At 42.7% G+C, this 57,671-nt stretch carries 44 protein-coding genes (2 of these 44 running past the window's edge); 22 read left to right on the forward strand and 22 right to left on the reverse strand.

Annotated features, from left to right (window positions below):
* The 5 genes from lpdA to RE317_RS00855 form a co-directional block, all read left to right on the forward strand.
* Positions 1 to 53: the 3' portion of a dihydrolipoyl dehydrogenase gene (lpdA, locus tag RE317_RS00835; RefSeq protein ID WP_117700039.1), read on the forward strand. Its footprint begins 1,288 nt before the window's first position; only the last 53 of its 1,341 coding nucleotides appear in the window; the start codon falls outside the window, past its left edge; its stop codon occupies positions 51 to 53.
* A complete protein-coding gene (gene dacB, locus RE317_RS00840) occupies positions 53 to 1,453 on the forward strand; it encodes a D-alanyl-D-alanine carboxypeptidase/D-alanyl-D-alanine-endopeptidase (RefSeq protein ID WP_117700038.1) in 1,401 nt (466 codons plus the stop codon). Before lpdA ends, dacB begins: the two co-directional genes overlap by 1 nt.
* A gap of 170 nt (positions 1,454 to 1,623) precedes the next feature.
* Positions 1,624 to 2,466 (forward strand): 5-dehydro-4-deoxy-D-glucuronate isomerase, encoded by an 843-nt coding sequence (gene kduI, locus RE317_RS00845; RefSeq protein WP_117700037.1) that lies wholly within the window; start codon positions 1,624 to 1,626, stop codon positions 2,464 to 2,466.
* Between the two features lie 36 nt (positions 2,467 to 2,502).
* The gene (locus RE317_RS00850) at positions 2,503 to 3,306 is read left to right on the forward strand and encodes a gluconate 5-dehydrogenase (RefSeq protein ID WP_005844136.1); all 804 of its coding nucleotides are present in this window, start codon (positions 2,503 to 2,505) and stop codon (positions 3,304 to 3,306) included.
* 96 nt (positions 3,307 to 3,402) lie between these two features.
* Positions 3,403 to 4,575: a DUF4861 domain-containing protein gene (locus RE317_RS00855; protein ID WP_005850038.1), complete on the forward strand. Its 1,173-nt coding sequence runs from the start codon at positions 3,403 to 3,405 to the stop codon at positions 4,573 to 4,575.
* A 57-nt stretch (positions 4,576 to 4,632) separates the two neighbouring features.
* On the opposite strand, the gene RE317_RS00860 is transcribed toward RE317_RS00855, so the two are convergent.
* The 4 genes from RE317_RS00860 to RE317_RS00875 all read right to left on the reverse strand — a co-directional run bounded on the left by RE317_RS00860 (position 4,633) and on the right by RE317_RS00875 (position 10,862).
* A complete protein-coding gene (locus RE317_RS00860) occupies positions 4,633 to 5,244 on the reverse strand; it encodes a polysaccharide deacetylase family protein (protein ID WP_005844141.1) in 612 nt (203 codons plus the stop codon).
* Positions 5,245 to 5,314: 70 nt separating this feature from the next.
* Positions 5,315 to 8,719 (reverse strand): DUF2723 domain-containing protein, encoded by a 3,405-nt coding sequence (locus tag RE317_RS00865; RefSeq protein WP_005844143.1) that lies wholly within the window; start codon positions 8,717 to 8,719, stop codon positions 5,315 to 5,317.
* Positions 8,720 to 9,179: 460 nt separating this feature from the next.
* Positions 9,180 to 9,947 carry a metal ABC transporter ATP-binding protein gene (locus tag RE317_RS00870; protein ID WP_005844145.1) on the reverse strand — a complete coding sequence of 256 codons (768 nt, stop codon included), beginning with the start codon at positions 9,945 to 9,947 and terminating at the stop codon, positions 9,180 to 9,182.
* Positions 9,948 to 9,956: 9 nt separating this feature from the next.
* Positions 9,957 to 10,862 carry a metal ABC transporter solute-binding protein, Zn/Mn family gene (locus tag RE317_RS00875; RefSeq protein WP_117873354.1) on the reverse strand — a complete coding sequence of 302 codons (906 nt, stop codon included), beginning with the start codon at positions 10,860 to 10,862 and terminating at the stop codon, positions 9,957 to 9,959.
* A 674-nt stretch (positions 10,863 to 11,536) separates the two neighbouring features.
* On the opposite strand from RE317_RS00875, the gene RE317_RS00880 reads away from it, so the two are divergent.
* Both RE317_RS00880 and RE317_RS00885 read left to right on the forward strand, forming a co-directional pair.
* Positions 11,537 to 12,034: an AraC family transcriptional regulator gene (locus RE317_RS00880; RefSeq protein ID WP_005844149.1), complete on the forward strand. Its 498-nt coding sequence runs from the start codon at positions 11,537 to 11,539 to the stop codon at positions 12,032 to 12,034.
* A gap of 57 nt (positions 12,035 to 12,091) precedes the next feature.
* On the forward strand, positions 12,092 to 15,100 hold the full coding sequence (locus RE317_RS00885) for a PL29 family lyase N-terminal domain-containing protein (protein ID WP_008666559.1): 3,009 nt from the start codon (positions 12,092 to 12,094) through the stop codon (positions 15,098 to 15,100).
* A gap of 352 nt (positions 15,101 to 15,452) precedes the next feature.
* Here RE317_RS00885 and mnmD read toward each other — a convergent pair whose 3' ends face one another.
* The 6 genes from mnmD to RE317_RS00915 are packed head-to-tail and all read right to left on the reverse strand — an operon-like array spanning position 15,453 to position 22,490.
* Complete coding sequence (gene mnmD, locus RE317_RS00890) at positions 15,453 to 16,136, reverse strand: tRNA (5-methylaminomethyl-2-thiouridine)(34)-methyltransferase MnmD (RefSeq protein ID WP_005844153.1); 684 nt, start codon at positions 16,134 to 16,136, stop codon at positions 15,453 to 15,455.
* 4 nt (positions 16,137 to 16,140) lie between these two features.
* A complete protein-coding gene (locus tag RE317_RS00895) occupies positions 16,141 to 16,608 on the reverse strand; it encodes a YqaA family protein (RefSeq protein ID WP_005844155.1) in 468 nt (155 codons plus the stop codon).
* Positions 16,584 to 17,519 carry a hypothetical protein gene (locus RE317_RS00900; RefSeq protein WP_005844157.1) on the reverse strand — a complete coding sequence of 312 codons (936 nt, stop codon included), beginning with the start codon at positions 17,517 to 17,519 and terminating at the stop codon, positions 16,584 to 16,586. The genes RE317_RS00895 and RE317_RS00900 overlap by 25 nt, the downstream gene beginning before the upstream one ends.
* An 18-nt stretch (positions 17,520 to 17,537) precedes the next feature.
* The gene (gene purD, locus RE317_RS00905; protein ID WP_005850053.1) at positions 17,538 to 18,806 is read right to left on the reverse strand and encodes a phosphoribosylamine--glycine ligase; all 1,269 of its coding nucleotides are present in this window, start codon (positions 18,804 to 18,806) and stop codon (positions 17,538 to 17,540) included.
* A gap of 15 nt (positions 18,807 to 18,821) precedes the next feature.
* Positions 18,822 to 21,035 carry a S9 family peptidase gene (locus tag RE317_RS00910; RefSeq protein WP_008666563.1) on the reverse strand — a complete coding sequence of 738 codons (2,214 nt, stop codon included), beginning with the start codon at positions 21,033 to 21,035 and terminating at the stop codon, positions 18,822 to 18,824.
* A gap of 6 nt (positions 21,036 to 21,041) precedes the next feature.
* On the reverse strand, positions 21,042 to 22,490 hold the full coding sequence (locus tag RE317_RS00915) for a THUMP domain-containing protein (protein WP_005844163.1): 1,449 nt from the start codon (positions 22,488 to 22,490) through the stop codon (positions 21,042 to 21,044).
* Positions 22,491 to 22,799: 309 nt separating this feature from the next.
* Between RE317_RS00915 and RE317_RS00920 the strand changes: the two genes are divergently transcribed.
* Positions 22,800 to 22,922 carry a hypothetical protein gene (locus RE317_RS00920; protein ID WP_005850059.1) on the forward strand — a complete coding sequence of 41 codons (123 nt, stop codon included), beginning with the start codon at positions 22,800 to 22,802 and terminating at the stop codon, positions 22,920 to 22,922.
* A gap of 79 nt (positions 22,923 to 23,001) precedes the next feature.
* Here RE317_RS00920 and RE317_RS00925 read toward each other — a convergent pair whose 3' ends face one another.
* Positions 23,002 to 23,193 (reverse strand): hypothetical protein, encoded by a 192-nt coding sequence (locus RE317_RS00925; protein ID WP_005850060.1) that lies wholly within the window; start codon positions 23,191 to 23,193, stop codon positions 23,002 to 23,004.
* A 150-nt stretch (positions 23,194 to 23,343) separates the two neighbouring features.
* Complete coding sequence (locus RE317_RS00930) at positions 23,344 to 24,252, reverse strand: serine O-acetyltransferase (protein ID WP_005844169.1); 909 nt, start codon at positions 24,250 to 24,252, stop codon at positions 23,344 to 23,346.
* A gap of 109 nt (positions 24,253 to 24,361) precedes the next feature.
* Here RE317_RS00930 and RE317_RS00935 point away from each other — a divergent pair, with 109 nt between their 5' ends.
* Positions 24,362 to 24,490, forward strand: a complete 129-nt coding sequence (locus RE317_RS00935) for a hypothetical protein (protein ID WP_005844171.1) — start codon at positions 24,362 to 24,364, stop codon at positions 24,488 to 24,490.
* A gap of 62 nt (positions 24,491 to 24,552) precedes the next feature.
* Here the strand turns inward: RE317_RS00935 and rnr are convergent, their stop codons facing one another.
* On the reverse strand, positions 24,553 to 26,700 hold the full coding sequence (gene rnr / locus RE317_RS00940; RefSeq protein WP_005844173.1) for a ribonuclease R: 2,148 nt from the start codon (positions 26,698 to 26,700) through the stop codon (positions 24,553 to 24,555).
* 91 nt (positions 26,701 to 26,791) lie between these two features.
* Between rnr and RE317_RS00945 the strand changes: the two genes are divergently transcribed.
* The 4 genes from RE317_RS00945 (at position 26,792) to RE317_RS00960 (ending at position 30,786) form a co-directional block, all read left to right on the forward strand.
* Entirely contained in the window at positions 26,792 to 27,733 is a 942-nt protein-coding gene (locus tag RE317_RS00945; protein WP_005850066.1) for a cation diffusion facilitator family transporter, read from the forward strand.
* Positions 27,734 to 27,743: 10 nt separating this feature from the next.
* Positions 27,744 to 28,790: an NAD(P)-dependent oxidoreductase gene (locus tag RE317_RS00950; protein WP_005844176.1), complete on the forward strand. Its 1,047-nt coding sequence runs from the start codon at positions 27,744 to 27,746 to the stop codon at positions 28,788 to 28,790.
* A complete protein-coding gene (locus RE317_RS00955; RefSeq protein ID WP_005844178.1) occupies positions 28,781 to 29,758 on the forward strand; it encodes a phosphatase PAP2 family protein in 978 nt (325 codons plus the stop codon). The genes RE317_RS00950 and RE317_RS00955 overlap by 10 nt, the downstream gene beginning before the upstream one ends.
* 176 nt (positions 29,759 to 29,934) lie before the next feature.
* Complete coding sequence (locus RE317_RS00960) at positions 29,935 to 30,786, forward strand: head GIN domain-containing protein (protein WP_008666569.1); 852 nt, start codon at positions 29,935 to 29,937, stop codon at positions 30,784 to 30,786.
* A 95-nt stretch (positions 30,787 to 30,881) separates the two neighbouring features.
* On the opposite strand, the gene dusB is transcribed toward RE317_RS00960, so the two are convergent.
* On the reverse strand, positions 30,882 to 31,871 hold the full coding sequence (gene dusB / locus RE317_RS00965; protein WP_005844183.1) for a tRNA dihydrouridine synthase DusB: 990 nt from the start codon (positions 31,869 to 31,871) through the stop codon (positions 30,882 to 30,884).
* A gap of 150 nt (positions 31,872 to 32,021) precedes the next feature.
* On the opposite strand from dusB, the gene RE317_RS00970 reads away from it, so the two are divergent.
* The gene (locus RE317_RS00970) at positions 32,022 to 33,284 is read left to right on the forward strand and encodes a peptidase U32 family protein (protein ID WP_005844184.1); all 1,263 of its coding nucleotides are present in this window, start codon (positions 32,022 to 32,024) and stop codon (positions 33,282 to 33,284) included.
* A 287-nt stretch (positions 33,285 to 33,571) separates the two neighbouring features.
* On the opposite strand, the gene RE317_RS00975 is transcribed toward RE317_RS00970, so the two are convergent.
* On the reverse strand, positions 33,572 to 35,122 hold the full coding sequence (locus tag RE317_RS00975; protein ID WP_005850073.1) for a RagB/SusD family nutrient uptake outer membrane protein: 1,551 nt from the start codon (positions 35,120 to 35,122) through the stop codon (positions 33,572 to 33,574).
* A 15-nt stretch (positions 35,123 to 35,137) separates the two neighbouring features.
* Positions 35,138 to 38,224 carry a TonB-dependent receptor gene (locus RE317_RS00980; protein WP_008666572.1) on the reverse strand — a complete coding sequence of 1,029 codons (3,087 nt, stop codon included), beginning with the start codon at positions 38,222 to 38,224 and terminating at the stop codon, positions 35,138 to 35,140.
* 608 nt (positions 38,225 to 38,832) lie between these two features.
* Here RE317_RS00980 and argS point away from each other — a divergent pair.
* From argS to RE317_RS00995, 3 genes are read left to right on the forward strand one after another with little or no spacing between them, the layout of a single operon-like run.
* Positions 38,833 to 40,653: an arginine--tRNA ligase gene (gene argS / locus RE317_RS00985; protein ID WP_005850079.1), complete on the forward strand. Its 1,821-nt coding sequence runs from the start codon at positions 38,833 to 38,835 to the stop codon at positions 40,651 to 40,653.
* Positions 40,654 to 41,280 carry a viroplasmin family protein gene (locus RE317_RS00990; RefSeq protein WP_005844205.1) on the forward strand — a complete coding sequence of 209 codons (627 nt, stop codon included), beginning with the start codon at positions 40,654 to 40,656 and terminating at the stop codon, positions 41,278 to 41,280. It begins immediately after the preceding gene.
* Between the two features lie 15 nt (positions 41,281 to 41,295).
* Positions 41,296 to 43,122: an LTA synthase family protein gene (locus RE317_RS00995; protein ID WP_008666578.1), complete on the forward strand. Its 1,827-nt coding sequence runs from the start codon at positions 41,296 to 41,298 to the stop codon at positions 43,120 to 43,122.
* 83 nt (positions 43,123 to 43,205) lie between these two features.
* Here the strand turns inward: RE317_RS00995 and RE317_RS01000 are convergent, their stop codons facing one another.
* A complete protein-coding gene (locus RE317_RS01000) occupies positions 43,206 to 44,930 on the reverse strand; it encodes a glycosyltransferase family 39 protein (RefSeq protein ID WP_008666579.1) in 1,725 nt (574 codons plus the stop codon).
* A gap of 86 nt (positions 44,931 to 45,016) precedes the next feature.
* Between RE317_RS01000 and RE317_RS01005 the strand changes: the two genes are divergently transcribed.
* Positions 45,017 to 45,391 carry a GtrA family protein gene (locus RE317_RS01005; protein ID WP_005850093.1) on the forward strand — a complete coding sequence of 125 codons (375 nt, stop codon included), beginning with the start codon at positions 45,017 to 45,019 and terminating at the stop codon, positions 45,389 to 45,391.
* Between the two features lie 36 nt (positions 45,392 to 45,427).
* Positions 45,428 to 46,375 carry a glycosyltransferase family 2 protein gene (locus tag RE317_RS01010; protein WP_008672428.1) on the forward strand — a complete coding sequence of 316 codons (948 nt, stop codon included), beginning with the start codon at positions 45,428 to 45,430 and terminating at the stop codon, positions 46,373 to 46,375.
* Between the two features lie 30 nt (positions 46,376 to 46,405).
* Here the strand turns inward: RE317_RS01010 and RE317_RS01015 are convergent, their stop codons facing one another.
* A complete protein-coding gene (locus RE317_RS01015; protein WP_081028079.1) occupies positions 46,406 to 48,433 on the reverse strand; it encodes an LTA synthase family protein in 2,028 nt (675 codons plus the stop codon).
* A 178-nt stretch (positions 48,434 to 48,611) separates the two neighbouring features.
* On the reverse strand, positions 48,612 to 49,601 hold the full coding sequence (locus RE317_RS01020; protein WP_008666580.1) for a glycosyltransferase family 2 protein: 990 nt from the start codon (positions 49,599 to 49,601) through the stop codon (positions 48,612 to 48,614).
* 246 nt (positions 49,602 to 49,847) lie between these two features.
* Here RE317_RS01020 and RE317_RS01025 point away from each other — a divergent pair, with 246 nt between their 5' ends.
* The 3 genes from RE317_RS01025 to RE317_RS01035 are packed head-to-tail and all read left to right on the forward strand — an operon-like array spanning position 49,848 to position 53,994.
* Entirely contained in the window at positions 49,848 to 51,164 is a 1,317-nt protein-coding gene (locus RE317_RS01025) for a glycosyltransferase (RefSeq protein WP_005844221.1), read from the forward strand.
* Between the two features lie 57 nt (positions 51,165 to 51,221).
* Complete coding sequence (locus tag RE317_RS01030; RefSeq protein WP_005844224.1) at positions 51,222 to 53,060, forward strand: ABC transporter ATP-binding protein; 1,839 nt, start codon at positions 51,222 to 51,224, stop codon at positions 53,058 to 53,060.
* A gap of 1 nt (position 53,061) precedes the next feature.
* The gene (locus tag RE317_RS01035; RefSeq protein ID WP_005844227.1) at positions 53,062 to 53,994 is read left to right on the forward strand and encodes a glycosyltransferase; all 933 of its coding nucleotides are present in this window, start codon (positions 53,062 to 53,064) and stop codon (positions 53,992 to 53,994) included.
* A 1,085-nt stretch (positions 53,995 to 55,079) separates the two neighbouring features.
* On the opposite strand, the gene RE317_RS01040 is transcribed toward RE317_RS01035, so the two are convergent.
* The 3 genes in view from RE317_RS01040 to RE317_RS01050 are tightly spaced (each overlapping or abutting the next) and all read right to left on the reverse strand, a layout consistent with a single transcriptional unit that may run on beyond the window.
* Positions 55,080 to 56,258 carry a glycosyltransferase gene (locus tag RE317_RS01040; protein WP_008666582.1) on the reverse strand — a complete coding sequence of 393 codons (1,179 nt, stop codon included), beginning with the start codon at positions 56,256 to 56,258 and terminating at the stop codon, positions 55,080 to 55,082.
* A complete protein-coding gene (locus RE317_RS01045) occupies positions 56,255 to 57,148 on the reverse strand; it encodes a beta-1,6-N-acetylglucosaminyltransferase (RefSeq protein ID WP_005844238.1) in 894 nt (297 codons plus the stop codon). Before RE317_RS01045 ends, RE317_RS01040 begins: the two co-directional genes overlap by 4 nt.
* A protein-coding gene (locus RE317_RS01050) for a glycosyltransferase family 2 protein (protein ID WP_005844241.1) crosses the window boundary here: on the reverse strand, positions 57,148 to 57,671 show its 3' portion. 388 nt of this gene lie beyond the right edge of the window; 524 of the gene's 912 nt are visible here — the last part of the coding sequence; its start codon lies off the right edge, out of view; it ends in the stop codon at positions 57,148 to 57,150. Before RE317_RS01050 ends, RE317_RS01045 begins: the two co-directional genes overlap by 1 nt.

Raw genomic sequence — 57,671 nt, forward strand, 5'->3', positions numbered from 1 at the left:
AACGATATGTATTCCCTCATCCTACTGTGGGTGAGATATTCAGGGAACTATAATGAAACGAGTTTTATTTTTCTTTTTACTGATTTTATCTTTTCACTTCATAAACGCCCAGCCGCTATCTCAGCGGCTGGACGCTTTACTGCATGAGGAAGTTCTGAAAACATCCGAAGTGGGTATTGCCGTATTCGATTTGACCACCGGGAAATCCGTTTACCGTTATCAGGACGATAAACTATACCGGCCTGCTTCTGTTGAGAAAATAATCACTTCGGTTACCGCCTTGGCGCAACTGGGAGCGGATTATACCATGGATACCGGTCTTCGTTATCGTGGAAAAATAGAAAATGACACGTTGAAAGGCAGTCTGTATCTGATAGGCGGTTTTGATCCGGAATTTATGGACGAGGATCTGGACCGTCTGGTAGATGCGTTGGCAAGTCAAGGCATCCGTTATGTGACAGATACCCTTGCAGCGGATGTTTCCATGACGGACTCGGTTTATTGGGGTTCCGGCTGGTGTTGGGACGATACTCCTTACTCCTTCCAGCCCTATCTTTCCCCTCTCATGCTGAATAGGGGCTGCGTGGATGTATCGGTCTCTCCTGCTCAGAAGGACTCGTTGCCTAAAGTCGCTTGTACGCCGGTTTCCGATTATTATCAGGTTCATAATCACGGGGTGAGCCGTAATCCGCAAGCCGGGAAGCTGAAAATCACCCGCAACTGGCTCAGCAATGGCAATATCATTACCGTTTCCGGAAATGTTTCTTATCCCTATACTGAGAAATTGAATGTATATACTTCCAAAGACTTCTTTTTCCATACCTTTGTCAGCCGTTTGCGCAGCAAAGGAATTGAAGCGCGAACCTGCACGTATGCCGATTGTCCTGTAACGGCCGACAGTATAGTTACGCTTTATACCGTCCGAAGACCACTCAAGGAAGTGCTGGAAAGAGCGTTGAAGAAAAGTGATAACCTGTGCGCCGAATCGATGTTTTATCATTTGGCTGCCAAGCGTTCCCTGCATAAACGGGTGACGGGAGAAGATGGAACCGATGCCATTCACGCCTTTATGAAAACAGCTTTAGGGTTTAATCCGGAGAACTATAAGATAGCGGACGGCAGCGGTGTTTCCGTTTATAATTATATCTCTCCACGTTTACTGTTGGAGTATTTGAAATATGCCTACTATCATCGGGAAATTTTTCTTCCTTTCTATGAGTCCCTGCCCATAGCCGGAGTGGACGGTACTTTACAAAACCGGATGAAGCAGACCAAGGCCCGTGGAAATGTGCATGCAAAAACAGGTTCTGTAACCGGAGTCAGCTCGCTGGCAGGCTATGTAAAAGCTGCTGACGGACATCAACTGGCCTTTGTTATCATCAATCAGAATGTACTGAAATTAAGCCGGGCGCGTGCGTTCCAAGATAAGTTTTGTGATATTTTATCTCGTTGATTTTGAGTTTTTGAATGTTCTGAAACGTATTAAGTAGCAGATTTTGCATATAATAGGACAAAATTTATACCTATTCTGAACGATTTTTGCAGCATCGGAACAAGATTGTTTCGTAACTTTGCCCAAGTCGAAATAATTCGGAATACTATAAAAACATAAAATAGCTGCTTATGAAGACAAATTATGAAATCCGTTATGCCGCGCATCCCGAAGATGCCAAAGGCTATGACACCCAAAGGATACGACGGGATTTCTTAATGGAAAAAGTATTTTCGGACAATGAGGTGAACATGGTTTATTCCATGTATGACCGCATGATTGTAGGAGGAGCCAGACCCGTAGGGGAGGTATTGAAGCTGGAGGCTATCGATCCGTTGAAAGCGCCTTATTTCCTTACCCGCCGTGAAATGGGGATCTTCAATGTGGGCGGTCCCGGTGTGGTCAAAGCCGGAGATGCCGTGTTCGAACTGGATTATAAAGAAGCGCTTTATCTGGGTTCGGGAGACCGGGAAGTGACTTTTGAAAGTAAAGATGCCGGAAACCCTGCCAAATTCTATTTTAACTCTGTTACCGCTCATCGTAACTATTCCGATAAAAAAGTGACCAAGGCAGATGCCATCGTTGCTGAAATGGGTTCATTGGAAGGGTCCAACCATCGTTGCATCAACAAGATGCTGGTCAGTCAGGTATTGCCTACCTGCCAGTTGCAGATGGGAATGACCGAACTGAAACCGGGAAGTGTGTGGAACACCATGCCGGCGCACGTGCACGGCCGCCGTATGGAAGCCTACTTCTATTTCGAAGTGCCCGATGAACACGCTGTTTGCCATTTTATGGGAGAAGTGGATGAAACCCGTCATATATGGATGAAAGGCGATCAGGCAGTCTTGTCTCCCGAATGGTCTATCCATAGTGCGGCGGCAACACACAACTATACCTTTATCTGGGGTATGGGTGGAGAGAATCTGGATTACGGTGATCAGGACTTCTCATTGATTACAGACTTGAAATAAATCATATAACTTCATTAATTTAATAATATAAGTATCATGAATCAGTATTTGAATTTTTCTTTGGAAGGTAAAGTAGCTCTTGTAACAGGCGCTTCTTATGGTATCGGTTTTGCTATTGCATCTGCTTTTGCAGAACAGGGCGCAACCATCTGTTTCAACGACATCAATCAGGAATTGGTGGATAAAGGTCTGGCTTCTTACGCTGAAAAAGGAATCAAGGCACACGGATATGTATGCGATGTTACTGACGAACCTGCCGTACAGGCTATGGTTGCCACTATTGCAAAAGAAGTAGGTACCATCGATATTCTTGTAAACAATGCCGGTATTATCCGTCGCGTTCCGATGCACGAGATGGAAGCTGCCGATTTCCGCCGTGTTATTGATATTGACTTGAATGCTCCGTTCATTGTTTCTAAAGCGGTTTTGCCTGCGATGATGGAAAAAGGACACGGAAAAATCATCAATATCTGCTCTATGATGTCTGAGTTGGGGCGTGAAACCGTTTCTGCATACGCTGCCGCTAAAGGTGGTTTGAAGATGTTGACCCGTAACATCTGTTCTGAATACGGAGAATACAACATTCAGTGTAATGGTATCGGTCCGGGCTATATCGCTACTCCGCAGACTGCTCCGTTACGTGAAATCCAGCCCGATGGAAGCCGTCATCCGTTTGATACATTCATCTGTGCCAAGACTCCGGCCGGCCGTTGGTTGGATCCGCAGGAATTGACCGGTCCTGCCGTATTCCTTGCATCCGAAGCATCTAATGCCGTCAATGGCCATATTCTCTATGTAGATGGCGGTATTCTGGCCTACATTGGTAAGCAGCCTAAATAATTAGTAGATATAAATAGAAAGAATCTGCTTGTGTCTTTGTTGATACTTGCAGATTCTTTGTATTTTTGTCTTTCAGTTCGACAAACAATAAATAGTATGAAAAAAATCTTTTTAGCAGTCGCAACGGCGTTAGCTATGTTTTCCTGTTCGCAAAAGGAGCCGGTGACTGTCACTATAACCAATCCGCTTTCCATTGACAGAAATGGGGAAATGGTGGAAATCTCTATGGCTGAAATAACAGGCAAACTACAATTACCCGATACGGCACAGGTTATCGTATTGGACGAGAACGGGCTTGAAGTACCTTATCAGATAACATACGATGATATGCTTATCTTTCCTGCTTCGGTGAAAGGGGATGCCTCGGCTGTTTATACAATTGCAGAAGGAACTCCGCAGCCGGTGGATGTAGTTGCTTGCGGGCGTCAATATCCCGAACGTCTGGATGATGTGGCATGGGAGAATGACCGTGCCGCTTATCGTGCATACGGTCCTGCTTTGCAGGAGAAGGGCGAGCGTGCCTTTGGTTATGATATCTGGACTAAAAGTGTGTCCGAACCGGTAGTGGAGGATCGTTATGACGGTGATTTGAACCGGGGTATTTCTTATCATGTAGATCATGGAAACGGAATGGACTGCTATGCAGTGGGCCCGACTCTGGGTGGAGGAACAGCTGCTTTATTCCCCGATAGTACCATTGTTTATCCCTATTGTTACAAGGATTGTGAAATCTTGGATAACGGTCCGCTCCGATTCACAGCTAAGTTGGTCTATAATCCGTTGGTTGTAAAAGGGGATTCAAGTGTGATAGAAACGCGTATCATTTCTTTGGACAAGGGGTCGCAGTTGAACAAGACTGTGGTTTCTTTTGACAATTTGCAGGAAATCACTCCGGTGGTGACCGGCATTGTATTGCACAAACAGAATCCTATGGGATATAGTTTTGATGCAGACGCAGGCTATATAGCTTATGCAGACTCTACGGAGAATGCTGCCAATAACAATGGAGTGATTTACATAGGAGCCGTATTCCCGGCTACCGTCAAAGGAGCGTTTGCCCAAGTGTTCTCCGAAAAGGAACGGAAGGAACGTGGGGATGCTTTGGGCCATGTGTTGGCGGTTAATGATTATGAACCGGGAGCTGAGTATATTTATTATTGGGGATCAGGCTGGAGCAAATATGGTTTCGAAGCCGATACCGATTGGAATAAATATTTGGAAGAATATGCCCGGAAGATACGTAATCCATTGGCAGTTGCCATAAAATGATACATATACAAGAGGGTATGCGTATACGCCACGAAAAAAACAAGGTATTTGGCTTTATCAGTCAAATACCTTGAATTCATAGCCTTGTTCCAACAGCCATTCTATGGCCCGGGGCAAGGCGTATTTCATGTTTTTCTCTGCCTTGATGGAGTCATGGAAAGTAATGATGGAGCCATTCCTCACATAATGTTTTACCTTCCTCAGTACCTGTCTTCCATTCAGCTTGTTGCTATAGTCACGGGTAACCAAGTCCCACATTACGATCTGGTATTTATGCCGCAGCACCATGTACTGCATCCAGCGCATGTGGCCATGTGGCGGACGGAATAGGTTGGTATGGATCAGCTCGTTTGCTTTGTCCGTATTGGCCAGATAGTTCTTGCTTCGGTATTCGAATCCCCGGATATGGTTAAAAGTATGATTTCCCAAACGATGTCCCCGTTCTACAATCATCTGGAATTCCTTGGGATGCTTGCGCACATTGTCGCCCACCAAAAAGAAGGTAGCCTTGATATTGTACTTGTCTAATAAATCGAGTACCCACGGTGTGATTTCGGGAATCGGCCCGTCATCGAAAGTCAGATAGACCGCTTTTTCATTCTTGTCCATTCGCCAGAAAGCGCGTGGATAAAGCCAGCGGAGTATCAGCGGGGGTTGTTCTATAAACATGAATGTGTGTGCTTTTGTTGGTTATACAAATATAAAGGTGTGGATTCACCGCAGAATCCACACCTTTTATTTACTTTCTGCCTGCTCCGCCGCCTACACGTTTGTTGAACACCTCATAGAGGTCTTCAAACTTCTTGGCATAGTGGCTTGCCATATCTGATTTTTTCTGTTGTTCACCTTCACCTTGTACACCGCCGGCAGCATTTGCGCGGGCAAGGCTCTTGTTGATCTCATCCAGAATATAGAAATTGCGCAGACAGTCCTCGTATGAACCTTGCAGGCGTTGGTCATCCAGACTCAGGTACCAGGTGATGTATTCCACCGATTTGTTTGCCAGATCATTCAGAATGGCTTCTCCCTTTTCTTTTTCACCTAACGCCAGATAATCGTCGGCCATTTCTTTTGAACTGCTCATGATGTAATCGTGGGGCACGGTGGTGCTTGGGATTACTTCCGAACAGTAGTCAAGGGCTTTCAACGCCTTGTCTTTCTTGCCTTCTTTTATCAACTGGGTAGCCAGCTGTATAAACATACGGCGGTGGGTCTGGCACATACGCATCACAGTCTCGTCGATATAGATATCCGGGTTGTTGATTCCTCCGAACTTGAACTTGTTCATCAGGTTATCGTACATTTTCTCGCTGTCGATGCGTGCGTTCAGCCGGGTGGTGTTGAACGGGGTGATGCGGTAGGCAAGACCTTCCTGCATGAAGTTGTTGCCCAAATTCAGATGATTGTCGCTACCCACCGTAATAGCCATGTACAACGGACGTTCCCAATTGGTATTTGCCAGCATCTCAAGCATCATCAGCTCACTCTTGTACAGCATACGTTTGCCTTTCAGGGAGATACTCATGTAATCGGGGATTTCACCATGCAGGGAGTCGGGAATCATCATGCCCGAGCGTTTCACTGCCTCCTTGTCCAGCTTGATGACGATGCTGTCCGTCGGTATCAGCTGTAAACCTTCTTTGGGTGAGCGTACCCAGTATTTCAGAATATTTTTCAATTCATACGGGTTGTCTCCGAATTCCTTGGCGGCTTCTTCCGGGTTCTGCTTGTAGAAGTTATTGATGCTTTCCATCACTTCCGGACGTACAGCCACTCCTTCATTATGCCCCTGTACATATTCCAGACGGCTCCATTCGATAGGCACTGCCGGGGAGTCGTATGCCTGACGCTTCATTTGGTCGATGTACCAGTCCGTTTGCAGGTAACTCAGGTTACATACACGTACATCGGTACGGAAACCTTCCGTTTCCTGGTTGTACCACAAGGGGAAAGTATCGTTGTCACCATTGGTAAAGATAATCGGGTTACCTTCTTCCTGTACGGTGCTCAGGTAGTTTTGTCCGAAGTCGCGTGCCACATAACGGTTGCTGCGGTCGTGGTCGTCCCACGTCTGGCTCACCATTTGGATGGGTACGAACAGACAAACTACAGTTGCAATGACGGAAGCCGGTTTCTCACCCAGTTTGCCTTGCAGCCATTGGGCAATACCCGCCACACCCATGCCTATCCAGATGGCAAATGCATAGAACGAACCTGCGTATGCATAGTCACGTTCGCGGGGCTGCATCGGGGTCTGGTTCAAATAAAGCACGATGGCCAGACCGGTCATGAAGAACAGGAAGAATACGATCCAGAATTGCTGGATACCTATCGGTTCTTCTATCTCTTCCCCATTCGGAGTCGTGATACGTTTTGTCTTGTAAGCCTGCCAGAACAGACCGATAAGTCCCAGAATCAACGGCAGGCAATAGAATACATTGTGCCCTTTGTTGTTTTTCAGGTCGGAGGGGAGCAGGCTTTGGTCGCCCACCAGGAACTTGTCCACAAACGGTATTCCGGTAATCCAGTTGCCATGTTCTATTTCACCCTGTCCCTGTATGTCATTCTGGCGTCCGGCAAAGTTCCACATGAAATATCTCCAGTACATGTAGTTCAACTGGTAGATAAAGAAGAACTTGATGTTATCCCATTGGGTCGGGACTTTCACCATCACCATCTGTCCGCACTGGTCGTAAGGAACCTGCACGCCTTTGATGCCGCCCAGCCAGTCTTCGTAGGCCTGTGCGTGTGCATCGCTGTACATGCGCGGGAAGAGCATATTTTGTGCATACTTGTAATCGGTCTTATGACGCACTACTTCGTAGCTGTCTTTTTCATCGGGAGTCGCTTTCTCCTTCCGTTGATACACGGGAGCGCCTTCCGTCACATCATATACACATCCTCCGTCCACTTCTTTCAGTGCCGGTTTGGAGGCGTATGTCTGTCCGTAGAACAAAGGACGGGTTCCATATTGCTCGCGGCCCAGGTATTCTCCTAAAGTGAAGATGTCTTCCGGAGAGTTCTGGTCCATCGGAGTATTGGCGGTAGAGCGGATCACAATCAAGGCGTATGAGGAGTATCCTACCATAATCATCATGATGCACAGCAAAGAGGTGTTTAAAGTACGTGCGCTAATCTGATATTTCTTGTTCAAATCAGCAAACAGATAAACGCCCAAGATTCCTAGTATGATAATGCCTATCAAGGCGCTGCTCCATCCGTAGCCATAGAAGGGGATGCCCAGCATGGCGATAGTTACCATGAAGGAAATATTCATGCGTTTGCGGCTCTTTTCCGTATAGCTTTCGTAAACACCCCAGATAATGGATGCGGCGAGTAGAATGATGTAGACTATCAGACCGCTGTTGAAAGGCATACCGAAACTGTTGACGAACAGCAGTTCGAACCATCCTCCCACTTTTACTACGCCCGGCACGATACCGTACAGCACTGCTGCAACCAACACCATGGAGCCTGTAAGTGCCAACAGGCTGCCTTTGAGGTTGGCATCGGGATTCTTTTTATAATAGTACACCAGTACAATGGCCGGAATACACAATAAGTTCAGCAAGTGCACACCGATGGAAAGTCCGGTCAGGTAAGCAATCAGAACCAGCCAGCGGTCGCTGTGAGGCTCGTTGGCAACGGATTCCCATTTTAGAATCAACCAGAATACGACTGCGGTGAAGAGGCTGGAGTAAGCGTATACCTCGCCTTCTACGGCACTGAACCAGAAGGTGTCGCTCCATGTATAAGCCAAGGCTCCCACCAGTCCTGACCCCATTATGGTAATGAGTTTGCCCAAGGTCATCTCCTTGTCATCGGGGCATATCAGTTTTTTCACCAGATGGGTTATACTCCAGAAAAGGAACAGGATACAAGCCGCACTCATCAGAGCGCTCATGGTATTGACCATTCTGGCTACTTGACTGGGGTCGCTTGTAAATTGGCTGAATAAGTTGGCGGTAAGCATAAAGAAGGGTGCACCGGGCGGGTGGCCTACCTCTAATTTATAGCCGGTGGTGATGAACTCCGGACAATCCCAGAAACTGGCTGTCGGTTCTATAGTCATGCAGTAAGTATAAGCTGCGATGACAAAAGCTAACCAACCTACCAGGTTGTTGACTAATTTGTACTGTTTCATGAATATATTATTGTTTCGTTAACGTTCAATGGGCGCAAAGATACGAAAGAAAGTTGGAATAGGGAGGCAATGGTCTGTTATTTAGTGTTATCCTTAGGGAATGCGGCAGAAAATGTTTCTTTCAGTCCTTAACGGAATTTCTATGTTTTATTGCTGGTTTGTATACTGTGTTCTGAAATTTCAGTTTGTACAGATGAAGGAAACCTTTGGATTCCTAACCTTTTTCTACTCTATGGTTAAGCTTGATTGATGGTTAGGTTAAGGTCTTTTATACGGTAAACCAGTATAGACCGCTACAGTGGACTGTACAGTCTGCTATGGTAGTCCGTACGGTCTGTTGCAATGGACTGTACGGAGCACTGCCGGCGACTGTAGAAGTCTGCCGTAAGAAAATGCTTAATGATAAGGTGGATAGGGCTTAACCTGCCGCATGAAAAGGCTTAGGTCACGATAATCGGATTTATTCGTCGTGATGATGGCATTTCAAGATGCGGTGAGGGAAGTTTCCATGTCCTAACAGTTCGATGGGGCATCCGAAATGCTCTTCCAGCCATTCGGTGGGTACTTCCGTATCGGGATGATAATCCAGCGTTTCGTTGACGCACGCTATGGTTTTTACATTTTGCAGCACAGTGCCTATGTCATGGCTTACCAGGATGATGGCCCGTTCCTTGTTGATTTCTTCCAGCAGGGAGTAGAGTTTGGCCTCAAACCGTTTGTCAATGTAGGTATTGGGTTCGTCCAGAATGACAACCTCAGGGTTTGAAACCAAGGCGCGTCCCAAGAGCGCGCGTTGCAGTTGTCCTCCGCTCAGTTCGCCGATGGCACGGCTTTCCAAACCTTCCAGACCCATGCGGGCAATAATCCGGCTCACCAGTTCATGCTGTTCGGGGGTGTAGCGGTGGAACAGGGACTTCTGTTTGTTGAGCCCCGATAATACCACCTCATATACGGAGATGGGGAATTTCTTGTCAATACTGTTGTATTGTGGTAAGTATCCCATGGCTATTTCGGGTACTTCCTTTTCGTTCTTATAGAAACGGACACTGCCCGAAGCGGGCTTCAGTAACCCTAGTATGATCTTGATCAGTGTGGTTTTTCCGCCACCATTGGGGCCGATTACACCAAGGAAGTCACGTTCATATACCGTGAGATTGACGTGACTCAGTACTGTCTTCTCATCGTAAGAAGCGGAAATATCTGTAAGTTGTATAATGGGATTCGTCATAAGGCTCTGTTATTTGGCAAGTGCATTTGCTACATTGATCATCTCTTCCCGCCATTCATAACTTAGCGGATTAATGGGAACAACGGTGACTCCCAGTTCATCTGCTATCAGCCGGGCATTGCGGGTATCGAATTCCTGTTGGACAAAAATAACCCGGGCATTGTCCCGGCGGCAGGTTTCTATCAGTTTTTTCAGATGGGCGGGTGAGGGTTCCTTTCCTCCTTCTTCTATGCTGATTTGCTTTAATCCGTAGTCCCTAGCAAAATAACTGAGTGCCGGATGATAGATAAGGAAAGTGGTATCGGCATTCTGTAGCCGGTCACGAACGTCCGTATCTGTCTGTGCGATAATTTGTTGCAGACTGTCCAGCCGATGCTTGAAATAAGGTTCGTTTGCACTGTCCAGTTCACTCAGGGCGGAGTAGATATTACGGGCGATTACTGAGGCATTGCGTGCGGAGTTCCATATATGAGGCTCTATACCCCCTTCGTGATGATGGTCACCGTGGTTGTGTCCTGTTTCGTGTATGACGTCTATTCCTTTTGAGGTATCGAATACTTTCAGATGAGGGGCATTCGTGGTCAGTTTATCCATCCAGGCTTGTTCGAAACCGATATAGCCGATGCGCAGGTAGGCGGTGCTTTTATCCAGATTGACCAGTTGTTGGGGGGTAGGGTCGTAGGTTTCGGGGCTGCTTCCTTTCGGAACCATGCTGACTATCTTGAATTTATCGCCTGCAATGGTTTCTGTGAAATAGCGCAAGGGTTCCAGGGTGACAGTCAGGGTCGGTTTTGTGGAAGTGGACTGTTTACTGTCACAGGCGGTAAACAGGCACACTATCAGTACCATGCAGCACGAACAAAGGATACTTTTGCCGGGATGCAATGGGGAAAATATGTGATGTCTGGTTTTCATGAATGTTATCTTTTCTGTTTAACAACAACAAATATACGCAAATTGCTCATTAATCGGGTACAAATACTCCCCAAATTGCTCAATTGATAAGCAATTTCAGTCTGGTTAGGGCTTTTCATACGGCTATTCTGTGGCTGTATGAGAAGCCTTGGTTTCAGGTAAGAGATTCTATATGGCATTCTATGTACTCTTTATCGTTCTCTATAAATATGCGCTTTATATTTGGTGGGAAGTGTCTTGTCGTTTGTCAATCTTTTTAAGATGCCATATAAGGCTCTTGTATTCGTGAAGAATAAGATTTGTAAAAAAATCCTTTCAATCTTTGTTCATGTATTTATCTTACTATATGTTAAGAGCAGGAATAGGAACTGATTGTGGATGATTGAAAATCAATGGGTTATTGTATGTATGGAAGATGAAAAAAGTATAAATCTCTTAGTAAGAGATCGACATTTCACGTGCAAAAATAAGGAAAGTTTTGATAACTAGTACACTTTTCGCGGAAAAAATATGGAATATTGTGAAAAAAAGTATTTCTTCTGGTTCTACCGGCTCTGATTTAATCTTGTATCTGTATAGTTAATATTTTGATTTAAAGCCTGTTATCGTCAGTTTGTAGATCTCTTACTAAGAGATCTGCATAAAAGGCCAATAAGAACGAATAACGAGTTTAGATGGAATACCTGTTTCTGAGACGTAAAAAGACGAGCAGCACTTCTGTAAGGCAGAAGACATTGCTCTATCGTGCCGCCGGTCGCGAATGGACGGCGCGGTTCTCGTCACTGTCGGATGTCCGTCCGGCAGACAGCCTTATATATAAAGGTATATTGTATCAGTTGGAGATACGCCGGGCGTTCCTCGATTCCTCTCTTTCGTTAAAGAAACTGAGTATGATGCTCGAAACAAACCAGACTTACCTGAGCAATGCGGTGAACCGCTACTTCGGTTGTCATCTGAAGGAGTTGCTTAACCGCTACCGGGTGGAATACGCTAAGGAGCTGCTTCGCAACGGCGGTTGTCCGCTGGGCGAGGTTCCGTCACGGAGCGGTTTCGGTTCGAAGAGTCCTTTCTATCTGGCTTTCGTCCGTCAGACGGGTATGACTCCGAAACGGTATGCGGCGCGCGAGAGGAACCTGGTGAACTTGGAAATAGAGAATGAAGTCCTTTTATAACAGTATATGTATAACCAATTTTTAGTTTTTTAAATTTATAAATTTAAATCTTTATTTATGAACAAAAAGTTTTTAAGTGCAGTTCTGTTCGGAGCCTTGATGGTTTCGTCAACAGGAACATTTGTGTCTTGTAAAGACTATGATGAGGACATTGACCGCATCGACAAGGAACTGGTCGATATCAAGTCGGCTCTTTCAGCTTTACAGGCAAAAGTTGATGCTGGTAAGTATGTTACCAACGTAGTGAAGAACGGTGACGGTATCACTGTAACCTGGAGTGACAATTCTACAAGTACCATTGAAACTATCAAAGGTGACAAGGGTGAAGACGGTAAGAATGGTACAGTTGTGACCATCATTGACGGTTACTGGGCATTTGACGGTGTGAAATCTGAATATCCTGCAAAAGGAGATAAGGGTGACAAGGGTGACCAGGGCGAACCGGGTGATGCTGCCGCTGCCGGACATGATGCCAAAGTGAACGAGGAAACCGGTTATTGGCAGGTATGGGATGCTGAAAAAGGTGCATACGTGGATACCAAATACATTGCCGGTGGTCTGAGAGTGGTTGAAGTTGCCGGTGGTTACAACTTCACTGTAACAGAAGCAAACGGTGAGCCGAAGACTATCTTTATTCCGGGTGGAGCTGCATTGTTAAGCATTATTCCTGAACTGAACGGACAAAACTATGCTCAAGATTTCGATATCTATTATGGTATATTGAATAATGACGTGGATTGGGCAGGACATAAAGCTGTAAACGGCAAAATGTTGAAAGGTATGTATCCTACTGCCGACCGCGACATCAAGATGCAAGTGAATCCCGCAGGTGCTGATGCTGACGCTTATGACTGGGCGTTTGTTTCTACAGACAACACCACTCCTTGGGGATTGAATTTTGGTGCTCCCCAAGCATGGACCGGCAAAGCTACTACAGCTACCCGTGCCACATCGGCCAACGGTATGTGGTTACTGCCTCGTGACGTGCAGAAATGGGATTTGGATGCAGCCGGAAGCCAGGGACGTCCTGACTATGCAGGCCAGTTCAAGGCTAATGATGGTGACAAGTACCTGTTTGCACTGAAAGCTACATCAAAAAATAATGGAGAAGTAGTAAAATCCCCGTTTGTATATACATTCAAAGCCAGCAATGTAAACGCAACTGAAAACATTCACATTAATGGTTTGACATTTGCTCCTTCAGGAAGCTCATTCTTGTATGGAAAGGAATATACTCCTTCCTTCGATATGCTAGGATTTAGTTCTGACGGCTATGATCAATGGGCAGAAGATTCTGTATTGGTATATGACTACTATCTGGAAATAGACAAGAGCAAGATTACAGATGAATCCATCAGAAAATATGGTGTGGAGATTACTGCAGACGGTTATCGTTTCATCGCTAAGAAAGAAGCTGTAGTGAACAATACTATTCCGTTCATTTACAACTACATCTTGATAAACGGTCAGAAAGGTAAGACTTACTTCTCTGTCAACTTTAATGATGAGGCTGTGACTGTTCCTGACAAGTTCCTGGAAGATATCGTTGCACCGTTCAATGCTACGGTTATTGCCGATCAAACCAGATGGTATGGATGGAGCAAGGCACTTGACTTGACAGAATTCTTCAACACATTGGGAGATGCAGGCAAGATGAAGTGGATTGATGCGATTGCACGCAGCATGGGTAATTCAACTGATCCACAAGAAATCAACAGAAGTGTATTCGATAAGAGATATGGTAGCAATGACCTTGATTTCAATGTAGAACTGACTGGTGGTGATCCTATCAACAACCAAGGTACTTGGGACCGTGTTATATACAATGGTGCATTGCTGGACAAATACATTGAATTTGATTATGTAGACGCAACCGGCAAGTCTTGTCTGACCGGAAACATCCGTGATTTGGATAAGATTACCGCATTGAAGGTAACATTCAAGGTTGACAGCGAATTAGGAGGACATGTAACTGCTCCTTATTACACAACAGACGGTCGTCAGTATAGTGGTGACAACACGAAGATTGCATTGCCTTTGGACAACGCATTCCGTGTAGAAATCGCAACTCGTTATGATCAATACGAAGTGGCAAGAATGAACTTCTCATTCGAATTGCAGATGCCTACTAACTGTCCGATCAAACGTGAATCTGTAGCTAACCGTACATCTGCTTGGTCTAAAGACAAAGACGGAAATGATGTATTGAAAGTATATGGTGAAAAACTGTTGGACCGTTATGATGCTGTTGCAGCTGATATGCGTGATGCATTCAAGGGAGTTTATAACTACCAGAATGGTGCTTACAATGCACAAGCAAATGTTGAAGCTAACTGGTATGAAGTATTGGTTCCGACTAATTCGTTCCAAATTATTGGTAAGACTAATGAAAGCTATGCAACTCTTGCCGGTATCTCAAATAGCTCATTATATACTGAATGGAATACAATCGGTTTCTATGGCACAGCCGGCAACATGGATGCATATACTTTGACCGATGTTAAATATCATCACTTCAATGTTTATACAGAAGCTAAGGATGATATTATATTACAGTTTGCCAGCCGTATTGCTGACTCTAAGGTTGCAAAAGTAGCATCTAAGGGTACAAAAGAGAATCCGTTCATTGCAAAAGCTGTTTATTCAACAGATGGTTTGCAGACAATTTTGAAGTATGCATTCGAAGTAAGCAATACTGATTTCACTTTGGCTGATGCATTCGACAAACCGTACTATCTGTTTGACCGTGCTGCCGCACAAGGTGTAACTGCTGCATTACGTGCCGAATTGAACTCTTCATTGGTAAATAACAGACAAAGCATTGTTGTAGATAAGGCTGATCCTTCATTCTATGGCTTGTATCCTTCTGCCAAGATGGATCAACAGGCTACAAATGTGGTGACTTATATCTTAGACGGTGCTGCTCAAACTGCCAATACCAACAAGATGAAGTTTGATATTGCCAAAGAAGTAGGTAATGGTAAGGTTATTGAAATCACATATCATATCACAGATGTATTTGGTATGACTAAAGACTTGACATTCTATGTACAGACTTTGAACTAATTGGATCTAATAATAGAGTCTTAAAAAGTGAGAGTGACTTTCGGGGCACTCTCACTAACAATTCCAAGATAAGACTTTCTCCGACAGGAGAATCTTATATAATAAAAACTTTAGATTTATAAAACAGAATCTCTGGCTTGTGACAAGCCGGAGATTTTTTATGTATATAACGGCAATCATCTCAGCGTGGAGAAAGAATATGAAGAATCTATGACGGATTCAGCGATGAATGTTTCATGGTAATTTGCTGATAAATATGCAGTTATGCGTATATGACGGATTTGAAGGATTTTACAACGGTTTTACTGTTTTAGGTGAAACTTGACCATTCATCAGTTTCGGTCCTAGAAGTTTAATCAGACTTGGTTGCCCGCAGTATCTCGCGTTTTCCCCCCGGAGGGCCGGGAAGGCGTTCTACTGTGAATCCGGCTGTTTGCAGCATCCTTCTTACCACCCCTTTGGCACAGTAAGTTGTCAGGATACCTCCTTCATTCAATACCTTGTATAAAGTATCGAAAAGAGATTGTTCCCACATTTCGGGTTGTTTTTCGGGAGCGAAGGCATCAAAGTAGATGATATCGTATAAGGGAACGGCGGGACGGCTGCCTTCCTCCGGGTTGAAAAGCCGGGTAAAATCATCTTCAATTTTATGTAATGTGAACCAAGGGGATACCTCTGTTTCTGTGTTCCAGGGCGCCCGGTGAATGGCGTAATAATCCTCCTCATGCTGTTTGCCGATCAGGCGGGGGTAGTCCAGTTGCTTCAAGGTTTCTTCGGCTAACGGATAGCGTTCGATACCGGTATAATGTACTTTCCGTCGGGTCTCTTCTGCTGAAAGCAGTGTCAGAAAGGCATTCAGCCCTGTTCCTAGTCCTATCTCCAGAATGTGGGGCTCGGAAACGGGAGAATGCTTTAATCCCATTTCGATAAAAATATGTTGTGACTCCGTCAGTGCCCCTTTCACCGAATGATAATGTTCGTCCAGTTCGGGTACATAGAGGGTATAACTTCCATCTGCTGTTTGTTCCAGTTTCATAATTTTAATGCATTAAAGCGGAGGCTTCCAATACTCCCCATACCAATAAGGCGTAGCGGAGTATCTTTCCGATGGTCATAGCGAGAATGACAATCCATATATTGGCACGCATCATGCCCAATACAATGGATATGGCACTTCCCAAAATAGGGATAAAGGCGAAGAAAGCCATCCAGGCACCCCGTCCGTGTACAAACCGCTCCGCACGGTCCATCTTCTCTTTTTTTACATGAAAATATTTCTCGATCCATTCCATATTGCCCAGATGTCCCATCCAGTAGCAGGTCATGCCTCCGGCAACATTGCCGGCGGTGGCGGCGGTTATACTGATCACCGGGTCTAAGCCCAACGGACCTACACAGGCTGCCAATACGGCCTCCGAACTGAAGGGAAGAACACTTCCGGCTATAAAAGAGCCTAGAAAAAGACCCCAATATCCCCAGTCGATCAGGAATTGAAGAATTGCATCCATAAATTGTATATAGTTAGAACTATTAATAGAACAAATGTAATGATGAAAAAGATGCCGGTAAAGCGGTTGTGGGTTAAAGTAAATAAATGTCCTGTTAAAATGGATCCTACAATGACCTGCATCTGCAACAGGATGTCGAAATGCTGTGGCTGTAAGATACCCAGTAAATAAATCCAGGCTTCAACGGCGATCAGGAAAAAAAGGAATATACGCGTGCGTACCTTGTCTAAATAAGAAACATGGAAATAATGCACGCTGCTGACCAGTGATATCAAGGTGATGATTCCACAGGATATGATTCTGTCCATCCCTAATGTCCCATAACTGATGGGTTGAAAATGAATAAGCTCCTGTAAAGGGTGATAGAAGAGATTCATTTTGTCGTAATAGAACGCATAGCCGAAAAAGAGCCAGTAGGGCACACAGAGTCCTGTAAGTCCGGCAAAGAAACTTTTGAGTGACAGGGATCTGAAACTGATCATCCCCAAATAGAACAGAGGTACAAAATAAAGCAACTGTGGAAACAACAGGCTTCCCAGTCCGATGAAAAAGAAAGCGTGGAATATACTTCCCGCCGGATAGGGAGATTCGTAGCTGCTGAATAATTGGGAAATAGCGATCAGAAAAGTGAGTGGCGCAAAAACGGCATACTGGAAGGAATGCAGAAACAGGCAGGCCGTGGACAGGAATACGTAAAAGCTGACATGCAAGGTACTGCGTGTCCGTATCAGCGTGAAGGCGGTGTTTATCTCGATCAGCAGATAGGCAGTCAAAGCACAGACCAGCAAATTGATTACATCCTGCCATTCATTGCCCGTGATGATCCGGAGAAGCAGGCATATAAGGATGGCAACAGGGAAGGTGAATCTTCCCTTTGCCATATCTATTTGGAATTTGTCATAGCCTGCCATGGGGTGATAGTCCGCTGATTACAGGTCGAATCCAATATCTGAACGGAAATATTTCTTGTCGAAATTGATTTTCTTCGCATTGGCGAATGATTGTGCCAAGGCTTCTTCTTTATTGGCACCGTAGGAGCTGACTGCAATGACACGTCCGCCGCTAGTGACTACCTGTCCGTCTTTCAGTGCTGTTCCTGCATGGAATACAATGCTGTTTTCAATCTCTTCTACTCCGCTGATGGCAAATCCCTTGTCATAATGTTCCGGATATCCGCCGGATACCAGCATGACGCATACTGCCGAACGGGGGTCTATCTCCAGGACTTTTTCATTCAGATTGCCTGTTGCCACTCCTTCAAGCAGTTCCACCAAGTCACTCTTGATGCGCAGCATGACACTTTCCGTTTCCGGGTCGCCCATGCGTACATTGTATTCAATGACCATCGGTTCGCCTTTTACATTAATCAGGCCGAAGAAGATAAAGCCTTTATAGTCGATGCCTTCTGCTGCCAGTCCTTCTACTGTGGGGCGGATGATACGTTCTTCCACTTTTTCCATCCATGCTTTGTCGGCAAACGGAACAGGAGATACACTACCCATACCACCGGTGTTCAGCCCTTTGTCGCCTTCGCCGATGCGTTTGTAGTCTTTTGCTTCGGGCAGAATCTTGTAGTTCTTTCCATCGGTCAGAACGAATACGGAACATTCTATACCGCTCAGGAATTCTTCAATCACTACGGTGGCGGAAGCGTCACCGAACATTCCGCTCAGCATTTCTTTCAATTCTTTCTTGGCTTCTTCCAGGGTGGGCAGAATCAGTACGCCTTTTCCGGCGCAAAGACCGTCGGCTTTCAGTACGTATGGAGCTTCCAATGTTTCCAGAAAGGCTAGTCCTTCTTCCAGATTTGCGGCAGTGATACTTTTGTAACCGGCTGTCGGGATATTATGGCGTTGCATGAAGCCTTTGGCGAACTCCTTGCTGCCTTCCAGTACCGCACCCGCTTTTGAAGGCCCGATAACAGGAATGTTTTTCAGCGCTTCATCTTTTTTGAAATAGTCATAGATTCCTTTGACTAACGGGTCTTCGGGACCTACCACTACCATATCTATATTATTCTTTACTACAAACTCTCTGATTGCTGTAAAGTCATCTGCTTTAATCGCTACATTCTCGCCTACATTACTTGTGCCGGCATTTCCCGGAGCGATATAGAGTTTCTCGATTTTGGGACTTTGAGCAATCTTCCATGCCAGGGCGTGTTCACGTCCGCCTGAGCCTAATAGCAACAGTTTCATAATCTTATCTTTTGTTTATTTTAAGTGGTCTTCAAAATAGCGTGTAATGCGTTCATACAAGTGCACACGGTCGCGTCCGAACATATTATGACCGTCGCCCGGATACATAAAGAAATCGGGTTGGGTTCCGGCATCAATGCAGGCACGGAGGAAACTGATGCTGTGCTGGGGAACACAAGTGGGGTCATTGGCGCCAATGATCACTTCCAAGCGTCCTTTCAGGTTTCCGGCTCTCAGCTTCAGGTTGGCGTTCTTGTAGCCTTCGGGGTTGGTTTGCGGAGTATCCATGTAGCGTTCGCCGTACATTACTTCGTAGTAAGCCCAGTCGATGACAGGACCGCCGGCTACTCCTACTTTGAATAGTTCGGGGTAAGTCAGCATCAAGTTGGTGGTCATGAAACCACCGAAGCTCCAACCATGTACGCCAATGCGGTTATTGTCCACATAACCCAATGATTTTAAGAAATCCACTCCTTTTACCTGGTCTTTCATCTCTTCGGTTCCCAATTGGCGGAACGTACAGTTCTCAAATTCCAGTCCCCGGTTGTCACTGCCCCGGTTGTCAACGGTCAGCATGACGTAACCCAGTTGTGCCATGTAAATATCCCATCCGCGGGCGTCATAGTTGCGGTTGTTGTGGATTAGTTGGGCATGTGGTCCGCCATACACGTAGATTACGGCCGGGTATTTTTTGTTGGGGTCAAAATTCACCGGCTTTATCAGGCGGTAGTATAAGTCGGTCTTGCCGTCGGCTGCCTTGAGGGTACCGACAGTGATTTCGGGCATATTGTATGCTTCCAACGGATTGGTGGCGGTCAACAGGCTGATAGTCTTTCCCTTTCCGGAAGTGGGAACGATCTCGATATTCCGGGGAATGGTGAAAGAAGTATAATTGTCTATCACATAGTTGCCGCTACCGGACAGTTGTACATGATGCATACCGTCTTTATTGCCGATGAGGCGGCGTTTGCCTGTCTTTACATTCACAGCGTATGCGTTGCTCTGCAAAGGGGAAACCTCTGTGCTCATGATGATGACTTCCTTGGTCTTTTCATTGAATCCGAGGATGTTTTGTACTACCCAGTTGCCTTGGGTAAGCTGTCTGGTCTTGTAGCTTTCCCGGTAAGAACCTCCGGCCGCGGCTCCATGTGATTCCGGATATACGGAAGTCTTGGTGTCCATCAGGTAAAGATGGTTGTAGCCGTCGCGCTGGCTCTGATAGATGAACTTCGTGTGGTCCCACGGCAGAAAGACGATGGGATGTTGGGGTTCTACATATTTAGTATGCTTCTCTTCGTAAAGGGGATTGCTTTTCAGTGGCTCTCCTGTTTCCGCGTCATAGCAGCATAGCAGGGCATGGTTCTGGTCACGGTTCAGTTCAATGACATAAACGCTTTTTTCGTCAGGACTCCAGCTGATATTGGTAAAATAACGGTCGGTAGGGTCTCCGGCTTTCAGATAAACTGTTTTTTGGGTCTCCGGATTGTAGATGCCGACAGTCACTTTGTGGCTGGTCATTCCTGCCATCGGATACTTGTCCGGCTCCAGTGTCGCTATGCGGGTGGAGGTATTTACTTGTGGATAATCGGTTACCATGCTTTCGTCCATGCGGTAGAAAGCAAGCAGATTTCCTTTCGGACTCCAGAAAGTACCTTTCGAGATACCAAATTCCTGACGGTGTACACTTTGTCCGCATACGATGCCTTTCGGTTCGTCGGTGACTTGTTGCGTTTTCCCGTCGGCAGTCGTTACAAACAGATTGTTGTCAAGGGTATAAGCCAATGAACGGCTTTCCTTGTTCCAGTCCTGGTTGGCGGCTTTAGGAGAGAGAGGCTGACTCCATATTATTTCCTTTTTAGTTAAATCGATCAGCACTTTATTGGATGTGGTATTTACCAGCATCATCTTTTCAGCGTATGGGAAAGATGCATTCCTGAAGTGGTTGATTTTCCCTAATTCCTTGTTTGCCAACAGTTCATTCACTTCCTGCAAAGTGATAAGTACGTTTTCCTTCCCATTTGCCGGCTGGATGGTTTTTACCTCTTCTATGTCGGCGTTGATGCATACATCTCCCCACCATTGCAAACCATACAGATTTTGTGGAAGCAGGTTATAATAATTGTTTCCTCCCGGCATCAAGTCTTCCAGTGTGAAACTTTTCTTGTCTTGTGCCCATGTTACAGATGAAGCCATGATTAATAAGGCAATCAGATTGATTAATTTTCTCATAACTGTTTATTCTTCTGTCTTTTCCTTATTGTCGTCAAATTTACGGGGACTGCTTTTGAAATTGTCGCGGCCTTCACGTCTGTCACCAAAGTTGCGGTGTTCTCCTCTTTTGAAATCGCCACGTCCCTCACGTTTGTCATCAAAAGAGCGTCTTTCTCTGCGCTCTCCTCCTTTGTACTCTCCGTGTCCTTCACGTCTGTTGTCAAAACTACGACGTTCTCTGCGTTCTCCATATTCTACCTTTTCCGTGTTACGGCGCGGGCGGATTTCTTCCCGGCGGGGCTTGAATTCCTGATCGGCGTTCTCACTACGGAATTCTTTGAATTTGCCGTTGAATAATTGGTATTTGCGGAATTCACATTCCAACGAACCGTTGAACAGGGGGATTTTTATAGAAGGCTTTAAACCAATCTGGTCGAAACATTCTTCACGGTAACTTAGTACCCATGCATCATTGCCGGTGAAAGAGTGTTTCAGACGTTCGCCTATCATTTGATACAGGCCCAGCAAATCATTGGTTGAGATACGTTCTCCATAAGGAGGGTTGGTGATGATGATGCTTTTTTCTTTGGGTTGCTCAAATTGCTGGAACGGTTGGATTTTTAAGATAATCTCCTTGCTCAGTCCGGCTGCTTTCACATTGTGAGTGGCAATTTCATTTGCTTTCGGATTATTGTCATATCCAAAAATCTTATGTGTGAACTCACGTTCCTGTGAGTCATCATTGTAGATGCGGTCAAATAGTTCCTGATCAAAATCGTTCCACTTTTCAAAAGCGAACTCCTTGCGGAATACGCCGGGAGCGATGTTACGTGCTATCAGGGCGGCTTCGATAGGTATTGTTCCTGAACCGCACATCGGGTCTATCAAATCACATTCGCCTTTCCATCCGGTCATCAGGATCATACCGGCTGCCAGTACCTCATTCAAAGGAGCTTCTACAGCTTCCTGGCGATAACCCCGGCGGTGGAGTGACTCGCCCGAACTATCCAGTGACAGAGTGCATTTATTTTCGGCTATATGGATGTTCAGTGCCACATCGGGATGGTTGATGCGTACCGAGGGGCGCTCTCCTGTCTTTTCACGGAAATAGTCCACAATGGCGTCTTTTACTTTGTAGGCTACGAACTTGGAGTGACGGAACTCGTTCGAGAAAACCACAGCGTCTACGGCAAAACTTTTATCTTTATCCAAGAAGTCTTCCCACGCAATGGCCTTGATAGCTTCGTAAACTTCATCGGCATTCTTCGCCTCAAAATGTTTGATGGGTTTCAGGATGCGGATGGCAGTACGCAGGCAGAAGTTTGCCCTATACATCATTTCTTTATCGCCCGTAAAGGCTACCATGCGTCTTCCTACTTCTATATTGCTGGCTCCCAGCTCGGTGAGTTCTTTTGCCAGTACTTCTTCCAGTCCCTGGAAAGTCTTGGCGATTAGCTCGAATTCTTCCTTCATCTTAAATGATAATTACGTAATTTCAATTGATGGGACAAATTTAATGATTTTCTGTTTGCTAATCAATTATTTAGAGAATTAATCTGTTTGATGAAGCAAAAAAGAGGATGAAATCGGGGCGTCCACGCTCCTTGCCGGGGTCTTTATTTACCTTTGATTATAAAAATTCTTTGAAAACGGAATTGGGTATATCTGTGGAATAAATTGACAAAATATGTATCCGGCAATGTAATTGTTATCCTATAGAAATAAATTCTACACAGGAATTTGCCATTTTTGCTGAATCAAGAAACTTAAATAGAAATCAGAATGAAAATGGAATTGACGGATGAGAAACGTAAGGGATATGTGGTTTGTGCTTTAATGATACTGGTCTCTTGTTTGTATTTGGTTTATTTGGGGTACAGTCTCTACCGTATGGGGCATGCTTAGGACAAAATGAAACCATATCTGTATCACACAGGTATGGTTTCTGTAAGAGAAATTCTATGATTAATAGGTTGAGTGACTTTTATGCGAATTCTTCTGCCAGATAGACTTCGTTTATTTCGCAGAAAAACTCATCGGCGATATCTGACAGGGTTTCCAATGCTTCTTCGGCAGTTTCGCCGTAAGTGCAGCATTGGTGGTAGTCTGTTAAAAAGGCGTAATATTCCCCGTAGGGTGTACATTCTATCTGATATTCATTGCTTTTAAGTTCCATATATACCTCCTTTTTTATCGTACTGCAAATATCTTGTTTATCTGTTACAAGAAGGTGTACAGGAAGTTACTGTTTTATTAAAAAGTTTGCTGCCATACTACTTTTTAGACCATTTTGTGATGTCAGCATTTCTATGATGGCAAAGGGGTTTTATTCGTCTTTGTTTTTTCGCTGTACGATACGTGATCCGGCAGGTACATTTTCTGTTACCCAAATATTACCTCCTACGGTAGCACCCTTGCCAATAGTAACACGCCCTAAAATGGTTGCATTGGAATATACAATGACATCGTCTTCTAAAATAGGATGGCGTGGAATGCCTTTAATGGGATTTCCATTATTGTCTAGCGGAAAGCTTTTAGCTCCTAATGTTACCCCTTGATAGAGTTTCACATTATTTCCGATGATGCTGGTCGCTCCGATTACTACACCTGTACCGTGGTCGATAGTGAAATGGTGTCCTATTTGTGCCCCCGGATGAATATCGATACCGGTTTCCGAATGTGCCATTTCTGTAATGAAGCGGGGGATTAAAGGTACACCCAGTATTAACAGCTCATGTGCGATGCGGTAATTGCTGATAGCGCGGATAGCCGGATAGCAACTGATGATTTCACCAAAGCATGTGGCGGCGGGATCACCATAATATGCGGCTTCTACATCGGTAGCCAGAATGCGGCGGAGTTCGGGCAGTTTACTGATGAAACGAGCTGCCAGCAAAGAGGCTGTTTCTCTGCACGGTTCATTGTCATCGGTTGCATTTTTACTGTTTTCCTGTCCGAAGCAAAGTCCTGCCAGAATTTGTTCGGTCAGCAGGCCGAACAGGGTTTCTACATTTACACCGATATGGTAGTTGATGGTATGGCTGTTAACGGTGGAATTACCAAAGTAGCCGGGGAAGATAATGGCGCGTGCCAATTCTACTATCTTGTATAGGGATTTGGCAGATGGTAAAGGATCTCCATCTTTGTGTTGGTGGAATAATCCTTTATAGGACTGGCTTTCAGATAATTCATCTACTGCCTGCGTTAATATGTTCGTGTAATTGAATGTAGTCATGAACTGAATGCTTTAGAAGGACAAAAGTAAGTAAATTCTATATTATTGCCAATAAATAGAATGAATATTGATGTTAATCCTTTATTTTTGCAGAAAAAAGGGAATATTTATGGTAAATAAGAAAAATCCATTTGCTTTTAAGGCAAAACAGGAAACTAAAAAGAAGTCCGGTGGTAAACGGATCGGCAAATCGAAGCCGGATAAAGCGAATAATCAGTTGAATAGAAGAGTGAAGTAAATGAAACTATTGTCTTGTTGCAGGGGAAGAACCAGTCTGCCCCTACAACAGGATGTTAATCTTTATTTCTCGACCAAAGCGAAATCAAGTTGCTTTTTCTCCAGATTGGCGCGGGCCACTTTAATGGTAACCGGATCTCCCAAACTGAATTTTTTGTGATGCCGGCGTCCCGTCAGACAATAGTTCTTTTCATCGAAATCATAATAGTCATCACCAAGGTCACGCATGGGAATCATACCTTCGCACTTGTTTTCGTTCAGTTCCACATAAAGTCCCCATTCGGTAACTCCGGAAATGACTCCATCGAACTCCATGCCCAAACGTTCACCCATAAACTCTACTTGTTTGTATTTTACAGAGGCACGTTCCGCATTGGCGGCGATTTGTTCCATTTCAGAGCTATGGTCACACAATTCTTCGTATTTCGCTTCCTGTACCGTACGTCCTCCTGCCAGATAGCGGGTGAGCAGACGATGAACCATCATATCCGGAAAACGGCGGATAGGTGAGGTAAAGTGAGTATAATAGTCAAATGCCAGACCATAGTGGCCAATATTATGTGTGGAATAACGGGCCTTTTGCATGGCACGCAAGGATACGGTTTCCACCAGATTTTGTTCTTTCTTGTTCTTTATGTCGTCCAGTAAACGATTGATGGATTTGGATATCTCAGTTTTGCTACCCGATGTACGTATCTTATATCCGAAGCGATTGATAAACCAATTCAAGTTCTCCAGTTTATCGGGGTCCGGAAGGTCGTGGATACGATAAGGGAATACTTTGGCTTTCTTGTTTTTAGGTACTTTACCGATTTTTTCGGCAACCGTGCGGTTGGCCAACAACATAAATTCCTCTATCAACTTATTGGCCTCTTTGGATTCTTTGAAGTAGACACTGAGCGGTTTGCCGGTTTCGTCTATCTCAAATTTCACTTCTACGCGGTCAAAGTCAATAGCACCGGCAGCCAATCTTTGTTTACGCAGGATTTGTGCCAGTTTGTTCAGTTCCAGAATTTCTTCTTTGTAGTCGCCTTCACCCGTTTCAATCACTTTTTGCGCCTCCTCATAGGTGAAACGGCGGTCGCTCTTTATAATGGTGTGCACGATGCGCGAGTCTTTCACCTCTCCCTTTTCATTCATATTGAAAATGACGGAGAATGCCAGTTTCTCTTCGTCGGGGCGGAGGGAACAGATGAAGTTACACAGCCGTTCGGGCAACATGGGGATGGTACGGTCTACCAGATAAACGGAAGTAGCGCGTTTTTCAGCTTCTTTGTCGATAACGCCTCCTTCTTTTACATAATGAGTAACATCGGCAATGTGTACGCCTACTTCCCATAGTCCCGGTTTGATGAGACGGATGGAGAGCGCGTCATCAAAGTCCTTTGCATCTTTAGGGTCAATGGTGAAAGTTGTTACATTGCGGAAATCTTCACGTTCTGCATAGTCCGCCTCGGAAATCTCTGCCGGAATCTTTTCGGCAGCGGTTTCTACATTCTTGGGATATACGTAAGGTAAGCCGAATTCGGCCAGAATGGCATGCATTTCAGTTGTGTTTTCTCCTGCTTTTCCCAAAATATCAATGACTTGTCCTATCGGGTTTTTTGCCTCTTCGGGCCATTCTACAATTTTCACGACTGCTTTGTCCCCATTCTTTCCACCTTTCAGCTTATCTTTCGGGATAAAAATATCATTTGCCAGAGTGCGGTTCTCGGTCAGCAGAAAGGCGTAGAATTTCTCTACTTTCAGTGTGCCGACAAAAGTATCGTTGGCACGTTCCAGAATCTCTATCACTTCACCTTCCGGGTTCCGGTTCTTACGTTTGGCAAAGAGGGCTATTTTTACTTTGTCATTATTCATGGCATGTGCCGAATTACGTTCGGCTATGAAAATAGTTTCTCCACCATCATCGGGGATGAAGGAGTTCTTGCCGTTGCTTTTACGCTGAAAGACGCCAGTCATAATCAGACCGTGGTCGTTCAGTTTGTAGTGTCCTTTTTCTACTTCTTGCAGAAAATCATCCTCAATCATTTCAGTAATGATGTCGGCACAAAGCATTTTAAGAGGATGTGTAGTAAGGTTCAGACTGCTTGATAATTGTTTCAGACTGAATGTTTCGTTCGGTTTTGTGTGGAATAAGCTTATCAGTCGTTCAGACATTTCGCTTTTTTTCATGCGTTTCCCTGCTTTTTTTTCTTTCTTTTTAGCCATAAGGGGATATATTTATGTATTATGTGCTACAAAGTAAACAAAATAATTGGAATAGCGGTTCAATAGATACATTAAATTTGGTTGAATCTAAATGAAACGTGCTATCTTTGTCCGTTCTAAAACAATTGTTATGACTGAACTTGATAAGAAAATCAGGGAAAAAGAAATTTATAGAGTTACATTAGTGGGGAGTTTCGTTAATTTCTTGCTGGTTATTTTTAAATTCCTTGCCGGAATTGCAGGGCATAGTGCTGCTATGTTGGCAGATGCAGTTCATTCTCTATCTGACTTCATTACGGACGTAGTAGTGATTCTTTTTGTACGTATATCCAATAAACCAGTGGACAAGAGCCATGATTATGGTCATGGGAAATATGAAACATTGGCTACTGCTTTCATTGGTATGGCATTATTGGGGGTAGGATTTGGAATATTGTGGAATGGAGCAACAGATATATTGGTTTTCCTACGAGGTGGGGAACTTCGTCAACCGGGAATGTTGGCATTGGTTGCTGCCATTATTTCTATTCTGTTGAAGGAAATACTTTATCAATATACAGTCAGAGTGGGGAAAAGATGCCACTCACAGGCTGTTGTGGCGAATGCGTGGCATCATAGGAGTGATGCATTATCATCCATTGGTACGGCTGCCGGTATTGGCGGAGCGATTTTACTTGGTCCTCATTGGGCGGTACTCGATCCTATTGCCGCTGTGACAGTCAGTTTCTTTATTATGCGGGTTTCCATCAGGCTGCTGGTTCCTTGCCTGGATGAATTGCTGGAAAAGTCTTTGCCGGATAGTGTGGAACGTGAGATAGAAGGAATTGTGTTATCTTTTGATGGAGTCAGCGAACCGCATCATTTACGCACGCGGCGCATCGGAAACAATTATGCTATAGAGATTCATATACGCATGGATGGGAACATTTCTCTGCATAAAGCGCACGAGACGGCAACTGGTATTGAACATAGATTGAAAGAAAAGTTTGGAGAGGATACTCATGTGGGTATTCATGTGGAACCGGTGAAATAACATACGAAGAATGAATAACGAAGAATTTGCACAAAAGAACACTTGCTGCTTAAAGAAAGTATTGGTAACCGGAGCAAGCGGATTTATTGGCAGTTTCCTGGTGGAAGGAGGATTGGAGAGAGAGATGCAGGTATGGGCTGGTGTACGTAAAAGCAGTAGTCGTACCTATTTGAAAGATCCTCGCATTCAATTTGCCGAATTGGATTTTGCTCATCCCGGAAGATTGACGGAGCAATTGGCTGTTCATAAACAATTGCATGGGGGATGGGATTATATCATTCATTGTGCCGGTGTAACTAAATGCCGCCATAAGGACGAATTTGACAAAGGCAATTATGTCTATACCCGTAATTTTGTAGAAGCTTTGAGAACCTTGGACATGGTTCCCCGGCAATTTGTCTATATCAGTTCACTTAGTATTTTCGGTCCTATTCATGAAGATAATTATGCACCCATCAGTGAGCGTGATACGGCAATGCCCAATACTGCATATGGGGTCAGTAAGCTAAAGTCGGAACATTACCTGCAATCATTGAATGATTTTCCGACAGTGATTTTTCGTCCTACTGGAGTTTATGGTCCTCGTGAACGCGATTATTTTCTGATGGCGAAGTCTATCAAGCAGCATATAGACTTTGCTCCTGGTTTTAAAAGACAGGATCTTACTTTTATTTATGTGAGGGATTTGGTACAAGCTGTTTATTTGGCAATAGAACATGGAGTGCGGCAGCGCGCCTATTTTGTTAGTGACGGAAATGTCTATTCCAGCCGTACTTTTTCTGATTTGATACAAAAAGAACTTGGTAATCCGTGGGTTATACACATTAAATGCCCATTATTTATTTTAAAAGTTGTATCTTTGCTCGCTGAATTTTCAGCGCGTTGCCTGGGAAAGGTAAGTACGCTGAATGCTGACAAATATAAAATAATGAAACAACGTAATTGGCAATGCGATATTTCACCCTTGGTGGAAGAACTGGGATATCGTCCTGAGTACCCTTTAGACAAGGGAGTAAAGGAAATCATTGCATGGTATAAGAAAGAAGGATGGCTTTAAATTTATTCAAACGGGTAGACAGTGTGAAAGGATTGTTTGCCGTTGAGAGCATTAGTCTGATATATAATGCCCTCACGACCATAATGGTTTTAATATTATTTCCTCGTATGGACCACCCTGTAATTATGCTTTTGGAGCGTGCAGGCATTGTGGCCATTACGTTTGCATTAATATATTTGTATCGCAAGTATCCGTGTAAACTTACGGCATTTATACGAATGGCTGTGCAGATGGCATTTTTAGCGTATTGGTATCCCGATACCTTTGAATTTAATCGTCTTTTTCCCAATCTGGATAACTTCTTCGCTTCGGCGGAGCAGTTTTTGTTCCGTTGCCAGCCTTCGGTAGAATTTAGTGAACATTTTCCTTCCATGTGGTTCAGTGAACCATTTAATATGGGGTATTTCGCTTATTATCCAATGATTGGGATTGTGACTATTTATTATTTCTTGTTTCGTTTTGAGTGGTTTGAAAAGGTTTCTTTTGTGCTGGTCACTTCGTTTTTTATCTATTATCTTATTTATATATTGGTTCCGGTTGCCGGTCCGCAATTCTATTTCCCTGCTATCGGAATGGACAATGTGATGGCGCAGCATTTCCCTGCTATCGGTGATTATTTCAATAATAATGATATTCTGCTGCCCGGTCCCGGTTTTGATCATGGTTTCTTCTTTAATTTGGTAGAGGCCTCACAGGAAGTGGGGGAACGCCCTACTGCTGCTTTTCCTAGTTCGCATGTCGGTATATCTACCATTGTGATGATTATGGCCTATCGCGTTAATAAGAAACTATGTTATTTCTTGGCACCGTTCTACGTACTTCTATGCTGTGCTACGGTCTATATTCAGGCGCATTATTTGGTGGATGTTATTGCCGGCTGGATTTCGGCGGTATGTATTTATATTGTGGCTACTTATATGTATAAGCGTTGGTTTGCTTCTGTAGTCTTCCAACTTGTGCTGAAATAGTTTTAAAAAGTATATAAAAGCGTACAGGGTGTCCATTTTCGGACACCCTGTTTTGTTTATACCTTGTTGATTTTCAGTGATAAATGTTGCTGGCATGAATATTGCTTTAAAAATAATGGCTAAACGTTGCAACGTTTGGCATAGAAATAACGTCTAATGAATAAAACAAAAATAGTATGAGAAAATTAGTATCAACTTTAATGGCGGTGACCCTTATGTTAGTGTCTGCCACAGCATGTGCAGAGAGAATAACTCCTAGTAAGAACTATGTTACCAAAAAAGTGAATGTGGGTAGTTTTAATGCTATCTCTACCAGTTCTTCGGTGGATGTAATCTATACTCAAAGTTCCGGTGGACAGGATGTGGAAATATATGCTCCGGACAATTTGGTGGACTATATTGATGTCCGTGTAGAGGGTGGAGTACTTAAGGTTGGTTTTAAATCACCAAGAAACAATTTTTCAATAAATGGAAAACATAAAAAGGAAGTAAGAGTTTCTGCTCCGGCTGTGAACAGCTTGAAAGCTTCCAGTTCCGGTGATATTATTATAAAGAATGGACTGAAAACGAGTGGGAAAGTTACTGTTAAGGCTAGCAGTAGCGGTGATGTAACAGGAAGCACTATTTCTTGTGATGATTTTGCGGCTACCGCTAATAGTTCGGGTGATGTGATTCTGGAAAAGGTATCTTGTACGAATTTCTCTGCTGATGCCAGTAGCTCGGGTGATGTATCTGTCAAGAATCTGAACGCTGCTGATGTATCTGCTGATGCCAGCTCTTCCGGAGATGTGATTTTGGCAGGTATTTGTGAGAACGCTTCTTACAGAGCCAGTAGTAGTGGGGATGTAAAGGCAAAAGGTATGAAGGCGGTCAATGTAACTGCCAGTGCCAGTTCCTCTGGTGATGTGGAATGTTATGTGACCGGTTCGCTGACTGCGAAAGCATCCAGTAGTGGTGAGGTGGTTTATAAAGGTAATCCTAAAGATATTGATTTCTCTCCCAAAAGAGGTTTGCGTAAAATGGAATAGATAATGTGTTAATGCTACAATATATTAATGTGCCAATTGGCTGTGCTGTATTCCGCATGGCAATTGGCACATTAGCATATTAGCACATTGTAGCATTAAGAATTCATTCCGTAATTCCCCCTGATATAATCCAAGATACTGAAAAGTTCTTTCACGGTTTCGGCACGGAGCATGGCGATACGTGTCTCTTTAAAGTTGGGGATGCCTTTAAATAAGGGAGAAGCAGCCAGATGGCGGCGTACATGAAGAATACCGCGGCGTTCGTCAAGCAGATTCACACTGTCCAACACTTCCTGACGGAGTACATTCAGCCGCCACTCAAAAGAAAGGGCAGGGAGTTCCTTACCGGTTTCTATATAATGTTTTACTTCCTTGAATATCCACGGGCGTCCAAAGCTGGCTCGGCCAATCATAATAGCGTCTACTCCATACTGGTCAAAACACTCTTTGGCACGTTGTGGCGTAGTTATATCCCCGTTTCCAATGATAGGTATATGCATACGGGGATTCTTTTTTACTTCACCTATTAAACTCCAGTCCGCTTCACCAGTGTACATTTGTGCACGGGTGCGTCCATGAATGGTCAGTGCTTCAATGCCGCAATCTTGTAATTGTTCTGCCAAATCTACTATAATTTTATGCTCATTGTCCCAGCCTAGACGTGTTTTTACAGTAACGGGAATTTTTACAGTGTCCACAACAGCACGGGTAATCTCCAACATCAGCGGGATATTTTGCAGCATACCTGCACCGGCTCCTTTACCGGCAACGCGTTTTACAGGACAGCCAAAATTAATATCCAAGATGTCAGGATGCGCCTCTTCCACTATTTTCGCCGCTTCTACCATTGTTTCCGTGTCTCTGCCGTAAATCTGGATGGCTACGGGGCGTTCCTCATCGTTGATATTCAGCTTCTGCATCGTTTTACCTACCGAGCGTATCAATGCATCTGCCGATACAAATTCGGTATATACCATATCAGCACCGAACTTCTTGCACATCAGGCGAAAAGCGGGGTCTGTTACATCTTCCATCGGAGCCAGGAAAATAGGGTATCTGCCCAGGTCTATATTTCTAATCTTCATTGTTGTATGTTTATCTTTGGGTTACAGAAAAGTCAGATTCATTTGAGTATTAATTTATAATCTGTGTGAATCTGTGTAATCTGTGGTGAAATCAGGCTGCAAAAATACGGAAAAAAGCCTACCTTTGCACATATATTAATCAAAAGAATAATGAAAGCTTCTATAAAAGACTTTGAAATAATGGCTCCTGTAGGTTCACGTGAGTCGCTGGCGGCAGCCATACAGGCAGGTGCGGATTCTATTTACTTCGGAATTGAGAGTCTGAATATGCGTGCACGTTCTGCCAGTACATTTACTGTCAATGATTTACGCGAGATAGCACAGATCTGTGATAAACATGGCATCAAGAGCTATCTTACGATCAATACCATTATTTATGATGAAGATATTGCTTTGATGCGTACCATTGTGGATGCGGCTAAGGAGGCAGGCATCAGTGCCGTGATTGCTGCGGATGTGGCGGTAATGGCTTATTGTTGCGAGGTGGGGCAGGAAGTACACCTTTCCACCCAATTAAATATCAGTAATGCCGGAGCGTTGAAATTTTATGCTCGCTTTGCCGATGTAGTGGTATTGGCACGTGAATTGAATTTGAAGCAGGTGCGGGTGATTTATGATACTATCCAGAAGGAACAAATTAAAGGTCCGAATGGAGAATTGGTCCGTATTGAGATGTTCTGCCACGGGGCACTCTGTATGGCAGTGTCGGGCAAGTGTTATCTCAGTTTGCATGAGATGAATGCTTCTGCTAACCGGGGGGCTTGTATGCAGATATGTCGCCGTGCATACGATGTGAAGGATAAAGAGAGTGATATTGAACTGGAGGTGGACAATAAATACATCATGTCTCCTAAAGATTTGAAAACTATTCATTTTATGGATGAGATGATAGAGGCTGGCGTGCGTGTCTTCAAGATCGAAGGGCGTGCCCGAGGACCTGAGTATGTACGTACCGTGGTGGAATGTTACAAAGAAGCTATTTGTTCTTATCTGGAGGGCACTTTTACCGAGGAGAAGAAGCAGGCTTGGGATGAACGGCTGAAGACCGTATTCAATCGGGGATTCTGGAATGGGTATTATTTAGGACAGCGTTTGGGTGAATGGAGTAAGAACTATGGTTCGGAGGCTACTGAGCGTAAGGTGTATGTGGGTAAGGGAATCAAGTACTTTTCTAATATTGGCGTTGCAGAGTTTCTGGTGGAAGCTGCTGAGATGAAAGTAGGGGATAAGCTTCTGATCACAGGACCTACTACAGGAGCGGTATTTCTGACGTTGGATGAGGCGCGTGTGGATTTGAAACCGGTGGATGTGGTAAGAAAAGGTCAACATGTATCCTTTAAAGTACCCGATAAGGTACGTCCTAGTGACAAGCTTTATAAGTTGGTTTCTCCTGAGGATTTGAAGAAGAAATAAAACAGAAAGAATGTGTTTCTAAAGAGATATTGAAATTTAAATCTCTTATGATTAAAATCCGAAGAGAAGCTCCCTTTTCTTATTTTATGTAGCAATGAATAAAGTAAGAAAGGGTAGGATATCATGATGATACAGATTATTATAAAGCTGTTTCATTAATCTATTTTGAGTTATCCTTTGGAACTATAAATTTATTAATGAATACTCTCTTTTGATTTGTTTGAGAACAATAAAAAACCCGTAACAGTTCATTTTGCTACGGGTTTTTACTTTGTTAGAGTTTGCTGTTATTTGGTATAAATTGAGAGTTTAGGATGATCCTTGTAAAGGTTTTTGTTCGCCAGCTCTTCCGAATCCGTAATTCGGTACAAATAATATTTACTGTTTGGACAGAATGCACTTTTATCGGGGAAATTGAAGAAACGATGTCCTTGAGTCTTTTTCTTCAGGGTGTGAGTTTGTCCGTTTTCATCAGTGTAAATATAGTCAATGGGCCCTTCGGGATATGCGTTGCGGACTACGGTCTGTTGGTTACGGATAATGTCTATCAAACTGAATCCTTCCCCCCATAATTCTTTGCGGCGTTCTAGCCAAATAGTTTCCAATAGATCCTGTTGTGAAAGATTTGTATGAATGGTTTTTGCCCCTCTGGCTGTTTTTAAATCATTTAATTTGTTAATTGCATCTGGATCATTCAGATGTGCTTTTGCTTCTGCATTTATCAAATAAATTTCGGCAACGCGCATCAATACGATATCACCAAGTTGGTTTTCGATATCGCGGAATCTGAATTTAGAGTTACGCATCCATACATAGGCTGCTGATGCGACGTCAGCTCCCGGATCTGTGGCCCAGAACAGCATTTCTTTACGATAATCACCATCTTCGAATAAATCACGGAAGTAAGGGTCTACATTGAAGCTATAATAGTATGATCCTTTAGTTGTAGTATCTAAATAATGGAATTGATAACTAGCATTACTTTGATCGTTGGTTTGGGCATGCCCCCAAATCCATTCTTTATTGTCTACAGAATTGAATCCGGCTTTATATTCACTTTCGGTCATTAGATAATTGTTTTTAGTTAACAATTTGTCCGAGTAAGTTTTAGCTTTCTCCCATTGACGAGCATAAAGACAGGCACGTGAGAGAATACCTAGGACAACTTCATTGTCAATTTTGTGTTTGGCATCACGTACATAAGTTTCGGGAATAAGTTCTAATGCTTCTTCTAAATCGTTGATGGATTGCGCATATACTTCACTGACACTTGATGCGGGTTTTCCTTCTGCTGCAATTGTTTCATCAGTGGACTGTGTATAGACAGGTGCACATACAGCGTCCGGGTCTTTATCAATAGCAAAGGAATAACAAGAGGCCAGGTGCAGGTATAAGAAACCGCGTAAAGCCAATGCTTGTCCTTTAATTCGGTTTCTGTCGGCTTGCGTGCCTTCGGCAGCATCAATATTGTCTAATACGCCATTGCAGTCGTTGATTACACGGTATGCTAAAAGCCAGCTCAAGGTGTTTGTGCCTCCTTTTCCATAAATTGCAGAAAACTCATTATGTGTCCTAAAGCCATATTTGCTATTTAACACTACATCAGAACCCATTGCGTCATTTGCACGTAGCATTGCTCCATAGCCGGGGTTGGCGTAAGAATTGAAAGTTTCCATCAGGTAGTTCCAGCCACCATTAAGTACTTTTTCGGCATCTCCTGTTTTACCGAAAACAGAACCGGCATCTACATAAGTCGTAGGAATTGTATCCAAATCGCAGGAAGTGAGCATTGTACTTCCCAGTGCGAATGAAAATATATATTTTAAAATAGTTTTCATATTCTTCTTTCTGTATTAAAGTTTCACATTGATACCGAATGAAATAGTTTTCATTGCCGGATAACGATAGTAAGTAGAGCCTCCGAAAGTTTGCTCTGGGTCTAGACCTTGTTGTTTGGCTAATGTCAGCATATTTTCTGCTTGAAAAAATATGCTTGCATCTTTCAGCGTCAATGTATTCAGCAATGATTTCGGCAGATTGTAAGAGAATGTAATATTCTTCAAACGTAAGTATGAACGGTCAACTAAGAACCGGTTTGAAGAGTTTGTCCATGAACTTTTGGGAGAAGTAGTCAGACGCGGTACATCGGTATAGGGATTTTCAGGAGTCCAACGATCTAACATATCTACGCTCCAACCGGTGCCTGTAGGTCCTTGGCTCATCAATGAAACTTTATCCCCATTATAGATTTTACCACCAATGGAATAAGAGAATAAGAATGATAATGTAAAATCCTTGAATGAGAGATCTGATTGAAGACCGCCGGTCCAGTCGGGTAGTGAATTGCCGCATTTTACTTTGTCGTCCGGGGTGGTTGATGAATAGTCTTCTGTGGTTATCTTTTCTCCGTTGGTATTGTAACGATACCACGTAGGATTACCATTTTCAGGATTGACACCAGCCCATTCTACTAAATAGAAGTCATATAACGATCCTCCTTTCACCCATTTCTTGTTGCCACTCCACATTTCTTCGGCAGGCAATGAGGTTATTTTGTTTTTATAGGTAGTAGCATTAAAAGAAAGTTTCCATTTCCAATCTTTAGTCATGATAGGATATCCTGAGATTTGGAATTCCCATCCATAATTTTTGATAGCACCAATATTTTCGTCCATACTTGAGAAGCCTGAAGATGGAACTAAGTCTTTAGAGAATAATAAATCTTTGGAACGACGTTCAAAATATTCTATTGTACCATTTAGACGATTGTTCCAGAAACCAAAATCCAAGCCGATATTAGTATTTAGATTGGTTTCCCATGATAAATTAGGAGTTGCCAGACGATAAGCGTGCAAACCGGATTCACCGAGGTTATTGCGTATGGAATAGAGCGCCTGATACGCATAATAACCTACCTGGTCATTACCTTGTGCTCCGTAGCTGGCACGCAATGACAAATTGGATAGCCAGTCTGATGTGTCCTTCATAAACTCTTCCTGCATGATTTTCCAAGATGCGCCGACTGACCAGAAAGTACCCCAACGATGATCCGGATGGAAACGGGAAGAACCGTCAGAACGGACAGAAGCCGATAAGAAGTATTTTTGATTGTACGAGTATTCAGCACTTCCAAAGAAACTTAACAGCTTGTATTGGTCACTGTTTCCGCCAAAATCACCTAAAGAGGAAGCTGCGTCGGGCTCATAAAATCCATCCATGATGACTTTGCTGCGGCTTCCGCCGAAATTGGAAGTGTTATATTCATAATACTCTTGACCGGCCATCACACGGATATCATGTACATCATTGAACGTGTGTTGATAATTAATGACATTATTAAAAGTCATGCCTGTAGTGCGGTAGTTGTATTTGCTTACGCTGCCACCACTGATAGAACCTGTACCGTAAGTAGGATTGGTGTAGTTATGATTTGTTTTGTTGTTATAGTCAATGTTCAAAGACATCTTGTAAGCAAGCCCTTTGATCGGAGTTATTTGGATAAAACCACGTAAAGAGGCAGCATCACGTTTTATCTCACTTTTATCGTGTGGCATGGAAGCCAGCAGATTATATTTTGCATACGAGTTCGGGCGATACTCACCATAATCGAACATACGTTCATTGTTTTCGTCCAACAGGTATGCTCCGGTTGCCAAATCGCGTTGATATACCGGATAGAAAGATGGTACCGAACGGGCAAACATGACCACATTGGAAATGGTAGAGTCATCTTGCTTGGGATAGTCTTGAACAGAATGAGTTCCTGATACGTTCAATCCGATCTGTAACCATTTGCGGATATCTGAAGTCACGTTGGCGCGGAGAGTATAGCGTTTGAAACCAGAGCAGATATAAGCACCTTGGTCATCCATGTAACCTGCTGAAACAAAGTACTTGGAGGTTTTGCTACCACCACTTACGCGTACATTTAAATCTGTATAGTGCGCATCTTGTGAAAGGGCGTCGTCCCAGCTGTCGTCCCATAATGGTTTGGCGCCTGCTACCAGTTTTCCGTCATGGCCGATTGGTTCAGGATAAGCACTGCCATAAGGATTGATGCCTAGATTGCCTGTAACATTGCTTGATGCCCATACAGCAGCTTCTTCGGCAGAGTAACCGTTGTCCATACGATAGTTACGCATGGCTTCCCAATATAATTCATAATATTGGTTTGTATTCAACTGGTCGTAGTCTGCCCGTGCACGGCTTGAAAAACCATATTTGGCAGATAATTCAACGGTGGGTGCGCTATCTTTATTTCCTTGTTTGGTGGTAATCATAATTACGCCGTTTGCTGCACGTGAGCCATACAATGCAGCGGAAGCTGCATCTTTCAATACAGTGATTGATGCAATATCTGAAGATGCTATGGAGGAAAGAGCACCATCGTAAGGAACACCATCAACCACATAGAGGGGATTGGTTGAAGCGTTTACAGAACCAACTCCACGAATCAGGATCGTTGCGTCTGATCCGGGTTGACCGCTGGAGGAAAAAGACTGTAAGCCAGCTACAGTTCCTTGCAGTGCTTTTGATACACTACTGACCTGTGCTTTTTCAATAGTACCGGCGGCAATATAGCTTGCAGACCCTGTAAATGTGGATTTTTTGGCAGTACCGTAAGGAACGGTTATCACTACCTCATCTACCATTTGGGCTGCTTCCTTTAATTCTATGTTAATCACTTTGCGTCTGTTTACCGGTATGGTTATTGTTTCATAACCTACAAAAGAGAAGATCAGGCTTTCGTTACCATTAACCTGAATCTGATAGCTGCCATCAATGGAAGTGATGGTACCGCGAGTTTGTCCTTTTACAGCTACTGTGACACCAGGCATCTCTTCGCCTCCTGCGGTGACTTTACCAGTTACTGTAATTTCCTGTGCATATGTAATCATGCAGAATAGCAAGCTACATAATAATGAAGAAAATCTGTTCATATAAACTTGGCTTTTATTAGGGGTTTGTACATTGCCATTTTTCAGGCATTATATATTGAACTCTCTTTCTAAAATTGTGATACTACCTTTTTTATCATTATCATATTTCCTAATAGTGGTTTTATGGCCATCCAAACCTCATTAGGGTCTCTTTTTGCTTGTGTATTTTATAATTGTGATATTCAATAACAATCGCAAATATATGTATTTTGATTTAAATAGGATAATATATTTTAATATTTTTTTCATGGTGAACCTGTTGAAAGTCAAAACTATACGGAATTTTATTAACGTAGTTAAAATAGGAATTGTCTTATTTAAATATTGGGCGGATAGATCAAATCTATTTGTTTATCGCATTCCTGTGTGTTGATTTGTTTAATTTGATTTCAACAGTAAATCTACTTGAATATCAAAATGAATAAAAATATTTTTTAGACATATTTTATTGCTTGTTGTATGTTTATTCGTTTGTGGGCTATTCGTTTTTCAGTCGGAAAAGTATCGTTTGCAGAGAGGAGATATAGTAAATTAAGGTAAGATAGGAAGGATTTCGCCTAAAATGTCTATCTTTGCAATCCAATAACAAATAAGTGTACGTACATATTATGAATATAGAAGAAAAACTCACCACGTCCATTATCAGCGCTATCAAAACGTTGTACGGACAGGATGTACCCGGAAAAATGGTACAACTGCAAAAGACTAAGAAAGAGTTTGAAGGACATCTTACTTTGGTTGTTTTCCCTTTTCTGAAAATGTCTAAGAAGGGGCCTGAACAGACCGCACAGGAAATAGGCGGATACCTGAAAGAGCATGCTCCCGAATTGGTTTCAGCCTACAATGCAGTGAAGGGCTTTCTTAATTTGACAATTGCTTCGGATTGTTGGATTGAACTTTTGAATTCTATTCAGGCTGCTCCCGAATACGGTATTGAAAAGGCTACGGAAAACTCTCCGTTGGTGATGATTGAGTATTCTTCTCCCAATACAAACAAGCCGCTTCATCTGGGTCACGTCCGTAACAACCTGTTGGGAAATGCCTTGGCAAATGTCATGGCGGCAAATGGCAATAAGGTGGTCAAGACCAATATTGTGAATGACCGTGGTATCCATATCTGTAAGTCCATGCTGGCCTGGTTGAAATATGGTAACGGTGAAACACCTGAATCATCGGGTAAGAAGGGGGACCATTTGATTGGTGACTATTATGTAGCTTTTGACAAGCATTACAAGGCTGAGGTAAAGGAACTGACAGCTCAGTACCAGGCTGAAGGCTTGAATGAAGAAGAAGCTAAGGCTAAGGCAGAGGCAAACTCTCCTCTGATGCTGGAAGCTCGCGAGATGCTCCGTAAGTGGGAGGCGAATGACCCTGAGATCCGTGCCTTGTGGAAGAAGATGAATGACTGGGTATATGCCGGATTCGATGAAACGTATAAGATGATGGGAGTTAGTTTCGATAAAATTTATTATGAATCGAATACCTATCTGGAAGGTAAGGAGAAAGTGATGGAAGGACTGGAAAAAGGTTTCTTCTACCGGAAAGAGGATAACTCTGTATGGGCTGATTTGACTGCCGAAGGACTGGACCATAAGTTGCTTCTTCGCGGTGACGGTACTTCTGTTTATATGACCCAGGATATCGGTACTGCCAAATTACGTTTTCAGGATTACCCCATCAACAAGATGATTTATGTAGTGGGTAATGAACAAAACTATCATTTCCAGGTACTTTCTATCTTGCTCGACAAATTGGGTTTTGAATGGGGCAAAGGATTGGTTCATTTCTCATACGGTATGGTAGAGCTGCCCGAGGGCAAAATGAAAAGTCGTGAAGGTACAGTAGTGGATGCGGATGATTTGATGGAAGCAATGATTGAAACTGCTAAGGAAACTTCTGCTGAATTAGGTAAATTGGACGGTCTGACCCAAGAAGAAGCCGACAATATTGCCCGTATTGTTGGTTTGGGTGCTTTGAAATATTTTATCCTGAAGGTGGACGCACGTAAGAATATGACTTTCAACCCGAAAGAATCGATAGATTTCAATGGCAATACAGGACCTTTCATTCAGTATACGTATGCCCGTATCCAGTCTGTATTACGCAAAGCGGCTGAAGCAGGTATCGTTATTCCCGAAATCATTCCAGCGGGTTTGGAACTGAGCGCAAAAGAAGAAGGTTTGATTCAGATGCTGGCTGATTTTAAATCGGTTGTCAAGCAGGCAGGCTCAGACTATAATCCTTCCATTATAGCAAATTATGCATACGATTTGGTGAAAGAATACAACCAGTTCTATCATGATTTCAGTATTCTGCGTGAAGAAAACGAAGCGTTGAAAGTCTTCCGTCTGGCATTGAGTGCCAATGTGGGCAAGATTGTGAAGACAGCAATGGGCTTGCTGGGTATTGAAGTGCCTGAACGTATGTAAATGGCAAAGAAACAGAAATATTATGTAGTATGGAAAGGTGTCAATCCGGGAGTTTATGACTCCTGGACTGACTGCCAGCTACAGATAAAAGGTTATGATGGCGCACAATACAAGTCATTCGAGACCAAAGAGGAGGCGGAACACGCCTTGGCTTCTTCCGCTTTTCATTATATAGGCAAGAATGCTGTTAAAAAAGAAGATACTCCTAAACAACTTCCCGAGAACTTTGATATGAACTGCCTGGCTGTGGATGCCGCTTGCAGTGGAAATCCCGGACCGATGGAATATCGGGGCGTTTATTTGCTTACGGGACAGGAGGTTTTTCATTTCGGTCCTGTTTATGGAACGAATAATATTGGAGAGTTTCTTGCCATTGTCCATGCCTTGGCATTGATGAAGCAGAAGAATATCAGTATGCCTGTTTACTCGGACAGCCGTAATGCGTTGAGCTGGGTGAAACAGAAGAAATGTAAAACTAAACTAGAGCGGACTCCTCAGACGGAGAAACTTTTTCAAATGATAGAACGAGCCGAAATTTGGCTGAAAGAAAATAAATATACCACACCTTTATTGAAGTGGGAAACCGACCGATGGGGAGAGGTCCCGGCTGATTTCGGACGGAAATAATAAAGAACTGAAGATATGAAAAAGAGGATTGCTTATATCAGCTTGTACTTTTTTACGGTCTTACTGATATTTATTCTACAGAAACCATTATTCATGCTCTATAATGGTTCCATTGAAAAAGGATTCGGGTTTGCCGATTATATGCAGGTAATGGTTCATGGCGCCAGTCTTGATGCCGCTACGGCGGGATATCTTACTGCATTTCCATTCTTGTTGGTACTGATAAGTATTTGGTTTAGGAAATTCCCTTTGAAAAAAATACTTTACGGGTATTATATTTTGGCTGCCGCGCTTATTTCTATCATTTTTGTGGTAGATATGGCATTATACACATTCTGGGGATTTAAACTGGACGCATCTGTTTTTCTTTATATCGATTCACCGAAGGAAGCTTTGGCGAGTGTTTCCGTCGGATTTATCTTGCTGAGGGTTCTTGCCATCTTGTTACTCATAGCCTTGAATAGTTGGGTCTTGCTGAAAATCACGCCTTCCGTTTTGACCGCCACCCGGAAACGGATAGCGGGAACTGCGGGAATGCTGTTATTAGGAGGTGTGCTTTTCATCATTATACGTGGTGGTGTAACGGAATCCACTTCTAATATAGGGCAAGTATATTTCAGCAACGAACCTTTCTTGAATCATTCGGCGGTCAATCCCGATTTCAGTTTGTTGTCTTCTATGGGTAAATCCCAGGATTTTGCATCAGAGTTCAATTTCTTTGATGAAGAGAAGCGGGCTGCATTGTTTGACGGACTTTATCCTACAACAGATGGGGATAGTATTATTCAAGTCCTGAATACCAAGCGTCCCAATATTCTTATTATTTTGATGGAAGGTTTTGGAGGTGCTTTTGTAGAACCTTTAGGCGGTCTTCCTGATGTGACACCCCATTTTAACCGTCTGTCAAAGGAAGGGGTCTTTTTTACAAACTGTTATGCCAATAGTTTCCGTACCGACCGTGGAACAGTCTGTACTTTCAGCGGTTACCTTGGATTGCCTACGGCATCGGTAATGAAAATTCCTGCCAAGAGCCGTACGCTGCCTGCTATAGCTGAAGGATTGTCCAAGGCGGGTTATAAAACAGATTTCCTGTATGGAGGTGATATCAACTTTACCAATATGAAGAGTTATCTGCTGAGTACCGGTTATCAGCGTCTTACAGCCAATACAGATTTCTCATTGGCCGAACAGACCAGTAATGCCTGGGGAGTGAATGATGATATTACTTTTGAATATTTATATAATCAGTTAAGAAACCGGAAGGAAGAAGGGCCTTGGCATACTGCGTTTCTGACACTTAGCAGTCATGAACCTTTCGAAGTTCCTTATCACCGGCTGGAAGATAAAATTCCCAATGCCTTTGCTTATACAGATGAATGTCTGGGTAAGTTTGTTGACCGGTTGAAGCAGACTCCCGCATGGAAAGATCTTTTAGTTATCTGCCTTCCCGATCATGGTTTCTATTACCCGCGTGAGGGGTCTAATGCGATGCCTCGTTTTTATCATATTCCCTTGTTATGGTTAGGTGGAGCGGTAAAACAGCCTATGCAGGTGGACAAGATTATGAATCAGACCGATTTGGCAGCCACTTTGTTGGGGCAGCTTGGGTTGGAACATACTGCATTTACGTTTAGCCGTAATGTATTGGGAAGTGATTATAAGTATCCTTTTGCCTTTTATAGTTTCAATAATGGGTTCTCATTCAGAGACAGTACAGGGGTGACGGTGTTTGATAATAATTCCGGCAGTATTCTTTTTGATGAGCCTGAAGCTGACGAATCCCGTCTGGATAAGGGTAAGGCGATATTGCAAACCGTTTATGATGATTTAGGGAACAGATAGTAAAACTTGGACGCGGACTATATGAATCAGTATGGAATTCATATAGTCCGCGTCCCAATCGGTGCAGAATCTGCCGGATATAACTATTTCCGTTTCTCGTTGAACTTGTACATGATTACCGTATTGCGTAAGTCGCAACTTCTGTAATCTGTATGGAAGACCTCTTCCAGCTGATACTTTGCATTGTAATTCTTTAAAAACTCCTCTTGTGCATTTGCAGAAAGTATGACATACCCTTCTTGCGGATTTTCCAGTGTGAAATTCCGCATTTGGTTATTCATATAATAATTTGTACAATAAAACCGTATCATTCTGTCTGTATATGAATAAACGACTCCTTCAGGCACCTGTTTTCTGATATCCTCTGCCAGATGCTTATCGGATTTTACAGCTAGTATTGTTGGCTGATATACCCCGTCTAAAGCGACAAACAGGCAAAGAACACAACCGGTGATTCCATAGAGGAGTGACCCCGTACTACTTTTTTTGATAACCAGCCTTAATGTACAGATGGCAGCCACTACCGGCAATACTATAATCAGCCATTTGGAAATAGAAAAGGACGTGCTTTCCAAAGCTTGCATAAACGCTATGTTTTCGGCAGCATGACGTCCGTTGCCCCATATGCTGTCCGGTATCATCTGACAGCGTACAGCAAAAAACACCACGGTGAGTAACAAACAGAGCGAGGCGAAGATATAAGCCGATATTTTGAACACTTTCGCCCCTTTTTGCATTAACGCCTCCAGATACTGGGCAATCAGTACAGCCATAAATGGATAGATAGGCAACAAATAGACGCTGCGTTTGCTTTTAGGAATACAATAGAAGACAAAAATAGCGATAATCACTATCCAGATAAACAGCTGTATGGGGGATTGTGAGCGGATGTTATCCCAAACCTTCCTGATGCGTCCGGTGAAAGAGTTTCCTGCGGGCAGCAGGTGCATTTCATTCCATTTCAGTCCGAATAGTGAGATAAGCAAGACCAATGTCCAAGGTGTCCACCCCCATATAATGGTCAGGAAGTTATACCATAAAGGGTTGTGATGCGACGGGTATGACATTTTGCCGACAAAGCGTCCGGTGTTTTCCTCCAGCATCAGGTCCATAAACGGCTGTCCTCCCTGTAGCCAGGCCGCATAAAACCAGATTCCCAATGGAATAAGGGAAAGCAGCCCGATTCCGAATAAGGAAAGGAAAGTCTTGCCGAATGAGCGTCCCCGTATCAGCTGGTAAATACCGATACACATACAGGGGAATATAGAACCCACAGGTCCTTTGGTCAGCGTGCCGCATGCCATCAGCACGACAGCCGTCCAAGGTATTCCCTTGCAGCCTTTTTCGTCCCAGCGAAATAGTAAGCAAAGTGAGATGACGATGAAGGAAACCTGTAGCATATCCAGCCTGCAAGCCACCGCCGCCCGGTGCACTTCGAATGAAGTGAGCAGTAAAAGGGAGGTAATGACTGCTGTCTTTGTATCCTTATAGCGGGCTACGAATCCGAAAAACACGAACTGCATAGCTAGAAAAGCGATAGCGGACGGCAGACGGGACGAGAATTCGCTCACCCCTCCGAAAATGGCGGAAATAGCTGCAATAGACCAATACAGGAAAGGAGGTTTATAGGCGATGTCTGTTCCGTAGTTCAAAGGCAATATCCAGTTGCCGCTTTCCAACATCGAGTATGCCACAATTGCTTCGCGCGGTTCCCCTTTAGAGTAAAAAATAGTTTCTCCCAAAAAGGGGATTATTACAAGTGTGCTTAGTAAGGCTATGAACCAAAATGCTTTTTTCTTGTCTGACATATATTTTTCGGTCTTTTATATTTACTGTCGCAAAAGTACGAATAATTCTTTAGTAATACCTAACTTTGCATTTTAAATCAATGAAAATGAATAAACTGAAACAGATACCCGAGTTCCTGCGATTTGTAATGGTAGGCCTTTTTGCTACAGGGCTGCACTATGGCATTTATTTTGTCTTGCAAAAATTCATTCAGGTCAATGTAGCCTATACCTTGGGATATGTGCTGAGTTTTGTTGCCAACTTTTATCTTACGGCTTATTTTACTTTCGGGCAGCCTCCTTCCTGGAAGAAAGCTTTTGGCTTCGGGGGGGCACATCTGACAAATTATCTGATACATATCGGATTGTTGAATCTCTTTCTGCGGTTGGGTTTTTCCCGTCCGTTGGCTCCCATCCCAGTGTTTCTCATTGCCATTCCGGTAAATTTTTTATTAGTGAGGTTTGTTTTCAAACAAAAGTAATATCTTTGAGGAGTCTTTATGATAGTGAAGAATGATATGAAGAAAGTGACTCTTTTGATTCCGGTATATAATGAGGAAGCGATGCTGCCCACTCTGTATCAACGTTTGATAGAGCTTGTCAACCGCAATGCCGTTTATGAGTGGGAAATCCTGTTTGTCAATGATGGCAGCAGCGACACTACGCTGGAATGCCTCCGCCGGCTGAGGCAGCAGGACAAGCGGGTGAATTATGTCAACCTTTCGCGTAACTTTGGTAAAGAGGTAGCCATGCTGGCGGGTTTTGATTACGCCACCGGCGATTGCTGCGTTGTGATGGATGCTGATTTGCAGGACCCTCCGGAACTGGTAGACCAGATGCTGGAATATTGGGAAGAAGGATATGATGACATTTATGCCAAACGGCGTACCCGTGGCGAGGAAAGCTGGTTGCGTCGTCAGTTCTCTTTGGCTTTTTATGGTATACTTCAGCGGATGAGCCGTATTGATATTTTGCCCAATGTGGGCGATTTCAGGCTTCTGGACCGTCGTTGTGTGCTCACGTTGCGTCGTCTGCGCGAATGCGAGCGTTATACAAAAGGATTGTTTTGCTGGATAGGCTATCAGAAGAAAAGCATTGAGTTTGATCGCGGAGACAGGCTGATGGGCCATTCCTCCTGGAACTTTCTCAAGCTGTTGAATCTGGCTGTCGAAGGGATAACCTCTTTCTCTATCGCCCCTTTGCGCATCGCCACGGTATGCGGAGTGCTCTGTTCAATCTCCAGTTTTATTTATGCCATTTATTTTCTGATAAAGACCGTGCTTTATGGTGATGAAACGGCCGGCTTCCCCACTTTGATCATTGTCATGCTCTTTTTAGGTGGCATCCAGCTTTTCTCTTTGGGAATTATAGGAGAGTACGTGGGGCGCATTTTCAAGGAAACCAAAGGCCGTCCTACCTACATAGCCTCTGATTATAACGAGGAGAAGTTGGGGTATGACCGTTAAGGAAGGCAAGGCGGTGAAACCCGTCCCACCTTATTGTCCGGTAGCTTTATTGACAGTCTTGTGCTCTTTTACCAGATACTCTGCACTCTGCAATGTGGAGAAACAGTATTTTTTCATCACGTAGAATGTACTGTCCTCCCCTGTTACAAGTTGCAAGGCGTTTCCTTGCTTCTTATATTTGAATTCCTGCCGGTCATGTGGAGAATAAATATATAGGTGGGTTGTATCTGTAGCCGCTATCAAATTATCGGCGGAGAAATAGACATACGGGCGTTGTTCTGTTAACAAATTTATGCCGAAGTCGTTTTGGGTATAACTCATGTTCAGCAGTCCGAGTAAAGTCGGTGCCACATCAGTCTGGCCGCCCGGCTCTTGTCTGATTTCGGGCTTGATGCCTTTTCCGTAAATCATTAGTGGAACATGGTTGTAGGATTGTGGTATTTCACAGTCCGGACTTCCTACCAATTTCCCATGGTCACCCAGCAAAACAAAGATTGTATTTTCAAACCAAGGTTGTTTGCGTGCTTCTTGCATGAATTGCCGGATGGCCCAGTCCGCGTATTCCACAATCTGATCTTCAAGCTTTGTGCTGTGTGGTTTGAAATAGTCAGGTATCACATACGAGGGATGGTTGCTGATAGAAAGCAATACGGTAAAGAAAGGTTGTCTTTCTTCTGCTCTTTTGTTCAGAATGGGCAAGGCATATTGATATAGGAAATCGTCTTGTACACCAAAGCTGTTAACGACTTTATCCTTTGGGTAGTTTTCTTGTGCATATATTTCATCAAATCCGTTAGTGCGGAGAAAAGCGTTCATATTATCGTATTGTGATTCGTGCGTCATGAAGAACAGGTTCCGATAGCCATTATCCTTTAATACGGTGGGCAACCCCGAATAGACAGGTACCACTGCTCCTTTCATGGCATTCCGTTTCATGATGGCAGGGAAAGAGTAGAGGGTGGCATACATTCCGTGGTTGGTATGTATGCCCGCTGAATAAAAATGGTCAAAACTGAGAGATTCCAGATAAAGGCTGTCTAGGAAAGGAGTCAGTTTTTTGGTAGATCCGAAATGCTCCATCAAGTTGGCCGACATCGATTCCATGAAAATAAGAACAACATTCTTTTGTGTAGGGACGGCTGTGCATTTCACTTCACGTGCAATGGGGGAGATGCCTTCTATTCCTTTTCTTTGCAATATACTTTGCATATTGGTTATTGCCTCCTGTTCCGGCATCAGGTGAAGATAGCGGTTTTCCTTACGGTTATCATCCAGTGTGCTGGTAAGTAGATTAAAGACAGGATTAACCCCTAGCTGATTCAGGAATGGATCGGTGCAATAGTATGCTTGACTTACCCTGATGGGGTTATATCCCATGCGTCCCCGTATTCCGAATAGACAAAGTCCTATACAAACAGCACCGGCGGCGAATATACATAGGCGGTTTATCGGGCTGATGGAAGTAGATTTCGAATTGATGAGATGATAGAAATAAGAAGATAACCGTAGTACACTTCCTGACAGCAGAAGAATAGATATCAGTCCTAGAAAAATAGGGAAATAGAATGATGTCTCACCCAATACCATTCCGGCAGTAGTGGCTCCATATCCGAACCAATTGTAAATGGAAGAATTGATTGTCTTAAAAAAATAAGAGAAATAAGGGATGTTGGCTGCCGAAATAATGAACGACAGTGAATAAAATAGAATGAAAAAGATAGAGATAAATCTGAATACCCACTTGGAGTGATAGTTGCAGAGAGCGGTTATCCATAAAATGACTAATGGTAACAGCAATATGTAGCAAGCTATAACATTGTCAAACCATAGCCCTTTTATAAATGCAGTGGCTTGCATGAGAAAGTTGTTTTGTATATCGGGAGGAAACTGATAATCTATTGAGGTGAACAGGACAAGCCGGAACAGGAAGAAAAAAAGTAAAGCAACTATATGTATGATTAATAAGTAAAGTAAAGAAAGAGTAAACTGTTGGATAAGCTTAGCCTGATTCTTACATGCTGTTACAGATTGCTGCATGAGTGAACGGAGATATTTCATTTGTTTTAGTAAAGTTTGCATTTGTTTGAATCAATCCGGATGATTGACAACAAAGGTAAACAGAATTTTAGAAATATCAAAAGAGGGTATGCCAAAAGTAAAATTGACTGCCAATTTGTTCACTTTAGGGGCAGACATGTGAGTCCGCCCGAAAATATGGGCAAGCAGTTTCCGTTTCTTATCCTATTTCTCGGGAAGGAGTAAGGCGGTCTCTTTTCATAGTCAGAACAAAAGGACAGAATAGCCGTGCTATCCGGTTGAGGCGCTCCAGACGTCCGTCTTTCCGCGTTCCGTTTAATTTCTGCCGGAGGAGTTCCCATAATTGCAGTTTTACCCGGTCTGTTGTGCTTAGTTTGGCAATGCGGTTGTAAAGCATTCCCCTTCGTATGCACCGTTTGTATCTGCTCAGGTGGGTAAGGTGTTGTTCCATAATGCGTACTATCTCAATATCTTCGCTCTTACCCCCTCCGTTGTTTTCAGCTTTGACGGTAACTTTCTGGTTATGTTGTCTGAAGTAGTTCAGTACTTCATATCTTTCTATAATGTCTCCTTGCATTGCCATATAAAACCAGAACAGCCAGTCGCCGCTGTAGCGCATTTGCAGGCATTGTTCCATATTTTGGGCATTTACCATGCTTTTTCTGAAAATGGCCGAGCTTGCATTGGCTATATAGCTGCGCCAGTAAAGGTTATGTTCGGCATAAGTCTTCCCATTGAATACGGCGTATGGAGGTATGGCAGATTTCCATTTGTTCATGTCGTAACTCAGCACATTACCGTCTTTATCAATATACTTGGAACCGGCAAAGCATACGGCGGCTTGTTGGTATTTCTCCATTAAAGGAACTACTTTCTCTAAAAAAGTAAGCTCACACAAGTCATCGGCTTCGGCTATCCATATATATTTTCCTTTGGCTAATTGCATGCCTTTAAACCATTGTTTAAATGGATTTCCGGTGTTGTGTTCGTTTAATAGAATATGGCTCACTTTGGCATGGTCTTGATAGTCCGATAATACCTCTTCGCTACCGTCTGTTGAGGCATCATCAAGTAAAATCAGTTCGATATTCTGATAGGTCTGTTGCAGAATACTCTGAATTCGTAGATTGAGGTATCGTTTATAATTATAATTAGGTACCACTACACTGACCAAGGGAAGTGCATTCATGCTTTATTGTTAAGTTAGTTCTTGTTTTATTTCTACAAATGTAATGTTATACAGGTAAATAAACAAGTTGCTTCTTTGTTTTTTTTTTCAAAAAACAGGAATTTTGTTGAACTTTTAAAAAGAAACGATAATTAACATTTTAGTATGCAGTCTTTCTTGTACCTTTGCATTATACACTACATAGCATTTGCTGTATTAAACTAAAAATTAAATTAGACATTAGACTATTGTTTAAATTCAATTAGTATGAGAAAGAAAATTCTTTTTATTATTCCGTACATTCCTTATCCGCTGGATTCGGGCGGTAATCAAGCTTTCTTTAATATGGTGGAATATCTGCGTCATAAGATGGCCGTATCTGTATTGCTTTATCCTGAAACAGGGAGACGTATGCAAGATGTAGAGTCATTGAAGAAAATTTGGGATAATGTGGATTTCTTTATTTATACTCCTAAAACTAAAACTGTCAGATTACCCAAAATTAAACATCCTTTTTATTATAAATGGCTGCAAAAGATACATGCGTCTGTAACCCGTAAAATGAACCGGCAACAGATATGGACGGATGAAACGGGCGAAGTTGTGGATTTAGTACGGGGAAAGAGTACTTTGTTCAGCTCTTGTTTCCAGCCGCTAGACCAGGGGTATGTGGAGTATGTTTCTCAGGTGGCTCATTCAGGTTTTGATATTATTCAAGTAGAGTTTTATGAACTGTTGTCATTGGGATTCTTGTTGCCTGAAAATGTACAGACTATTTTTGTGCATCATGAACTCCGCTACATCCGTAATGAAAAGGAGATTACTTTGTTCAGGGAACAGACTGCCGGTGACAGGATGTTGTTTCATATAGCAAAGGATTTTGAGCGCAGTGCATTATTGAAATATAAAGATGTTATTGTTCTGACTGAAGTAGACCGTAAAATTATGGAGGACTTCATAGGACGGAAAGACCATATCTACACTTCTCCGGCTGTGGTGCAAGTGGGTGACAGGCTGGAACAGCCTTTTGTTCCGGTCCAAAGCGGACGCCTGACTTTTGTGGGAAGTGAGGATCATTTTCCCAATCTGGATGCCGTGGCATGGTTCTGTCACGAAGTGATTCCGCATCTGCGTAAACGTCATTTTTCGTTTACATTGCAAGTAATTGGTAAATGGCGTGGAGAGTGTATCAATCGTTTGCAGTCCGAATACCCGGAATTGAAGCTGGCAGGCTATGTGGAAGATCTGGGCTCTTTTTTAAAAGGCAGTGTTGCTGTTGTTCCAATACGTATCGGTAGTGGTATGCGTATGAAAATATTAGATGCTGTATTGTCAAAAGTTCCTTTTGTAACGACGGCAAAGGGTGTGGAAGGCATTGATTTTAAGGATGGTGAAGATTGCTTGATTGTTGATGACCCTGCCGGATTTGCAGAAGCTGTCATAGCCTTGTCAAGTAATCCGCAGTTGCAGAGACAGTTGGTTACCCATGCGGAAGACAGTTTGCGGCAAGTATATAACCCCGGACAGATGCAGGAAAGAAGGCTTGCCGTGTATGAACAAATATTAGGGGATAAAGTGGGGTAATCTTGGGTGATTATTTCTTTTTTGTTACCTTTGCGGCATTATATATAATTGATAATTATGCTGAAACAGTTCTTTAGTTTGTTGAAGCGGTATATTCTTCCATACCGCAAATATTTGACATGGGCATTGATACTGAACTTTCTGTCGCAATGGCTTAATGTGTTTTCGTTCATGGCGATTGTGCCAATTTTGAACATTCTGTTCAAAATTGATACCAAGTCTTATGAGTACATTCCTATGGATATTCATAATTTGGATAAGGATGTACTCATAAATAATGCCTATTACTTTGTGAGCAATTTTGTGGCTACAAATGGTGCGTTCTATACACTTGCCATGATGGGAGGAATACTTATCTTTATGACTATGTTGAAAACTGCCGGTTATTTTGCTTCTGCGGCTGTCATGGTACCTTTGCGTACAGGTATTGTCCGGGATATCCGTATTCAGGTTTATAATAAAGTGTTAAGTCTTCCTTTGAGTTTTTTCTCAGAAGAACGTAAAGGAGATATCATAGCCCGTATGAGTGCGGATGTTACGGTGGTGGAGAACTCGTTGACCAGTTCCATCGATATGCTTATCCGTAATCCTATCGCTCTTTTGGTTTGTTTTGTCACTCTGTTTTCGGTAAGTTGGCAAATGACGCTTTTTGTTATCTTTATTTTACCTCTGACAGGTTGGATAATGGGGGTTGTCAGCCGGAAGCTGAAAAGACAGTCCTCTACAGCACAGGCGCAATGGGGAGATATTATGTCCCAATTGGATGAAACATTAGGAGGTTTAAGGGTTATCAAAGCGTTTATAGCCGAAAGCAAAATGTCTGCCCGGTTCTCTAAAACAAACAATGACTTCCGCGATGCAATGAACGAGATGATTATCCGGCAAAGTTCAGCCCACCCCATGAGTGAGTTTTTAGGCACTTGTGTGATTGTGACCGTGCTGTTGTTTGGCGGTGCTTTAATCTTAAATACAAACTATGCTCCGATGGATGCGGCTACTTTCATATTTTATCTGATTATCCTTTATAGTATCATCAATCCTTTGAAAGAATTTTCAAGAGCATTTTATAATATTCCGCAGGGATTGGCCAGTATGGAGCGAATTGATATGATATTGAAAGCGGAAAATCATATCGTAGAGCCGGAGCAGCCTTTGCCATTGGACGCTTTCACAGATAAGTTAGAGTTTAAAAATGTAAGTTTCAGCTATGTAGAAGGGCGTCCGGTCTTGAACCATATCAATCTGACTGTTCCTAAAGGAAAAACGATTGCACTGGTGGGCCAGTCCGGTTCCGGAAAGTCTACTTTAGTGGACTTGGTACCGCGTTATCACGATGTATCGGAGGGTGCATTGCTGATTGACGGCAAAAATGTGAAAGATGTATCCATCCACAGTTTACGTTCTCTGATTGGTAATGTAAATCAGGAAGCTATTCTGTTTAATGACACCTTCTATAACAATATTACTTTTGGTGTAGAGAATGCCACTATGGAGCAAGTAATAGAAGCTGCCAAGATAGCGAATGCACATGATTTCATTATGGAAACGGAAAAAGGATATGACACGATGATTGGTGATCGTGGAGGGCGTTTGTCCGGTGGTCAGCGTCAGCGTGTCAGTATAGCCCGTGCAATTTTGAAAAATCCTCCTATCCTTATATTAGATGAGGCTACTTCGGCTCTTGACACAGAGTCCGAGCGTTTGGTTCAGGAAGCGTTGGAGCGTTTGATGAAATCGCGTACTACTATCGCTATCGCACATAGATTGAGTACCATTAAGAATGCCGATGAAATTTGTGTACTTTATGAAGGCGATATCGTAGAAAGAGGAACTCACGATGAACTGATAGCCTTGAATGGATATTACAAGAAGTTGAACGATATGCAGTCTTTGTAAAGTGGAGCAAATAAAGAAATTGGCAATTGTTATTCCTGCCTACAAGGGGCGTTTCCTTAAGGAAACGCTCGACTCAATTGCAGTTCAGGCCCATAAAGATGAGTTCGTGTTATATATAGGTGATGATGCAAGTCCTGAAAGATTGGATAAGATTGTGGAATCTTATCAGAATAAGGTAAATCTGGTGTATCATCGCTTTAGCGAAAATATGGGGGGCAAAGATTTGGTGGCCCATTGGGAGAGGTGTATCCAGCTGTCTGCAGAGCCGTTTATCTGGCTTTTCTCGGATGATGATTTGATGCCGGCTGATGGTGTGGAACGTGTCATGGAGGTTTTGTCGCGCCCACACCATCAGCGAGGATATTTCTTTCGTTTTCCATTAGCTGTCATTGATGGTGAAAACAAGCGGATACGTGCCAATCGTCCTTTGGAAGAAGGAAGTGTGTCTTGTTACCGGCTGCTGCTAGATAAGTTACAGGGAAAGATAGATTCGGCTGCCGTAGAGTACGTGTTCAGTCGGGAGATATGGCAGTCGGCGGGTGGTTTTGTTCATTTTCCTATGGCTTGGTGTTCGGATGATGCTACGTGGGCTGCTTTTGCCCGTCATGCGGGGGGTGTTATTTCTTTGCCGGGGCAGCCTGTATGTTGGAGGAATGTTGAAGGTGCAAACATCAGTAACTCTGCCGGTCATGACAAAGATAAATTGCACGCTACTATTCTTTTCTTGAGATGGATGAGGAATATGTTTTCCGATTATGTGGATGATCCGGAGCTGATTAGTGCATTGCAATGCTATATCCATACCATCCTTCGTATTTCATTGCATAAACATTATAATATATGTGGTTTGTGGGGGGTATCTATGGCTTTGGGAAGATTTAATAAAAGGGCGGCCTTTACTACGTTTTTCAGGAATTTTAGGTTGTTCTCTTAATTTCATTTATGCAGCCGCTTGCGATTTCTCAAGAGTGCCTGTATTTTCATAAAAAGTTTGGGTGCATATATGCCCTCACTTCATATTTCTGTCCTGTATGTATAGTCAGATGTATATCTTCCTGTCATATATTGTTTCACTTTTTTAAAGAAGGACATTGGGGAGTTTTTTCATCCGTAAGGAATTGTGTGGTTTTAAAATCAGATTCATCCTTAAAATATCTTATCCGCATCCCTAAACATTTCTTGCTGTATGGTTAAGGGTTTTCTTCCTGTTTGTTCTATCTCCGCAAGCCTTTGGAGTTAACTCCATAGTCTTGGGAGATAACTCCAAAGCTTATGGAGATAACTCCAAAGGCTATGGAGATAGAATAGATGCATATAAAAAGGTTTAATCTGGAGATAGAAAAAGCTTATGCAATAGGGCTGACTGCTATACACATCCATTCATTCCCTTATTTATTGGAAGAATTTATAGATAGCCTGTATTATTGATTGTCTTATTTTGAAGGAAAGATAATGAATTCTTTTAAACGTTTTGATCTTTTTCACCGTTGCCATGCCTTCGTTATCCGTCATTCTGTGAAAGTACACACTCTTTATTGCACTTTTGCAAGGAAAAAGTCTGAAAATGCCATACTTTATATCAAGTCGGAGCAGCTTACAGGAAAGAATATATAACTGACAGTAAGTAGGTTATGAGAAATTCTGTTTTAAAATGTAGTGAGGGCATGAGGGTATAAGTGAGAGCAATTTTTTTTATCATCACTACATAAATATCTTATAATTAACTTGTTATATATGTAGTGAGGGCATGAGGGTATAAATGTTCCGAACTTTCTAGTGAGCTGATATATTAAGAATACTTTCGGATGTTATCCAAAGAATAAAATGATACTTTAAGAACAAAGGTTCTCCCCTTGATTTTTCAGGTGAATCCTAAAGGAAGCCAGGATTTTTTGAAGGGGGGGATAATGTTAAGACGGTATGAAATTTTATTTTGGATAGCGCTGATTATCTTGTAATTGCATATAAGAGAGCATGGAATTATTAGAATTTTGATTTGGTATGATAAAAATAAAAGTATTATTCATTGATCACTTCCATCCATTTCTTTATGATAATTTCGATGGAAAATTGCTTGCTACTTTCAATAGCGTTGGCAGACATTGATTTACGTAGCTTTTCATCTGTCATCAATAGCTTCATCTGTTTAATATATAGTGATATATCATCATTGGGGATAGCAAACCCATTGACTTTATCTGTTATTATGTCTGTCAATGAAGCAAAACTATGAAAAGCTAAAGGAACGCAACCATATTGTTGTGCCTCGGTTAATGTCAGCCCCCATCCTTCAAAAGATGAGGTCATCATAAAAATAGAAGCTTCATTATAATAAGGTTCCGGATTTTTTGTCCCTTCAAAAAAGACACGTTGTAAGCCATAATGTATGACTAGACTTTTGTACCAGCTTTCCATTTTCCCATGTCCTACTATTTTTAGCTTCCATTCGGATAGAGTATGGTCTGTTTCAATTTCCTTCCAAATCTTTAAAGCCAGAGAAATTCTTTTAGGTTCTTCTTCCAGTCTGGATACAATAAGTACTTCTTTCTTTTTGTGATTATAGTTGGCTAAATCATAGAAAGAGTGAAATGAAAGAGCATTATGGATTATTCTTATTTTACTATCATCTTTTAAATGAGAGTATTCTAGAAACGGCTTTTTGAAATGAGAAGATAATAAGATAACCTTATCGGCAAAATGATATGACTCTCTATATAAAATAGGTAGTTTTATTATTTTTCTTATCTTTTGATATGGAAAGGATAAAAATTTGCTGATGTTTTTCCTAATGTTCTTTCCTTCTTTTAGTTCTTTTTTAGGATTATCTAAGGTGATGAAATTAATTTCCGTGGCAGGACTTACGTGGAGTGCAAACATTAGCTTGCATTTTTTGTTTTGAGACTGGTTTAAAGCAAGTCTTAAACTCTTAGTTAACTTATGCTCTCCTTGATTAATAATGACGTCAATTTTATTTTGTTCTATAAATTGGATTAAATTATTGAGATTGTGATAAGAATTGATTTTAATTGTATTAACGAATTGCTGTTTAATAAAGGATTTGTCAATGTTGTATTTATAGGCAGAGTAACAGTTCACATTATAAAAAGTAGTTAATGCATTTGCAATATTAGCAGTAACTCTTTCAACACCTCCGTATTGTGGCGCAACTTCATTGGTAGTATAAAATAGTATATTCATTTGGGAACTTGTTTTAAATATAATTTTTGAATCTTGTAGACAACTCCCATCTGGTTTGAATTGAATTTCCGTGCAAATATTTTATTAGAGTTAATAAGCGTCTGATAATCATGGTCTTGCCATATATAGGGGCTGCCATGCTCCCAGTCAATTTCCCGCATACTACCGGTATTGGCATTGTTCGTACAATGCATTCTTTCTCGAAAAGGAGAGTTCCATAAAATAGTTTGAATGAATATTTCATCTGCGCAAAGTGTATATTTCATACGATTTAATACAATCTCTTTGTATTGTAATAGATACTTGACTGCGTTTTCGGTAATACTTATCCAATTTCCTCCTTTTTTGAATTCAAAAGTTTGTTTTCTGCGATAATGGCTTATTTTCTGTACTGCTAATATGAGGTTTCGGATTAATGCTGTAATTCCATGTAACAGATGTTCCTTATCTTTTAACCTTTTTGTAAAAAAATAGTATCGGAATACTTTGCGCTCCAAATCACGCTGATGAGCGGCATCCTGCCAAAAGCCTACAAATTCTTTACCGGCATTCTGCTGGAAAAAAGCATGAATGTAATCTTGGCTTTTTATGGGCAAATCCGTTCCGGATAATAAATGATAATAAGCATAGGGACCGTGTGATAAGGCCGTTTCAAAGAGAAGATATTCTACTTGTACTTGGCTGATATCACCCCAATATACTTTGATGGGATTTTCTATTAAATAAAAGCCGGCTTTCTGCATTTTGACTTTTTTTATTTGCTGAAACAGTTCTGTAGCCCGTTTGTCAATATGCAAATAAATGTCATTACGTTCATCGTCCAACATGGAAAGTAGTACCTCCAGTACCGGATATTCATTGTGGGCGATAATCAGAAATGCATGTTTCATTATATATCAGGTTTTAATCTTTTAAAGAAATTAGGAATCGTTACATCCGGAATAATGAATCCGTCTTTGCGAAGTGCTTCAAAATAAGCACTGCCGATAACACGTTCATATTCAGCCTCTAGTTTTCCTTCTTTATGTAACTGATAGAAGTAGCGCCAGTGGCGACCTCCGTGTCTGCCCTTGTGTTGCTCCAGTTGCTTGCCGCCATTTATCATCTTTTCCATAAACTGCTGCTTGCCGCGTATATTGTAATGATATACATGGATATGGCTGTCGGCAGAGTTTTGTGGGAACATGGTTACTTTATGGTTTCCCATTGAAATTTGCAGGTAACCGGCAGTCCGGTGAATGACTTTTTTGTTCTGACGCTCAAACAGCGAATAGAGTGACAAGTCATATTTTTCAGGTTCGGTTACCGCTTTTACAGTCTTATCCCATTGCCAAAAGGGCTTTTCTTCTTCAGGATAGACACTTCTCATTTCACAATTCAGCACATTGGCATTGGTGGCATATAATTCATCTT

The organism is Phocaeicola sp. GP0067, assembly GCF_031119655.1.
Lineage (GTDB): Bacteria > Bacteroidota > Bacteroidia > Bacteroidales > Bacteroidaceae > Phocaeicola > Phocaeicola vulgatus.

Bases quoted from the DNA above. Each gene is read 5' to 3' on its own strand.
- kduI (WP_117700037.1), top strand. From the start codon at position 1,624: ATGAAGACAAATTATGAAATCCGTTATGCCGCGCATCCCGAAGATGCC.
- RE317_RS01015 (WP_081028079.1), bottom strand. From the start codon at position 48,433: ATGAAATATCTCCGTTCACTCATGCAGCAATCTGTAACAGCATGTAAG.
- RE317_RS01045 (WP_005844238.1), bottom strand. From the start codon at position 57,148: ATGAAACATGCATTTCTGATTATCGCCCACAATGAATATCCGGTACTG.
- RE317_RS00875 (WP_117873354.1), bottom strand. From the start codon at position 10,862: ATGAAAACCAGACATCACATATTTTCCCCATTGCATCCCGGCAAAAGT.
- RE317_RS00850 (WP_005844136.1), top strand. From the start codon at position 2,503: ATGAATCAGTATTTGAATTTTTCTTTGGAAGGTAAAGTAGCTCTTGTA.
- RE317_RS01000 (WP_008666579.1), bottom strand. From the start codon at position 44,930: ATGTCAGACAAGAAAAAAGCATTTTGGTTCATAGCCTTACTAAGCACA.
- RE317_RS00930 (WP_005844169.1), bottom strand. From the start codon at position 24,252: ATGACTACATTCAATTACACGAACATATTAACGCAGGCAGTAGATGAA.
- RE317_RS00950 (WP_005844176.1), top strand. From the start codon at position 27,744: ATGAATAACGAAGAATTTGCACAAAAGAACACTTGCTGCTTAAAGAAA.
- RE317_RS00975 (WP_005850073.1), bottom strand. From the start codon at position 35,122: ATGAAAACTATTTTAAAATATATATTTTCATTCGCACTGGGAAGTACA.
- RE317_RS01020 (WP_008666580.1), bottom strand. From the start codon at position 49,601: ATGAATGCACTTCCCTTGGTCAGTGTAGTGGTACCTAATTATAATTAT.
- RE317_RS00990 (WP_005844205.1), top strand. From the start codon at position 40,654: ATGGCAAAGAAACAGAAATATTATGTAGTATGGAAAGGTGTCAATCCG.
- RE317_RS00910 (WP_008666563.1), bottom strand. From the start codon at position 21,035: ATGAGAAAATTAATCAATCTGATTGCCTTATTAATCATGGCTTCATCT.
- RE317_RS00955 (WP_005844178.1), top strand. From the start codon at position 28,781: ATGGCTTTAAATTTATTCAAACGGGTAGACAGTGTGAAAGGATTGTTT.
- RE317_RS00855 (WP_005850038.1), top strand. From the start codon at position 3,403: ATGAAAAAAATCTTTTTAGCAGTCGCAACGGCGTTAGCTATGTTTTCC.
- rnr (WP_005844173.1), bottom strand. From the start codon at position 26,700: ATGGCTAAAAAGAAAGAAAAAAAAGCAGGGAAACGCATGAAAAAAAGC.
- RE317_RS00945 (WP_005850066.1), top strand. From the start codon at position 26,792: ATGAAACGTGCTATCTTTGTCCGTTCTAAAACAATTGTTATGACTGAA.
- RE317_RS00865 (WP_005844143.1), bottom strand. From the start codon at position 8,719: ATGAAACAGTACAAATTAGTCAACAACCTGGTAGGTTGGTTAGCTTTT.
- RE317_RS00920 (WP_005850059.1), top strand. From the start codon at position 22,800: ATGAAAATGGAATTGACGGATGAGAAACGTAAGGGATATGTGGTTTGT.
- RE317_RS00885 (WP_008666559.1), top strand. From the start codon at position 12,092: ATGAACAAAAAGTTTTTAAGTGCAGTTCTGTTCGGAGCCTTGATGGTT.
- RE317_RS01040 (WP_008666582.1), bottom strand. From the start codon at position 56,258: ATGAATATACTATTTTATACTACCAATGAAGTTGCGCCACAATACGGA.
- RE317_RS01010 (WP_008672428.1), top strand. From the start codon at position 45,428: ATGAAGAAAGTGACTCTTTTGATTCCGGTATATAATGAGGAAGCGATG.
- dacB (WP_117700038.1), top strand. From the start codon at position 53: ATGAAACGAGTTTTATTTTTCTTTTTACTGATTTTATCTTTTCACTTC.
- RE317_RS00925 (WP_005850060.1), bottom strand. From the start codon at position 23,193: ATGGAACTTAAAAGCAATGAATATCAGATAGAATGTACACCCTACGGG.
- RE317_RS01005 (WP_005850093.1), top strand. From the start codon at position 45,017: ATGAATAAACTGAAACAGATACCCGAGTTCCTGCGATTTGTAATGGTA.
- RE317_RS00935 (WP_005844171.1), top strand. From the start codon at position 24,362: ATGGTAAATAAGAAAAATCCATTTGCTTTTAAGGCAAAACAGGAAACT.
- RE317_RS01025 (WP_005844221.1), top strand. From the start codon at position 49,848: ATGAGAAAGAAAATTCTTTTTATTATTCCGTACATTCCTTATCCGCTG.
- RE317_RS00960 (WP_008666569.1), top strand. From the start codon at position 29,935: ATGAGAAAATTAGTATCAACTTTAATGGCGGTGACCCTTATGTTAGTG.
- RE317_RS00995 (WP_008666578.1), top strand. From the start codon at position 41,296: ATGAAAAAGAGGATTGCTTATATCAGCTTGTACTTTTTTACGGTCTTA.
- dusB (WP_005844183.1), bottom strand. From the start codon at position 31,871: ATGAAGATTAGAAATATAGACCTGGGCAGATACCCTATTTTCCTGGCT.
- RE317_RS00860 (WP_005844141.1), bottom strand. From the start codon at position 5,244: ATGTTTATAGAACAACCCCCGCTGATACTCCGCTGGCTTTATCCACGC.
- purD (WP_005850053.1), bottom strand. From the start codon at position 18,806: ATGAAACTGTTGCTATTAGGCTCAGGCGGACGTGAACACGCCCTGGCA.
- RE317_RS00880 (WP_005844149.1), top strand. From the start codon at position 11,537: ATGGAATACCTGTTTCTGAGACGTAAAAAGACGAGCAGCACTTCTGTA.
- argS (WP_005850079.1), top strand. From the start codon at position 38,833: ATGAATATAGAAGAAAAACTCACCACGTCCATTATCAGCGCTATCAAA.
- RE317_RS00970 (WP_005844184.1), top strand. From the start codon at position 32,022: ATGAAAGCTTCTATAAAAGACTTTGAAATAATGGCTCCTGTAGGTTCA.
- RE317_RS00870 (WP_005844145.1), bottom strand. From the start codon at position 9,947: ATGACGAATCCCATTATACAACTTACAGATATTTCCGCTTCTTACGAT.
- RE317_RS01030 (WP_005844224.1), top strand. From the start codon at position 51,222: ATGCTGAAACAGTTCTTTAGTTTGTTGAAGCGGTATATTCTTCCATAC.
- RE317_RS00980 (WP_008666572.1), bottom strand. From the start codon at position 38,224: ATGAACAGATTTTCTTCATTATTATGTAGCTTGCTATTCTGCATGATT.
- RE317_RS00895 (WP_005844155.1), bottom strand. From the start codon at position 16,608: ATGGATGCAATTCTTCAATTCCTGATCGACTGGGGATATTGGGGTCTT.
- RE317_RS00900 (WP_005844157.1), bottom strand. From the start codon at position 17,519: ATGGCAGGCTATGACAAATTCCAAATAGATATGGCAAAGGGAAGATTC.
- RE317_RS00915 (WP_005844163.1), bottom strand. From the start codon at position 22,490: ATGAAGGAAGAATTCGAGCTAATCGCCAAGACTTTCCAGGGACTGGAA.
- mnmD (WP_005844153.1), bottom strand. From the start codon at position 16,136: ATGAAACTGGAACAAACAGCAGATGGAAGTTATACCCTCTATGTACCC.